The organism is Streptomyces sp. NPDC024632, from assembly GCF_055559175.1.
Genome location: NZ_JBVHLD010000016.1, coordinates 1 through 57671 on the forward strand (window position 1 = coordinate 1; position 57671 = coordinate 57671).

Here is a 57671-nt window from a genome sequence, read left to right on the forward strand (position 1 = left end):
AGGAGCCCGCATCCGCTGGTCTCGGACGCCGCGGGGCGGGCCGCCCGCAGCCTGCCATGCGCGGGTCCGATGACCTCCCCCCCCCCCCCCCCCCCCCCTTCCCCCCCCCCTCCCCCCCCCCCCCCCCCCGCCCCCCCCCCCCCCCCCCCCCCCCCCCCCCCCCGCCCCGGCCCATGTCAGCCCGTGCGGTGCCGGGCCCTGGCCAGCGCCACCGCGCCCGCCACCGGGGGAACGTCCAGCAGGCGCAGGGTCAGCGAGGGGTGCGCGGCGGCGAGCCGGGCGCGGAAGGCGTCCGCGAGCCGCGGCTGCCGCACGACGACGCTGCCCGCGGCCACCACCGTGTCCCCGACGGCGCCCCGGCCGACGAGCCGGGTCACCAGCAGCGCCAACTGCCGGGCCGCCTCCTCGACCACCGCGGCGGCGAGCGCGGAGCCCGCGTCGGCGGCACGGAAGACGGCGGGCGCGGCCGGGCCCCAATTGCCGGGCGTGGGTTCGTCGTTGACGGTACGGGCCAGCGTCTGCGGGTCCGGGTCGCCGAAGTGGTCCAGCAGCGCCGCGAGCAGTCCGTCGTCGGCCCGCCCGGCGTCGTACGCGGCCAGCGCCGATCTGACGGCGTCCCTGACGATCGCGGGCGCGCCGCCCTCGTCGCCCAGCACCCAGCCCCAGCCGCCCGCGAAGAGCACCTCGCCCGCGGCGTCGGCGCCGACGCCGATCGAGCCGGTGCCCGCGATGACGCCGATGCCGGTGGTGAGACCGGCCGCGGGCACCAGCAGCGCCGCGTCGTTGACGACGACGGCGGGTACGCCGAGGGCTTCGACGGCCGCCGCCAGGTGCGCGCAGTGCCGCTGGGTGTCGCAGCCCTGCGCGCCGATCCCGACGGCGGCGATCTCGTCGCCCTCGGGCACCGCGCCCGTCAGCCGTTCCAGCAGCCAGCGCGCGGCGGTGTCGACCGGCGTCGCCTCCCAGCCGTCGGCCGGCAGCGTGCGGTCGGCGCGCGGCGACGCCGCCGGGTCGGCCAACGGCGCGACGCGGACGGCGAGTTTGGTGCCGCCCACGTCGGCGCCGACAACGACCTTCATACGCCCGGCCGTTCGGCCGCGACCTTGATGTCGGAGTTGTGGAACACGAATTCCTCGATCTCGACTCCCCTGACCTCGGCGACCGCTTCGACGAGGATCTGTGCGACCAGGATTTCGATGATCGCACGCTGCGCGGCCGGGAGGCGCGGCACGGTGACGGGGTGCAGCAGCGGGCCGCCCTGGACGGGCTCGCTGGTGACGAGGACGACCCGGTGGCCGGAGTACGCCAGGGTCTCGGCGACGGCGAGTTCGCGGGTGTCGCCGAAGATGACGTGCACCCCGCCGCCCGCCGACTCCATCGAGCCGTGCAGATACTGCCGGGTGCTCATGCCGGTCGACGGAATCCTGGCGACCTCGCGGAAGAGCAGGGCGCTCGCCTCCGCCGAGCCGACCGCGGGCCCGGTGCCGACGAAGTCCGCGGAGGTCGCGGACGCGAACAGCGGTGCCAGCGACCGCAGTTGGGATGTCAGGACGCGCTCGGTGCGGGCGAAGACCTCGCCGAGGCGGGCCCAGCCGTCGTCGATCCGGCCGCCGTCCCAGGCGTCGGCGAGGAGGCCGAGCGCGGCGACGGTCGCGGTGTAGCCGATGGTGGACGCGTAACTGTCGGGGATGCTGCCGAGGTCGAGCACACCGCTGGCGAGGTCCGCGATCGGCGACGGCACGACGTTGACCACCGCGAACCGTCGTGCCGGGTCGACGGAGTCCAGCACGGCGAGCGTCTCCGCGCTGCGTCCGCTCTGCGAGACGCCGACCACCGGGTGGGCGCTGGCGGGGAAGGGCAGCGGGTGGTCGCCCGCGCCGAGCCGCCAGGAGTGGACACCGCGGCTGCGCAGCGCCCAGACCGGCGCGCACGCGGCGGCCAGGCTGGCGCCGATGCCGACGAAGACCGGTCCCGGCCCCGACAGCCGGCCCTCCGCCGCCGACGCCGTGACCGCGCCGGTCAGCCGGGTGACCGCCGTGGCGAGGGCCTCCGCCTGGGTCGCGCGGGCCGCCGAGTAGGCGATGTAGCCGTCGGTCATTTCTGCTCCGTTCCTTCGGACGTCCGGGTGGTCGGATCCCAGTGCGGCGGGATCGGTGGGACAGGCGGCGCGGTGCTGTCGATCCGTACCGGCGCGCCGAGGTCGGCGGACTCCTCGATCGCGAGCATGACGTCGAGTACGTGGTAGGCCAGTTCGCCGCCGGCGCGCGGCGGTCGGCCCGCCCGGATCGCGCGGGCCATCTCCAGGACGCCCACGCCCCGCCCGGCCGGCGCGCCGGTCGCGGGGACGGTCCGCCACGGCGCCTCGGGGGTGATGTCGGTCAACAGCCGTGTGGGGCCGTCGAATCCGCTGACCGGGACCTCCAGCACCCCGTCCGCGCCGGTCACTTCGAACAACTGGCGGCGTACCGGCGAGTCGAAGCTGTAGACGGACGTGCCGACCACCCCGGACGCGAAGGTGGTGAGGACGCTGAGGTGCGTGTCCACCTCGACGGGGAAGCGGGTGCCCGCGTCCGGTCCGGAGCCGACGGTGCGCTCCGCGCGCGGCCGGTGCCCCGCGGCGGTCACCGAGGCGACCGGGCCGAGGAGTTGGACGAGCGCGGTGAGGTAGTAGGGGCCGATGTCGAAGAGCGGGCCCGCGCCCTTGGCGAAGAGGAACCCCGGCCCGGGGTGCCAGGCGTCGGGTCCCGGGCCCTGCATCAGGGTCAGTACGGTCCGCGCCGGGCCGACCGCGCCGTCCGCGAGCAGCCGCGCGGCGGTCTGGATGCCGGGGCCCAGGATCGTGTCGGGCGCGTTGCCCACCGCGACCCCGGCGGCGCTCGCGGCGTCCAGGACGGCGCGGGCGCTGTCGCGGTCCAGCGTGAGCGGCTTCTCGCCCCACACGTGCTTGCCCGCCTCGATCGCGGCGAGCGCGACCTCGTCGTGCGCGGCGGGGACGGTCAGGTTGACCACGAGGTCGACGTCGTCGCGGCGCAGCACCTCGGCCGTCGTGCCGGACACCGGGACGCCGTACGCGTCGGCCTGCGCCCTGGCCCGCGCGGGGTCGAGGTCCGCGACGGCCGTGACGGCGAGGTCGGGGTAGGAGGTCAGCGAGCGCAGGTACTCGTCGGAGATGTTGCCCGCGCCGACCACCGCGACGCGGGTCGGCGTCCCGTGCGCGCTCACGCGGTCACCAGCTCACGGAAGTAGGCGGCGTTGCGCTCCACCAGCGGCCATACGTCGCTGTGGTGGGCGACGACCTCGACGACCGGCAGTTCGAGTACGGGGGCCGCCAGCGCCACGACCTCGGCCATCCGGTCGGTGGCGTCGACGCCGAGCACCGGCCGGTCGTTGCCCGGCTCGCGGTCCCGCACGACGTGCAGCAGCCTGACCCGGTCGCCGAGCCGGGGCAGCAGCTCGAAGACGTCGGCGCCGCCGACCCCGGCCCAGTAGACGTCCAGTTCCAGGACGACGGCCGGGTCGAGGAGTCCGGCCAGCACCTCGTAGGCGGGGACGCCGTCCACGCGCTGCGCGAACTCGAAGTCGTGGTTGTGGTAGCCGATCCGCACACCGCGCGCGGCGGCCTGCTCGGCCGCCGCGTTGAGCGTGTCGGCGAGCCGCTGGACCCCGGCGCGGTCGGCGACGCTGTCGGGGGCGACCCACGGGGTGATCACCGTGCCGATGCCCGACTCGACGGCGGCGTCCACGATTTCGGCGGTGTCGTGGCGCAGCACGGAGGAGTGCGCGGTGGCCGCGTGCAGGCCGCTGTCGCGCAGGGCGGCGGCGAGCCCGGCCGGGTCGGTGAGGATGTCGTACGGCTCGGCGTGCGTGAAGCCCAGCGCCGCCAGGCGCGCGAGCGTGCCGTCGAGCCGGTCGGGCCCGAGGTCGTCACGCACGCTGTAGAGCTGGATGCCCAGCGGGTGCTCTGCCGTCATGCTCCGGCCTTTCCGTGATCGTCGTGCTGGTGGGTGTGGGTGTGGTCGTGGCGGCCGTGGTCGTGGTCTTCGCCCCGGCCGTCCCGGTCGTCGTGGCCCCGGTGACCGTCATGGTCCGCATGGCCCTCGTGGCCGTCGTGGCCGTCGTGGTCCGCGCCGTGGGTTCCGGCCGGGTGGCAGTGGTCGCCGCTCGACGGCGGGATGTCGAGGGTGGGATTGCGGCCGAAGAACCCGTACGGCTTGAGGACGAAGCCGGCCGAGTCGACCGGCATGACCGGCCAGTCCTCGGGGCGCGGGAAGTGGGTGAGCCCGAAGGTGTGCCACAGCACGATGTCGGTGCCGTCCACGTCCCGGTCGGCGGCGGTCCAGGCGGGCAGCCCCGCGCCGCCGGTGTGCATGTTCACCAGGTCGCCCGCCGGATAGTTCTCGTCCGGCGCGTACGGCGTCACCCACAGGTGCTTGGTGGCGTACGTGGCCCGCCGGTGGATGTCCGACTCCTCGTCGGCGAGCAGCACGGGCAGGCCCTCGGGGTGCAGCATCCAGCCGACCGGGTTGCCGAGCCGGTTGGTCACCGAGGGGTTGGTGATCAGCCAGGAGCGGTTGCGGGTGTTGTCGGCGAGCCGCTGCGCGCCCGCTTCGGTGCGCAGCCGGGTGACGGTCTGGGTGAAGCCGGTGCCGGTGGGGTTGGCGGGTCCGCGCGGGACGAGGGCGGCCTCGACCTCGTCCACGGCGTTGTCCGTACCGTCGACCGTCATGTCCAGCCGGGCGCTGAACAGGTGCTGGTGGTAGGGGGCGCCGAGGCCGGGGGCGAGTTCCGAGGCGAAGGGGTGGCCGGGGCCCTGGTAGGCCGAGGTGAAGACGACACCGGTCGCCTTGACCTCCAGCTCGATCGCGCCGTCGAGCGAGAAGTACCAGTAGAAGCCGTAGTCGTAGTTGCCGACGGTGACGAAGAAGGAGACGACCAGACGGCGGTTGCGGCGTGAGTCGGACGAGCCGGTCCAGTTGTCGTAGTGCTTCCAGAGGATGCCGGTGTCCTCCTCGTGGACGCAGATGGCCTGCGGGACGACCCGGACCTCGCCCGCGCTGTCGGCGAGCACGGCGTCCAGGTAGGTGATGTCGCCGACGCAGTCGCAGCCCGGTTCAAGGGAGTTGGCGAAGCCGCCGAGCAGGTATTCGCCGCAGTCGAAGAAGTTCTGGAACCAGCGCTGCGGGCTCGGGTCGCCGTAGGGGACCATCATCTCCGCGATGGAGGCGCGGTAGAGCACGGGGCGCGGCACGCCCGCGTCCTCGATGGCGACGTTGTGCAGGACCAGGCCCTCGCGCTGGTCGAAGCCGATCTGGAGGGACCAGCCGAGCCAGTGCAGGACGCCGTCGTCGTCGACGGTGAAGCTGGGGCCCTCGGGCTGGGTGATCTCGATGGGCTTCAGTCCCGCGCGCGGCGGCTGCCCGACCCACGCGGGGTCGTGGAAATTGCCGTCCTCGCGCGGCACCGGCAGGTCCATGTGGTCCTGGACGTCGAGGACTTCGCGGGTGACGACGTCCACGATCGCGGTGACGCCGTCCACCGGGTGCGCCCAGCCGAGGTCGTCGGGGGTCTTCTGCACGAAGGTGAAGCAGCGCTGGAGGCGGCGGCCGGTCTCGCCCTCGCCCGGCACCCCGGCCGACAGCGGATTGACCCGGAGCTGCGTGAGGTCGGTCAGGCCGCGCTTGCGCATGGCGGCGAGCCAGCGCTCGTCGCGGTGCACGATCTCCTCGACCAGCGGGAACTCGGCCAGGACGACGGGGACATGGCCGTCGGTGGCGACGTCCAGTTCCCTGGCGGTCACGACCCGGTCCTGCTCGGGGCAGACGACGGTGTCGTACGAGACCCCGGTGCGCATGTCGATGAGCATCACGCGGAAGCGGCGGGGGGCCACGTCGCCCGCGAGCAGTTCGCGCTTGTCCTGTTCGGCCAGGCCGAGGTACGCGACATGGGTGTCGGGGCCGAGGAGCCCTTCGCGCCGCAGCAGCGCGGTGGTCGCGGTGATCTCCGCCGGCCGCGGCGAGGCGAGGGCCCCCGCGAGAGCCCCGGTGGGGGACCCGGCGAGCGCGTCGGCGCGGGCTCCCGGGACGGCCCCGGCTATGACGGACGGTTCAGGCGGGGTCGGGGTCACGAGGTCTCCGCATCTGCGAGTGGGTCCGGGCGGCGGGTCGGGGCGAGGGAGGCGGCGCGCGGGCGGCGGGCCGGGGCGGCTGCCGCGACCCCCGGGCGGCGGGCCGGAACCGTACGGGAGCGCGCCGTGGCGGCGGCCTTCGGGTGACGGCTCATGTCGCGTTGCCGCGCGCGAAGGAGGTCCGCAGCCGGTAGCGGTCGCCCGCGTACCGGATCGCCGAGGAGAGCAGCGGGCGCTGGCTCCGGTCGCGGACGATCTGCCGCATCTCCAGCACTGGCGTGCCCGCGGCGATGGCGAGGTGTCCGGCCAGTACGTCGTCGGCCGGACGCGCCTCGATCGTCGTGTCGGCCCGGTCGAGCTGGAAGCCGAGCCCCGCGATGGTGTCGTAGAGCGAGTGGTCGGTGAAGTCGACCTCGTCGAAGCCGACGGCGATGTCGGCGGGGACGAAGGACTCGTCCACCGCGATCGGCACACCGTCGAGCATGCGCACCCGGTCGACGCGGTAGAGCGGGGTGCCCGGCGCGATCTGGAACGCCTCCGCCTCGTCGAAGGTCGAGGTGCCCAGTTCGCGGCGGAGCACCCGCGAGGTCGGCACCAGGCCCATCCGGCGGGCCGTCTCGGTGAACGACTCCAGGGTGTTGGGCCACTCCTTGCGCTCGGGCACGCCGACGTACCAGCCGCGGCCGTGCGCCGGGCGCAGCACGCCCTCCTCGACCAGCGCGGTGAGCGCCTTGCGCAGGGTCACGCGGGAGATGGCGAGCATCTGGCACAGTTCGCGCTCGGGCGGCAGCCGTGAGCCGGGCTCGACCTCGCCCGCGGCGATCCGTTCCTGGAGCGCGGCCTTGGCCTGGAGCCACAGCGGCTCCGGGTAGTGCGTGGTGAGCGCCCGGGGCGCCGTGTGCTGCGTGCTCATGCCGGGACCTGGACCTTCTCCCATGTGCCCGAGCGCATGGAGGCGTAGCAGGCGTCGAGGACGCGGTTGACGACATGGCCGTCCTCGAAGGTCTCCAGCGGGGTCTCGCCGCGGGCGAAGCGGTCCACGAAGTGCCGCATCTCCTGGCTGAAGCCGTAGGCACGGGCCTCCTCGGGCACCGGGTGGACCCAGCCGGTGTCGGCGTCGGCCTTCTCCACCAGGTAGCCCGCGGGGTTCTCGATGAAGCCCCACACCGGGGTCGCCGAGGTGTCGGTGACCAACCGGCCCGCGCTGCCGACCAGTTCGTGGCGCAGTTGCATGCCGCCCTTCTCGATCCACGAGGACTCGACGGTGGCGAGCTGGCCGCCGGCGAATTTAAGCAGCGCGACGGCGGTGTCCTCGCCGGTGGTGCGGTCGGCGTGGGCGAGGGTGGCGCCCCAGGCGAAGACCTCGGTGACGGGGTTGTCCTTGCCGAAGAAGTGCCGGGCGGACTCCACGGTGTGGCAGCCCATGTCGAGCAGGGCGCCGCCGCCCGCGGTCCGCGCGTCCCAGAAGTGCGGGGCGTGCGGCCCGGAGTGCGCCTCGCGGGCGCGCAGGGTCAGCAGGTCGCCGATGGCGCCCGCGGCGACCATCTCGTGCGCCTTGGCGATGTTCGGCGAGAAGACCGAACTCTCGGCGTAGCCGTGCCAGATCCCGGCCTCGCGGACCACCCGCAGGATCTCGGCGGCCTCGTCGCCGTCGCGGGCCAGCGGCTTGGTGCAGACCACGCCCTTGCCCGCGGCGGCGACCGCCCGTACCGCGTCCAGGTGTGCCTCGTTGGGCACGGCGACCACGACGAGGTCGACGGCCGGGTCCGCGCACAGCGCCGCCATGTCGTCGTAACAGGTCGCGTCCGGCGCCCACTTGGCGGCCAGCGCCTGTGCGCGTGCGAGGTCGCGCGAACAGGCGGCGACGAGCGCCGCGTTCCGTACGTCCTGGAGAGCGTCCGCGTAGGTGTCGCCGATGAATCCGGAACCGATGAGCCCGACGCCGATCACGCGTTCCTCTTCCCTCGTCATTCTCGCCCCATGATAGCAAAGTGGTTTTGCATTGGTCTTATAAAGGTACGCCACGTAAAGACCACGGAGTACCACTGTCCGGTGCGGCGCGCATCACGCCTCCAGCAGGCCGTCGAAGGCCCGGTCCAGGTCCTCGTCGACCACCCGCAGTCCGGGGTGGGCGTCGTAGTGCGCGAGCGCCTCACGCGCGCCCTGCGCGAAGGAGACCTCCGGCGCGAAACCGGGGACCAGCGCCCGCAGCTTGGAGGTGTCGAAGAGCATCGAGTGCCGGAAGTCGTGCTCCAGCACGTCCCGCCACCCCGGCACCAGCTCGGCGATCGACTCGCTCGACCGGTGCCGCAGCACCGGCTCCCGCACCCCGGCCGCGGCGGCCAGCGCGAGATGGATCTGGTCCCAGGTGAGGATCGCGCCGCTGACGACGTTGACGCTCTCGCCGATCGCCTGACCGTTGCCGAGCAGCGGGACGAAGGCGCGCGCGAAGTCCCGTGAGTGCATCAGGGACCACAGCGAGGTGCCGTCGCCGTGCACGACGACCGGCCGGCCCGCCCGCATCCGCTCGATCGCGGTCCAGCCCGCGAGCACCGGGATCACCGTGCGGTCGTAGGTGTGGAAGGGCCGCACGATCGTCAGCGGGAAGCCCGCCTCGCGGTACGCCTCCTCCAGCAGCAGCTCACAGGCGATCTTGTCCCGCGCGTAGCCGAAGTGCGGCTGGCGGCGCGGGCTGGACTCGGTGATCGGCAGCAGCGGCACCGGGCGGCCGAAGACCGAGCAGGTGCTGATGAAGACGTACTGCCCGGCCCTGTCGGCGAACAGCTCCCGGTGGTCGCGCACGTCGTCGGGCGTGAAGCCGACCCAGTTGACGACGGCGTCGAACTCCTCGCCGCCCAGCGCCGACGCGAGCGCGGCGGCGTCCCGGACGTCCGCGCGCAGCGACCGTACGCCCTCGGCCGGCGGCCGGACGGGCGCGGACCGCGTCACGATCGTCACGTCGGCGCCGCGCGCGACGGCCTCGCGGGCCGCCGCGGAACCGATCATCCCGGCGCCGCCGAGGAACAGCACCCTCATGCCCGCTCCTCGGTCGGCGCCGGGACGTGCGAGGCGCCGCGGGAGAGCCCGCGGCCGACCAGGTGGTCGTAGGAGCGGCGCAGCGCCTCGAACGTGTCGATGTGCAGCCGCTCCAGCTCGACGATGTGCCAGCGCAGGCCGGACGGCGTGGTCAGCGTGCGCGCCCAGTCGATCCGCCCCTCGCCGATGGGCACCATCACGTCGTCCTCGTAGCTGACGGCGGGGCCGTCCTTGACGTGCACGAAGCGCGCCCGGTCGCCGAGCCCGGCCAGCACCTCGGCCGGGTCGGCGCTGCCCATCTGCGCCCAGTAGGCGTCGAGTTCGACCAGGACGCGGTCGTCCAGCAGGTCGAGCAGCAGGTCGTACGCCTGCCGCCCGTCGAAGACCTGCGAGAACTCGGCGAAGTGGTTGTGGTACGCGATCCGCATGCCGCGCCCGGCGGCGCGCTCGGCGGCCTCGTTCACCCGCTCCACACCGCGCCTGATCGCGTCCGGCGAGTCGAACTCCTCGCGCTCCATGCTCCAGACCAGCACCTGGGCGCCCAGCTCCTCGTTGGTGTCCAGCAGCGCCTCGGCGTCAGGACCGGCGGGGAACGGGGTGTGCGCGCTGGTCAGCGCGAGCCCGGCGGACGCGACGGCGTCCCTGACCCGGGCGGCCCCGAAGTGCTCCACCAGGCCGTAGGTCTCCACGCCCGCGTAACCGATCCCGGCGATCTCGGCGAGCGTGCCCTCCAGGTCGGCGCGGGCCCGGTCGAGCACCGTGTACGTCATCACACCGATCTCGGCGGTCACGCGTCCTCCTCCGTACGGCGGGCCGCCCACAGCAGGGCCTGGCGGACCAGGGCGCGCACCGGCGGCTCGCCCCACGAGCGCATGTCGTGGCCGAGCGCCAGATACACCACGCGGCCTTCCCCGGCCTCGCGGGCGTAGAGCACCGGGATCACCTCGCCGTCCGCGCGGCGGCGCGAGGCGAGGACCGTCACGTCGTCGTCGGCCAGCTCGAACTCGTAGTACTCGTCGAAGAGTTCGAAGTCGGACAGGCCGCGTGTGACCGGGTGGTCCGCGACGATCTCGACGGTGTGGCGGCCCTCGTGGTGACCGGGGCCGTGCGAGAGGTAGCGGTTGCCGAGCAGTTCGAACAGCGGCCGGTCGGCCGGGTCGAGCCCGTCGCCCGCCCAGCCCATGATGTTGGCGCCGTGCACGCCGACCAGGCCCTTGCCCGCGCGTACGGCGTCGGCCAGCGCCTGCTGCTGCTCGGTCGCGAAGTGGCCGCCCGCGGTGTAGAAGAGGTACACGTCCGCCTCGGCGGTCTCCGGCCGCGCGTCGACGAAGCGGCTGGTGCCCATCGCCTTGCGGGTCGCGAACCCGGCCTCGGTGCCGAGCTGTTGGAAGACCTCGGCAGCGCTCAGCAGGTCGTGGTGGATGTCGTCGCCGTTCACGATGACCATGGCTCTCGGGGTCGAGAGGTGTGGCATTGCGTTCCTCACAGATGGCTTGGGTCGTGCGTCGTGGCGTGGCTCGGCGGCCCCCGCCCGGCCGCGGGAGGCGGGCCGGGCGGGGGCGGGGAGGGTCAGACGGGCTTGAGCCGCAGGGCGACGACGGGGTTGGGCACCGGGCTGAAGTACGGGTTCTGCGGTGTGGGGAACCCGGTGGCCTTGGCGGTGCTCCAGTTGCCGTAGCTGCCCCAGTAGAACATCGGGATCCACGGCAGGTTCTCGACGAAGATCTCCTCGATCCTGTTGATGATCTGCTGCCGCTGCTCGTCCGTGGTCGCCTTGGGGTACTCGGTGAACAGCGTCGCGGCCTCGGCGTTCTGGAACCGCTCGATGTTCTGGAAAGTCGGCGTCGCCTTGCCGACCGGGTAGTACAGATTCGGGTTGATCGTGTCGTTGTAGTACGAGAAGGCGCGCGGCGCGGAGTTGACCGGGTAGCCCATCGTGGAGTCGAAGTTCCCCTTGGACGTGAGCCCGTTGATGTCGTTGACCGTGGTCGTGTCGACGTTGAGCTTGATGCCGATGTCCTTGAGCTGCGAGACCAGCACCTGCACGCGCGCGGCGATGTCGGTGTACGCGGAGGGGAAGCTGATCGAGAACTCGACGCGCTTGCCGTCCTTGCGGTAGTAGCCGTCGCCGCCCTTGGCGTATCCGGCGTCGGTCAGCGTCTTGTGCGCCTTGTCGACGTCCTGGACGAAGTCGACTCCCTTGTACCGGGGGGCGATCGAGGAGGCGTAGGCGGGCATCGGCAGACCGGTGACGCTGGTCGCGGGCGGCGCGCCGCTGGCCGCGCCGACCTGCTTGCGGTTCACACCGAGACTGATCGCCCTGCGCACCGCGATGTCGCTGAGCGGCCAGCGCTCCAGGTTGGGGATGATGCCGTCGGTTCCGGCGATCGGCGCCCAGTAGTTGTAGTGCTTGTTCCGGCTGAGATACGTCTTGTCGGCATTGGCGATGTACGTGCCGCCCCAGTCCGCGAGGCCCTGGACGAGCGCGTTGGTCATGCTCTCGTTGTCCTTGTACGCCACGAACCGCAGCGAGCTGATCTCCGCCTTCGGCTGCCAGTAGTCCTCGTTGCGCACCAGCAGGAAGCTCTGCGCGGAGAACGACGACAGCTTGAACGGCCCGGTCCCCACGGGGTTCTTGTCGGTGTACGTCGTCGGGTCCTTGACCTTCGACCACAGGTGCTGGGGGACGATCGGCGCCGACACGATGTTGGTGAAGTGCTGCTCGGAGGGCGCGGGGAAGGCGAAGACGACCTGCGCCGGACCGGGCGCGGTGACCGAACTGAAGTCGATGCCCAGCAGGTTGAGCCCCGGATACCGCTTGAGCATCGAGTACGTGAAGACGACGTCGTCGGCGGAGAACGGGGTGCCGTCCGTCCACTTCACACCGGTCCGGAGCTCCATCGTCAGCGTCTTGTTGCCGTCCGACCAGCGCCAGGACTTGGCGAGCCACGGCAGGTCGCGCCCGATGTCGACGGTGTTGATCTGCACCAGCGGCTCGTAGATGAAGCCGCCCTGGCCCTGCGGGGTGTAGGTGAGGCTCTGCGCGGTGTTGGCCAGGAACGGGTTGAAGACCTGGGTGAGGTTGTCGGACTGGCCCGCCACGGTGAGCGTGCCCTTGGCGGAGCCCGAGCCTCCCGCGGTTCCCGAACAGGCCGACAGGGCAAGGGTTCCCGCGCCCGCGAGGGCGCCTGCGAGAAGACCGCGTCTCGTCATTCCTGACGCGATCGACGACTGCGTTGTGGTCACTGTGCGTCTGCTCCTTCGGAGGTGGGGACAGCGGAATCGGGTGTGGGGAGAGCGGGTTCGTCGACAGTGGGGTCGGTGACCGAGGGGTCGGTGCCGGCAGGCCGCGCGGCGGAGGCGGTGACGGCCGCCGCGTTCTCGGCGCGCCGCCCGCGCGCCTGCTCGTCGTCCGCGTACAGCCAGCAGCGGGCGGTGTGGCCGTCGGTCAGGTCGAAGGACGGCGGGATGTCGGTGGCGCAGCGCTCCATCGCGTACGGACAGCGCGGGTGGAAACGGCAGCCGCCCGGCGGGGAGATGAGGCTGGGCGGCTGCCCGATGTCCTTGACCCGCGCGGCGCCGCCCCGCGAGGGATCGGGCGCGGAGGCGATCAGGAGCTGGGTGTACGGGTGCGCCGCCTGCTGGGTGACCGCTTCCGAGGGGCCGGTCTCGATGACCTCGCCCGCGTACATCACGGCGGTGTCGGCCGCGAAGTACCGCGCGGAGGCGATGTCGTGGGTGACGTACAGCATCGCGACGTTGCGTTCCTCGGTGAGGCGGCGCAGCAGGTTGAGGATGCCGAGGCGGATGGAGACGTCGAGGCTGGAGACCGGTTCGTCGGCGAGGAACACCTCGGGGTCGGCCGCCAGGGCGCGGGCGATGGAGAGCCGCTGGAGCTGGCCGCCGGACAGTTCGTGCGGGTACTTCTCGGTGAACTGCCGTGGCGGCACGAGGTTGATCTGCTGGAGCAGGTCGTCGATGACGGCGGTCTGCTCCTTGCCGCGCTTGCCGGGGTGGTGGATGGCCACCGCGCGCTTGAGGGTGCCCGCGATGGTGGCGACCGGGTTGAAGGACGCGAAGGGGTCCTGGAGGATCAACTGCACCTGGCGGACGTGGTCGCGAAAGGCCCGGCCGCGCGGCGACTTCACGGGGACGCCGTGCAGCCGCACCTCCCCGCCGGTGACCGGGTAGAGCTGGGCGAGCAGCCGGGCCAGCGTCGACTTGCCGGAGCCCGACTCGCCGACCAGCGCGGTGATCCGGCCCGCGTACAGGCTCAGGCTGACGTTCTCCACGGCGTGCACGACCTGCGGGGCCGCGCCGCGGCGCAGGCGTCCGCCGCGTACCGGGAAGTGCTTGGTCACGTTGACCGCTTCGAGCACCGGCCGGGCGCCGTCCGCGGCGCGGCCGTCGCGGGCGGCGGCCCCGGCGTTCTTCTTCGTCACGTCGCCGCTCATCGCATCTCACCTGTCACGAGTCGGTCCTGGTTCTGGGCGCCGTCCGCGTGCAGCAGGCAGGCGGCGTGCGAGGTGGCGCCGTCCGGCCCGGTGATCCGCAGGAGCGGCGGTACGTGGCTCCCGCAGGCGTCGAAGGCGAGCGGGCAGCGCGGCTGGAAGGCGCAGCCGCTGGGCAGCCTGCGCAGGTCGGGCGGCGAGCCGACGATGCCGGTCAGCTCCCGCTTGGGGCCGCCGAGGGTCGGGAAGGACGCCAGCAGGCCCCGGCTGTAAGGGTGTTGGGGGCGGCGGTAGAAGTCGTCGGCCGCCGCCGTCTCGACGATCTTGCCGCCGTACATCACGGCGATCGTGTCGGAGAGTTCGATCAGCAGCGACAGGTCGTGGGTGATGAAGACGACCGAGAAGCCGAGCCGGTCCTTCAGCTCCATGATCTTCTCGATGATCTGCCGCTGGATGACGACGTCGAGCGCGGTGGTCGGCTCGTCCATCACGATGATCTCGGGGTCGAGCGCGAGGCCGATCGCGATCATCGCGCGCTGCCGCATGCCGCCGGACAGCTCGTGCGGGTAGGAGCCCGCCCGGTCGGCGGGGATGCCGACGATGCCGAGGAGTTCGACCACCCGGGCGGCCCGTTCCTGCCGGGTCATCCGCGGCCGGTGCGCGACGATGACGTCCTCGATCTGCTCGCCGATCCGCATGATCGGGTTGAGCGCGTGCATGGCCGACTGGAAGACGATCGACAGCTCCTCCCAGCGAAAGCCCCGCAGCTCGGCGTCGCCCATCGCGAGCACGTCCACGGTGTCGCCGTCGGGTTTGGTGTAGACGATCCGGCCCTGGGTGATCTCGGCGGGCGGCTTGTGCAGCCGGGTGATGGCGTACGCGAGGGTGGACTTGCCCGAGCCCGACTCGCCCGCGATGCCGAGGACTTCGCCGCGCCGCAGGGTGAACGACACGTCGCTGACCGCCGGGGTGCGCTCACCGCCGTCGCCGACGTACTCCACCCGCAGGTCGCGGACGTCGAGGACGACGTCGGTGCTGTCCGGGGTGAAGGGCGTGACCTCGGTGCGGCGTTCGGCCGGGGCGTGGTTCTTGATCCGGCGGGCGCGTTTGGCGGCGACCTGGCCGCGCTGGGCCTTCTTGGTGCCGATCCCGGCCTGGCGCAGCCGGGGGTTGATGAACTCGTCGATGCCGAAGTTGACCAGCGACAGGGCGGTGCCGAGCAGGGCGATGGCCAGCCCGGCGGGGACGAACCACCACCAGGCGCCGGTCAGCAGCGCGCTGCCGGTCTGGGCCCAGTACAGGATCGTGCCCCACGACCACTGGGTGACGTCGGCGAGGCCGAGGAAGGCCAGGGTCGCCTGGGTGAGGATCGCGAAGTTGACGGTGCCGAGGAAGGACGCGGCGATCACCGCGAGCTGGTTCGGCAGGATGTCCTTGAGGATGATCCGCCAGGTCTTGTCGCCGGTGGCGCGGGCGGCCTCCACGAAGTCGCGTTTGCGCAGCGAGAGCGTCTGCGCCCGCAGCACCCGCGCTCCCCAGGCCCAGCCGGTGAGCGTGATGACCAGGATGATGCCGAGCGAGCCGCTGTGCGGCAGATACGCGGCCAGGATGATCGTCAGCGGCACGCTGGGCAGCACCAGGAACACGTTGGCCAGCAGCGACAGCACTTCGTCGCCGAGGCCGCCGACGTATCCGGCGGTGACGCCGACGATCACCGACAGGAAGGTGGCGAGGACCGCGGCGCCCAGGCCGACGAGCATCGAGGCGCGGGCGCCGTAGAGCATCTGCGACAGGACGTCCTGGCCGTTCTGGGTGGTGCCGAGCCAGTGCGCGGTGGACGGTCCCACGAGGGTGTCGTCGCTGACCGTCGAGGGGTCGTACGGCGAGATCCACGGCGCGACGACGGCCAGGACGACGAAGACCAGCACGACCGCGAGGCCGATGAGGGTCAGCGGTGAGCGCAGCAGGCGCGACCGGAGGCGGGCGGGTCCGCCCGCGGGCTCGGCGGCGGTGTCGGCGGTGTCCGCCTCGGCGAGGGCGGCGGCTTGCACGGCCATGGATCAGCTCTCCCTTGTCCTCGGGTCGAGGAACACGTACGCGATGTCGGCGATCAGGTTGGCGATCAGCACCAGCACGGTGATGAGCAGGAAGATCGCGGACATCAGCGGGTAGTCGGCCGCCTGTGCGGCCTTGAACAGCACCGACCCGATGCCGGGGTAGTTGAAGACGACCTCGGTGACGATGGAGCCGCCGATCACGAAGCCGAGCGACATGGCGAAGCCGGAGAAGGACGGCAGCATCGCGTTGCGGGCGGCGTAGGTGTACATCACCCGGCGCCTGGGGAGCCCCTTGGCCTCGGCGAGCCGTACGTAGTCCTCGCTGAGCGTGGTGACCATCATGTTGCGCATGCTGATCAGCCAGCCGCCCACGGAGGCGACGGTGATGGTGACGGCGGGCAGGACGGCGTAGTTGATCGCGCTGCCGATGAACCCGGCGTTCAGGCCGATGGTCTGGTCGAGCCCGTAACCGCCGGACAGCGGGAACCACTTGAGGGTGATCGCGAAGACGTACACGATCATGATCGCGAACCAGAAGTACGGGATCGACGACAGGAAGGTGGTGATCGGTATCAGCGAGTCGAGCCAGGTGCCGCGCTTCCAGCCGACGAGCATGCCGAGCGTGGTGCCGATGACGAAGCCGAGCACCGTGCAGATGGTGACCAGGATCAGCGTCCAGTACATGCTCTGCCCGAGCACGGTGCTCACCTGCGACGGGTAGTAGGCGTACGAGGTGCCGAAGTCGCCGGTGAAGATGCTGTGCCAGTAACTGACGTACTGCTCCCACAGGTTCTTGTCGGACTCGCCGAACAGCACCCGCAGGGCCTGGACCGCGGAGGGGCTGAGCTTCCCGTGGAACTGCTGGATCAGGTTGTCCGCGGGGTTTCCCGGCATGACGCGCGGGATGACGAAGTTGAGGCTGATGGCCGCCCACGCCGTGAGCAGGTAGAAACAGATCTTCCGGAAAAGGATGCGCATGGGTCAGTTCCCTCGGGCTTCGAGGCGGCACGCCCAGCGGGCCGCGCGCCGGACGAGAAGGCGCACGGCGGGTTCTCCCCAGCTCCGCATGTCGTGGCCCAACTGGAGGTAGCAGACACGTCCGTCCCCGAATTCGCGGACGTGCAGCAGGGGTTCGGTGCCGCCGGGGGTCGTACGGCGGGCGAGGGTGAGCACGCCGGGCGCGGTCTCGACGTGGTAGTGCTCGTGCGTCAGCTCGAACGGCGGTATTCCGGCGGTCACTTCGTGTGCGCCGTCGAGGGTGACGGTGAACCGGCTCTCGTGGGGCGGTGGCCCGTGCGAGACGTACCGGCTGCCGACCAGGTCGAACAGGTCCGCGTCCACGGTGGTGGAGTGCAGGGCGATCAGTCCGGCGCCGCCGCGTACCGCGCGGGCCAGGCTCGCGCGCTGTGCGTCGGTGAAGCGGCCCAAGGCCGTGTAGAGCACGATGAGTTCGGCGTCGACCGGGCCGTCGAAGCGGCCGGTGCCGACGGCGGTACGGGTGACGAATCCCTCGTCGGTCAGCAGGGTCCGCACTTCGCGGGCGGCGGTGAAGAGGTCTTCGTGGACGTCGTCGCCGCTGAAGACGGCGAGGGCGGTGGGGCTGGCGGTTCTCGGCATCGTCGGGCCGCTCGTTTCAGTAGGTGGAGCGCAGTTCGCCGGTAGGGCTCCAGTAGCCCTGCGCACGCCCGCTGAGCAGGGCGTTGTCCATGCGGTCGAGCGGCAGCGGCACGCGCCGCCGGGACCGGCTGCTCTCGTAGGTCGCGAAGACCAGTTCGGCGCCGCGCAGGCCGTGCTCGGCGTCGAGGGCGGGCTTGCCGCCGGTGCGCAGGCTGTCGACCGCGTCCCGCACCGCCTCGGCCGTGGCGGCCACGATCGCCGGGTCGACGCCTCGGTCCCAGGTGCGGGAGTCGGCGTCGAAGGGTGAGTCGTGGACCAGGTCGTCCTTGCCGAAGCGCTGGATCAGGCAGCGCGCGCCGCGGATGTCGGCGCGCCCGCGGGTGCCCTGGATGATCAGCCCCAGGTTGTTCTGGAGGTTGAGGACCGGGGTGTGCGGTTCGCGTCCGGTGGAGACCACCGCGCGGACGCCGTCGGCCCAGCCGATCTGGGTGACCGACGCGGTCTCGACGAAGGCGCCGTACACATAGCGGTCGAGCGTCACGTCGAGTTGGCCGAAGACCCACTCCGGTGCGGTGTCGCCGCGGTGGAAGAGGATCAGGTCGAGGATGTGGGTGCCCCAGTCGAAGAGGTTCGGGCAGTACCCCTCGATGGTCACGACCTCGCCGATCTCGCCCCCGGCGACGGCTTCGCGGGCGAAGCGCTGCACGGCCTCGAAGCGGCGCTGGAGGTTGTAGGTCAGTTGCGTGCCGGCGTCGGCCGCGACCCGCGTCATCTCCAGGGCCTCGCCGTACGACAGCGCGACCGGCTTCTCGCAGTGCACCGCGCGGACCCCGGCCGCCGCCGCGGCCCGGACGATCTCCGGGTGCAGGGCGGGCGGTGTGCAGACGCTGACGACGTCGGGCCGTTCCAGGACGAGCAGTTCGCGGTAGTCGCGGTACGTCCGCGGTACGCCCAGCTCCCCCGCCAGGTCCTCCGCGGTCCGCTCGTCGACGTCGGCGAGGGCGACGAGCTCGACGCCCGGCACCGCCCTCAGGCCGAGGCCGTGCACCCGGCCCTGCGAACCCGCGCCGATGACTGCCGCGGTGACGGATGCCATCCGCTCTCCTCCCCTGAGTCCCGCCTGAAGTGAGTCCCGCCAGGACCGCTTCCGGTGCTGTCGAGGGCCCGGACAGCGGTCGTTGGGTATGTGCCAAAGCCATACCACTTGCCGCCATCGTAATACGAAAGACGGTCCTGTCTAGAGGGTGAAGCAGACCAGAATGCTGGGGAAACCGGGCGCACTTCGCACTTTTCAGCCACAGACAGACACAATTCGGCCGTCATCTCGGCCGGATTTCTACGACACCACTACTGACCACATAGGACCACTTCGCTACGCTGGTCCCCGGTCGTCACTGACCCCGTCACCCCGCTCGGCCCGCCATCCCCGCCCAGCCGTCACACCACCAGCCGTCACACCACCAGCCGTCACACCACCAGCCCTCACACCACCAGCCGTCACACCACTCAGGCCAGGAGATCCGTATGAAGATCAGTCAGCTCGTCGGCCCGCGCACCTCGGAGGTCGTCGCGGCCGACGACCCGGTCCCCGGCGCCGACCAGGTGCTGGTCGAGGTGCTGGCCAGCGGGGTCTGCACCTCCGACATCGGGCCGTGGCTCTCGCACGACCCGGCCGCGCCGCCGGTCAGCCTGGGCCACGAGATCGTGGGGCGGGTGGTCGGCACCGGCCGGGACGCGGGCCGCTGGGCGCCGGGCGACCTGGTGACCGGGCTCGGCGGCGAGGGATTCGCGACGCTCGCCGTCATGGACGCGCACGCCGTCCTGCCGGTACCGGCCGGGATCGAACCCGCGCACGCGATCGGCGAACCGGTCGCCGACCTGGAGGAGGCGCTGTCCCGTACGGGGGTGCGCGCGGGCGACCGGGTCGCCGTCGTCGGCCTCGGCTTCATGGGCCTCGGCCTGGTCCAGCTCGCCAAGCGGCACGCGCCGGGGCTGCTGGTGGGCGTCGACCCCGACCCGGCCCGCCGCGAGCGCGCCCTGCGGCTCGGCGCCGACCTCGTCTTCGCCCCCGACGACCTCCCGGAGGAGTACCGGAAGGACACCGGACGGGCCACCGACGCGCGGCTCGCCGTGGTCCTGGAGGCGACCGGCACGACGAGCGGGCTCGGCACGGCCGGCAGCCTGGTACGGCCCTTCGGCACCCTGTGCGTCGTCGGCTACCACCACACCGGCGACGCGATGATGGACATGGACCTCTGGTACAAGGCCGTCACCGTCGTCAACGGCTTCTGCCCGGACCGGACCCGGCTGATGGGCGCCATGCGCGACGCGCTCGCGCTGATCGGCGAACGCCGCTTCAGCTACGCGCCGTTGATCACCCACCGCTTCGGCCTCGAAGGCGTGGACGACGCCTTCCGCGCCATGACGGCGGCCGGTCCCGACTTCGTCAAGGGAGTGCTGGTGCTCTGACCACGCGTACGGCTGAGGTCGGCACACCGGTCCGGCCTCAGCCCGCGGCTCAGCCGTACGAGCGCCCGCGGCTCAGCCGTACGGCCGCCCGCGGCTCAGCCGTGCGAGCGCGCGAAGGACGTACGCAGCCGGTACCGGTCGCCCGCGTACTGGATCGTGGACTCGAACAGCGGCTCCTCGTCGGAGCCGACCGCGATCTGGTGCATGACCAGAAGCGGATCGCCCGAGGCCATGTCGAGCTGTCCCGCGGCGCGGTCGTCGGCCTTGGTCGCCTCGATCGTGCTGTCCGCGCGGACCGGCTCGACCCCGGCGGCGGAAAGAGTCGCGTACAGCGAGCGGTCCGCGAAATCGACGTCCTCGATGCCGGGCACCAGAGCGAGCGGAATTCGCGTCAGGTCCAGCGCTATCGGAACACCGTCGAGCAGCCGTACCCGCTCCAGCCGGAACAGCGGAGTGCCGGGCGCGATACCGAGCCGCTCCGCCTCGTCGATGCTGGCCGGGCTCGCCTGTGCCATTAATACCTTGGAGTGCGGCTTCAACCCCATTCGTGCCGCGGTCTCGCTGAAGGATTCCAGGCTGTTCGGCCATTCCTTCTTCGGCGCCGACTGCGTCACGTACCAGCCACGGCCGTGGGACGCGCTGAGCACGCCCTCCTCCACCAGGTGACCCAGGGCTTTCCTCAGTGTGACCCGGCTGATCCCCAGTTGACGGCAGAGCTCCCGCTCGGGCGCCAGCCGCATTCCCGGCCTCAGCTCGCCCCGGTCGATTTCGCTGCGGATCAAATTCACCGCCTGGATCCACAGGGGTTCTGGATAGCCCGGCAGGATAACGCCCGCGACCTCGCGAGAGTCGTTCATACGTGAGGCCCCCATAATGACGCGCTCGCGACCTCCGGCCGCCGACGCCGTAACTGATGAACAGCGACGCTCAGGATAGCTTTCCGCCAGGTGGTCTGACCAGTTCCACGGGTCCCGGCGGCGGGACGGCCGGAACCGGCCGGTGCGAGCGGGTCCGCTCCCGCGCCCCGAATGCTTGAATGCTTGAATGAATACGACATCGGGCGGCATCGATGTGCTGCGGGTCTTCTGCGGCCCCGACCGGCGGTACGGCAACCCGCTCGGCGTGGTCCGCGACGGCTCGCGCTACCCGGACCGCGCGGCACGGCAGGCCCTGGCCGGTGAACTCGGCTTCAGCGAAACGGTGTTCGTGGACGACCCGGAGCGCGGCGCGGTCGACATCTACACGCCGGGGCTGCGACTGCCCTTCGCCGGGCACCCGTTGGTCGGGGTCGCCTGGCTGCTCGACGTGGAGGTGCTCGAACCCGAGGTCGGGGAGGTCTTCACGCGCGACGACGGGGAGTTCACCTGGATCACCGTCCGCGCGGAGTGGGCGCCGCCGCGCACCCTGCGCGAGTACGCGCTGCCCGCCGAGGTCGACGCGCTGGACGTGCCGGAGCCGGGCGAGTGGGTGTACGCCTGGGCGTGGCAGGACGAGGCCGCCGGCCGGATCAGGGCGCGCGCCTTCCCCGGCCGCGGCGACGGCATCGACGAGGACGAGGCGACGGGCGCCGCCGCGCTGCTGCTCACCCGGCAGCTCGGCCGCGCGCTGCACATCACGCAGGGCCGGGGCTCGCAGATCCTCACCGCGCCCGGCCCTGACGGCACCGTCGAGATCGGCGGCCGGGTGTGTCTGGAGGCGGTCCTTCCCGCGCCGCGGGCCCGCTGAGCCCGGCGCGGAGGCCGTCCGTCGGCGTCACAAGTCGCGCGTTCCCCGTACACCGCCTTGACTGGTGGCGTTCGTGGCGTTCGTCGCCGCCGTGTTCGCGGTGCTCGCGGTGCTCGCCATGTCCGCCCGTCACAACCGTGTCCGCCGTGTCCGCCGTGGAGGTCGCGTATGGCCGCCGCACCCTCCGGGCCCCCGGGCCGTGAGAAGGGCCGGGCCGACCGCGAGAAGGGCCTGGTCGGCCGTACGGTCGCGGGGGCGGCCGGACGCGCGGCGCGGTGGAAGGCGCGCGGTCTGCGGCTGCGCCACGCGGCGGAACGCCGCTTCCCCGTCATCACCGAGCTGACCGCCCGCCTGCTGTCGGTGAATCTGCTGGACGCGGGCACCCGGCTGGCCGCCCAGCTCTTCCTGACCGCCGTCCCGCTGCTGTTCGTGGTCGCGGCCTTCGCGCCGAAGACCGTACGCGACCAGCTCGTGAGCACCGCGCGTAACGTCTTCGGCCTCACCGGGGCGTCGGACGAGCAGCTCAGGCAGGTCTACAGCGCGAACGGCGGGGATCTGCGGCAGACCATCGGGGTGATCGGCGTCCTGATGGCGCTGCTGTCCGCCACCGCGTGCAGCCGGGCGATGGCGCGGGTGTGCGAGCGGGCGTGGGGGCTGCCGCGCGCCTCGGTGCGGGTCGCGGTGTGGCGCTGGGTGGTGTGGATCGCCGCGTGGATGGTGGCGCTGGTGCTCCAGGGGCCGCTGCGCGACGGCTTCGGCGTCGGGCTGTGGCTCGGCCTGCCGCTGACCTTCCTCGCGGACGTCCTGGTGTGGTGGTGGACCCAGCGGCTGCTGCTGAGCAAGCGCGTCGCGTGGCTGCCGCTGCTGCCCGGCGCGATCCTCACCGCACTGGCGATGACGGCCCTGTCGGTGACCGCCCGCCTCTACATGCCGACCGCCCTCAACCGCAGCCTGGCCAATTACGGCTCCCTGGGGTCGGTCTTCACGATGCTGTCCTGGCTGATCGCGATCTGCGCGGTGCTGACCTTCACCATCACCGCGGGCGCCGTGCTGGCCTCCGAGCCGCCGCTGGCCTCCCTCCTCGGACCCGCCGGCGGCACGGACCCGCGATCGCGCCGGAATGCCGGTGCGGACCGCGTCATCTAGCGTGGTCAGGGCGGGGGGACGCCTCGCGGCGGGCGCACCGCGGCGGGGGAACGGCGAAAGGTGCCCTCATGCGTCGCTACCCGCCGATCGCGGACCACGGCCTCATCGGAGACCTCCAGACCAGCGCCCTGGTGTCGTCGCGGGGCGTCGTCGACTGGTTCTGCGCGCCGCGCTTCGACTCGCCGAGCGTCTTCGCCTCGCTCCTCGACCACGACCGCGGCGGCTACTTCTCGATCGCGGCCGCGAGCCCTGAGGCGAGGGTCAGGCAGCTCTATCTGCCGGACACCGCGGTGCTCGTCACCCGCTTCATGACCCCCGACGGCGTCGGCGAGGTCATCGACTTCATGCCGGTGGACCGGCCGGAGACCGCCACCGACCGGCACCGGCTGCTGCGCGTCATGCGGGTGGTGCGCGGCACGGTCCGCTTCGCCCTGGAGTGCAGGCCGCGCTTCGACTACGGCCGCTGCGACCACCGGCTGCACGTGAGCGACGACGGCACGGCCAGATTCGGCGCGTCGGGGGCGTGGGCGTACCTCCAGCCGGTCGGCCCGCTGGACCTCGAACGCGACGAGGAGGACGTCCGGGCCGCGGTCACGCTGGAGCAGGGCGAGATGGCCGCCGCGGTGCTGACGGTGTGCGCGGCGCACGGCGAGCCGCCCGAGCCGGTGACGGTGGACGGCCTCCGGGCGGAATTCGACGGGGTGCGGGAGTTCTGGCACGGCTGGATCCGGCAGTGCCGCTACCGGGGCCGCTGGCAGCAGGCGGTGAACCGCTCGGCGATCACCTTGAAGCTGCTCACGTACGCGCCGACCGGCGCTCCGGTCGCCGCCGCCACGATGGGCCTGCCGGAGCAGGTCGGCGGCGAGCGCAACTGGGACTACCGCTATACGTGGGTCAGGGACGCGTCGCTGTCGGTGAACGCGCTGGTCGACCTCGGTTTCACCGCGGAGGCGGACGCCTTCCGCCGCTGGCTCGGCGGGCGGCTGCGCGCGGGCGGCACGGTCACCGGCGAGCCGTTGCAGATCATGTACCGGGTGGACGGCGACCCGCACCTGGCCGAGGAGACGCTGGACCACTTCGAGGGCTACCGCGGCTCCGCGCCCGTCCGGCTCGGCAACGGGGCCGCCGACCAGCTCCAGCTCGACATCTACGGCGAGGCTGTGCACGCCCTGTCCCGGTCGCAGGACATCGCTCAGCTCGCCGGGTGGGAGGGCTGGCGGGCCTTCTCCGGGCTGCTGGACTGGCTGGCCGCGCACTGGGACCGCGCGGACGAGGGCATCTGGGAGACCCGCGGCGGGCGGCAGGACTTCACGTACAGCCGTCTGATGTGCTGGTCGGCCTTCGACCGCGGCATCCGGCTGGCCGCGGAACTCGCCAGGCCCGCCGATCTGGAGACCTGGACGACGGCGCGCGACACGATCATGGAACAGGTCATGGACCGCGGCTGGAGCGAGAAGCGGCACGCCTTCGTGCAGCACTACGGCAGCGAGGTGCTGGACGCGTCGCTGCTGCTGATGCCGGAGGTCGGCTTCGTCGCGCCGAAGGAGCCGCGCTGGCTGTCGACGCTGGACGCGATGGACGAGGAGCTGGTCTCCGACAGCCTCGTCTACCGCTACGACCCGGGCGCGTCCCCCGACGGGCTGCGCGGCGGCGAGGGCACCTTCTCGCTGTGCAGCTTCCTGTACGTCGGCGCGCTCGCCCGCGCCGGGCGCCTGGGCCCGGCCCGTTACGCCTTCGACAAGATGCTCACCTACGCCAACCACGTCGGCCTGTTCGCCGAGGAGATCGGGCCGACGGGTGAGCAACTGGGCAACTTCCCGCAGGCGTTCACGCATCTGTCGCTGATCACGGCGGCGACGGCGCTGGACGAGGAGCTGGACAGGTCCGAGTCCTGACCGCCGGGCCCTGCCGCCGTCAGGGCGTCGTCGGGCCGCCGCCGTGGACGGTGGTGCTCCTGATGTCGCGGCCCTGGATGACCGGGGCGTGGAACACCCCGTCGTTGACGGTGTTGTTGACGACGCTGACCGAGCCACGGCCGGCCGCCGGGGCCAACTCCTCCAGCAGCAGCCGCAGTTCGGCGGCGGCGGCCGGGTCGTCCCGCAGGACGCGGCGCAGCCGGGTGCGCCAGCCCGCCTCGATGTCGGCGGCGGCGTCCGCGTCCCCCGAGTCCCTGGCGGCCGTCAACTCGGCTCGGGAGAGCTGGAGTTCGTCGAGAGCGGCGGTCTCGTCCCCGGTGCGTGCGGCGGCCCCGGTCGTACCGTCGTCGGCTGCCGTATCGCCGTCGGCCGCCGCCCCGGCGCTGCCGCCGCTGCCGCGTGCGAGGAACCGCGCCAGCCGGTCCCGTACCTGTGTCCAGGCGTCGGACGCCATCAGTGTGACCACCTGCGTCGCGCCCGACGCGGCCAGTGCCGCCAACTCCGCGTCCACGGAGCCCCCCTTCGTCCGCCGCCCCGCTCATCCGCGGGGCCGCCGCCACCAGCGTAGGGCGGGCGGGCCCGCCGCGGCAGACGGTCTCCGGCCGCGTACCGGCAGGGGACCGCCCGCGTGATCGCGTACGGGGACGGGGGGTCGCCGGGCGGGACCGCGATACGGCAGCATGTGGCCCATGAGCGACTTCCTGGTGATCGGTGAGTGCGTAGCGGACATCGTCCGGACCCCCGGACAGCCCGATGTGCCGCATCCCGGCGGCAGTCCGGCCAACGTGGCGTACGGGCTGGCCCGCCTCGGCCACGCCACCGCGCTCCTCACGCAGCTCGGCGACGACCCCTCGGGCAAGCTCATCACCGACCACCTGCGGTCGGCGGGCGTACACCTGCTCGCAGACGGCCGGCACGACGTCCGCACGCCGACGGCGGTGGTCACGCTCGACGAACAGGGCGCGGCGCGCTACGACTTCGACATCGCGTGGACGCTCGGGCCCGTCGAGCCGCCCGCCGCGCTCCGGCACGTCCACATCGGGTCGATCGCCGCCGTGGCGGAGCCGGGCGCGGCCACCACCGTGGACCTCGCCGCGCGGCTGCGCGCGGACGCCACCGTCAGCTACGACCCCAACATCCGGCCGGAGTTGATGGGCACGCACGAGCAGGGTGTCGCCGGAGTCGAGCGGTGCGTGGCGCTGAGCGACCTCGTCAAGGCGAGCGACGAGGATCTGGAGTGGCTGTATCCGGGCGAGCCGGTCGCGGCGGTCGCCGCGCGCTGGCTGGCGGCCGGGCCCGCCGTCGTCTTCGTGACCATGGGCGGGGAGGGCGCCGCCGCCTTCACCCGTGACATCGAGGTGACGGGCGCGCCGGTGCGGACCGAGGTCGCCGACACCGTGGGCGCGGGCGACTCCTTCATGTCCGCGACGCTGGACGCCCTCACCGGCCTCGGCCTCACCGGCGCCGCCGCCCGTCCCGCGCTCGGCGCCCTGGACAAGGCGACCCTCGCCCATGTGCTGCGCCACGCGGGCACCGCCGCCGCGCTCACCGTCTCGCGGCCCGGCGCCAACCCGCCCACGACAGGGGAGTTGCGCGCGGCGCTCGCGTAGGCCACCGGGGCAGCGGAGGTGTGACGCCCAGCGGCCGGGGACCCGATTCGCCCCGGATCGGGCAGCCCGTACGGCCCGGTCGGACGGCGTGCCCCCTATCACCGTGACACCGCGCTCTTCTAGCCTCCCCTTGAAGATCGATCAGCCCACCGAGGGGGGACTTGCGTGGACGCGTCCGCGTACCGCATGGTCGTGTGGACCGAGCAGGACTACGTCACGGCCGCCGCGACGGCCGACCGGCTGGTCGCGGAGTGGCTCACCGACGCCAAGGGTTATCCGGTCACGGCGCTGCACGACGGCCGCAACGAGATAGCCGAGCACGTGACGCTCGACCGCGACACCGATTCGGGGCAGCTGGGCGCGCACAGCCGCTGGCGATTGCGGGAGAGCCCGCCGACATTGCGGGCGACCTGGCAGTCCACGCTCATCGTCCGTACCGACATGGCCGATCCGGGCCGCACCTGGGTGCAGCTCGATGTCGAACACCGGCCGGACTCGGCGGAGATACCGCAGATCCGCGCGTCCAAGCCGCGGCTGGCCGACGCGATACTCGACGCCCTGGACACGCACAGCGGCATCGCCGAGATCCGCGCCCGCGCCAGCTTCATCTACGCCGGTGACGTGAAGGAGGTGGTCGAGGAGCTGACCGACCGGGAGCGGCGGCTGCCCATCGTCGTGGCGAGCGTGCCGTACGGGACCGACGCCGACGAGTGGCTGGAGAAGGTCGTGGACCGCGCCTTCACCCAACTCGTGGGCCGCGCGGTGCTGTACGTGCTGACCCGCGAGGCGCAGGCCGCGTTCAACAAGGCGCTCGAACACCATCCGGTCTTCGGCGGCGGCATCCGTACGTACATGCCGCGCGTCGACCCCGCGTGGGCCGCCGACGGGCAGCGGCACCCGGTGATGTCCCGCGCCACGGTCGAGGCCGATCCGGTACGGGCCGCCACCGTGCTGACCGCGCTGCCGCGCAACCAGGCGGCCCGCATGCCGCTCCCCCAGCCGCTGGCCCGCCTGCACGCCCAGCGCCCGCGGCCCCGGTCCACCGAGCACGGCGACGAGATCGCGCGCCTGCGCGCCGACCACGAGAGCCTGATCGCCCTTCTCGACGAGGCGGCGGAGGCCGAGGCCGCCCGCTACAAGCAGGTCCGCGAGCTCCAGCACGACCTCGCCGACGCCAACTGGCTCGCCGAGGAGTTCTACGCCGAGCGCCGCGCCGCCCAACAGCAGGTCCGCGCGCTCCAGTTACGTCTCCAGCAAGTCGGCGCCTACGAGGCCGCCTTCGCCCCCGTCGAGGAGGACGAGAGCGAGGCGCTGCCCGGCAGCTTCACCGAACTCCACGCCCGGCTCCACCAGTTCCCCACCCTGCTCTTCACCGGGGACGCCAAGGTGATGACCGGTCTCGACGACCGTTCCAAGCCCAACTGGGTCAACGTCTGCTGGGAAGCGCTCCAGGCTCTCGAGGACTTCGCCGCCGCCTCCGTGGCCGGCCGCGCCCGCGGCGACTTCCGCTCCTGGTGCCAGGATCTCCCCTCCGGCTGCCACCCCTTCCCCGCGGGCAAGGTCCTGATGAAGGAGTCCGACACCGTCTGGCGCAACCTCTCCTGGCGCAAGGAGCGCACCCTCCCCGTGCCCCGCGCCGTCGATCCCTCCGGCGCGGTCTACATGGAGGCCCATCTGCGGATCGGCGGCGGCAGCACCATCTCCCCGCGGCTGCACTTCTTCGACGACACCGCCAACACCGGTCTGCTCTACATCGGCCACATCGGACCGCACCTCACCAACACCCGCACCTCATAGCGCCGGCAGGTGGGCTTCGACGCGGGCGACGGCCTGCGGGGTGCCGGTGAAGAGGTGGGCGCGCATGCCCGCGGTCTCGGCGGCGGCGATGTTGGGGGCGTGGTCGTCGATGAACAGGCAGTCCGACGGGCGGACTTCGAGGCGCTCGCAGGTGAGCGCGAAGGCGCGGGGGTCGGGCTTGGAGACGCCGATCTCGTGGGAGTAGACGATCTCGTCGACCAGTGAGTCGAAGCGGTAGCGGGCGGTCTCCCGTTCGCGGGCGCCGACGAAGCTGTTGCTGAGGATGCCGAGGCGGCAGCGGGAGCGCAGGCCGCGGACGTAGTCGATGAGTTCCGTGTTGGGGGCGCCGAGGTATTCGGCCCAGAGGTCGGACATGAAGGACTCGACCTGGCGGGCGTCGAGGCCGAAGCGGGCGCCGACCTGGGCGCGTACCTCGGGCTCGGTGATCGCGCCGACCGCCCCGGCCTCCCAGACGTCGTCGAGACGGCGGTCCACGGTGCCCGGCGGGAGGCCGAGGCGCTCGTCCCACCGCTCGATCCAGCCCGTCGGCGGTGTGATCTCCAGGACTCCGCCGATGTCGAGGATGACGCAGCGCTCTGTCGTGGAAGGTCCAGTCGTCTTCATGGAAGGTCCTCTCGTCCGGTTCCGCGGCGTGCGGTACGCCCTGCCCTCACGGTGGGCCCTCACCTGCGGTGAGGGTCAAGGCGGTGACGGGACCCGCGGACCGCCGCCGGGTCCTGGGGCCGCGACCAGGCCCGCCGACCGCTGCCGGACCCGCCGTCCGTCTCCCGGCCCGCGGACCGCCGCCGGGTCCGAGAACCGCGACCGCGGTGATTCGCGATAGCTTTCGCAAAAGGCGGACCGGCACGGCGGTACGGCCGCCGGGGGCGCGAGCGCGGGAGAGCAGAGGATGGCGGCGGCGGAACCGGGGCACGAAGCCGACGGCGACACAGGCGGCGACACAGACGGCGGCACAGACGCGGGCGCGGGCAGCGGCGCGGGCGGCGGAGGCACGACGACGCTCGCCGAGATCGCGCGGCAGGCGGGGGTGTCGGTCTCCACGGTCTCCAAGGTGCTGCACGACCGCTCGGACGTGGCGTCCAGGACCCGCGCCAAGGTCCAGCGGCTGCTGGAGCAGCACGGGTATCTCGCGCGGCACCGCCCCGCGGCGACGGCGCTGGCGGCGGGCGGCCTGATCGACTTCGTGATCAACGAACTGGCCAGCCCGTGGGCGGGCGAGCTGATCCGGGGCGCGGAGGAGGCGCTGCACGCCGAGGGGCTGGGCATGGTGGTGTCGGCGACGCACGGCCGCAGCCGGCTCACCCGGCAGTGGCTGGACTCGCTCGCCACCCGCCGCACGCGCGGCGCGATCCTGGTGCTGCCGGAGCTGACGCCCGCCCAGCACGAGGAGTTGCGCAGGCTCGGCCTGCCCTTCGCGCTGATCGCCCCGGCCGACGAGCCCGCGCCCGGAGTGCCGTGGGTGGGCGCCACGAACTGGCCGGGCGGGCTGGCCGCGACCCGCCATCTCATCGGGCTCGGCCACCGCAGGATCGCCGTCATCAGCGGGCCGCCGGAGCGGCTGGCCTCACGCGCCCGCGTGGACGGCTACCGCTCGGCGCTCGACGAGGCCGGGCTGCCCTTCGACCCGGCGCTCGTCCGATACGGCGACTTCACCCACGAGCCCGCGCACCGGCACGCCCTGGACCTGCTGGGGCTGCCCGACCCGCCGACCGCGGTCTTCGCGGGCAACGACCAGCAGGCGCTGAGCACCTACCGCGCCGCCGCCGCGCTCGGGCTGCGCGTCCCGGCCGACCTGAGCGTCGTCGGCTTCGACGACCTGCCCTTCGCCGACTGGGTCACCCCGCGGCTGACCACCGTACGCACCCCGCTCGCCGACATGGCCGCGCTCGCCGCCCGGATGGTGCTCCAGCTCCTCGGTGGGGAGCAGCCCGCGTCAACCAGGGTGGAGGTCGCGGGCGAGCTGGTCGTGCGCGAGAGCAGCGGGCCGCCGCCCGTACGGTGACCAGGCCGCTGGACCAGGGGCGGGTCAGCCCTGGATCAGGGGCGGGTCAGCCCTGGGCGAGGGCCGGGTCCAGCCAGAACAGCTCCCAGTGGTGGCCGTCCAGGTCGAAGAAGCTCCGGGTGTACATCGGGCTCTCCTGCTCGGTGCGCTTGGCCGCCGTGCCGCCCCCGGCCACGGCCGCCTCCGCGATCCGGTCGACCTGCTCCTTGCTGTCCAGGCCCAGCGCCACGATGGCCTCGGTCGTCGTGGCGGTGTCCGCGATCTCCTTCTCGGTGAAGGTCCGGAAGAAGGGCTCGACCAGCAGCATCGCGTAGATGTCGTCGCTGATCACCATGCAGGTCGCGTTGTCGTCGGTGAACTGCGGGTTGAAGGTGAACCCGGCGGCGGTGAAGAAGGCCACGGAGCGGTCGAGGTCCTTCACGGGGAGGTTGACGAAGATCTTCGTGGACATGGGTGCCTGCCTTACGTTCCGCTGGTCGGTGTCACGGGAAGGTCGTGCGCTTCACCGGGGTAGACCGGTGCGCGGCGCGGAACTCATCGGTACCCGCGGGCCGTCTTCGCCTCACTCCCCACGCAGCAGCGTGTCCACGGCCCGGCCGAAGACGAGCCGTCCGGTACGCGCCGTGACCGCGTCGAACGCTCCCGGCAGCCGCCACACCCGCAGCTCCTCGCGCCAGCGCACCCACGAGCCGGTATCCGCGCCCGTACCCGTACCGGTGTCGTCCGGCCGTACGTCGATCTCCGCCCAGCCGGTGACGATCCGGCCGGTCTTCTCCAGGCGGCAGAATCCGGGGCCGCCGTCGACCGGCGGCTCCCAGCGCACGATCCGCATCGGGTCGTCGAACCCGGCACCGCCGAGCCCGGTCCGCGCCACGAAGGCCGTGCCGACCCCGTCGGGCGGCGGCGTCAGCACGCTGATCCGGGTCAACGGCACGGTGGCGGTGTGCCGTTCCCAGTCGGTCAGCCGCCGCCACGCCTCGGCGACGGGCAGCGGGGTGCGGCGCTCGACCACGAAAGGGGACATAAGGCCAGGGTAGGGCGCGCCGCCGTCAGGACCAGCCGGTACGGGTCCGCAGCCAGTCGAGCGCGACGACGCCCTGGGCGTGCTGGAAGGGGCGCAGTGTCGGCAGGCCGGGCGGCGCGGGCCGCCGCGCGTGGCCGAGCAGGAAGCCGGCGAAGGCGGCCAGCACCGCCGTGACGCCGTCCGGGTCGGCGCCCGCGGCCACCGGGTGCCGGTCGAAGATCTCGGCGGGGGGCGGTCCGCCCTGCATCCCCACGCTGGGCAGCATCAGCAGCAGGTCGAACCAGGGCGCCGCCAGGCAGGCCCACGGCCAGTCCACGACCATGACGCGGCCGTCCGCGGTGAGCAGCAGATTGTCGGCCCGCAGATCCGCGTGGGCCAGGGTCTTTCCGGCCGCCGCCCGCGCCCATCCGGCCTCCAACACGGCCAGTTCCGCCAGATGGCGTACGGCCCAGGGGTCGAGGCCCGTCAGGTCGTCGGTGCCCGCCGCGTGCTCGGCGGCCAGGGCGCGCCAGCCGTGGAAATTCTCCGCGTTCGCCTCCGCCACGGGCGGGACCTCCACCGGGGACGGTGTGAGCAGCGTCGCGAGGTCGCCGACCGCGGTCAGGACGCGCTCCAACTCGGCCGCGTCCCACGGCTGTGCGGGCGTGCGGCCCTCGATGTCCTCGAAGAGCAGGACCACCCAGTCGTCCCGCTCGAAGGAGGCCAGCAGGCGCGGGGCCGGGACTTCACGGGGAAGCGCCGCGGCCACCGCGGCCTCCGCCCGGTGGATGCCCGGGCTCTCCGGATTCGCCGCCGAGGTCACGGCCTTGACGAACGCCCTCGTCCCGTCCGTCAGCCGCAGGCGGGCCGCCACGCCCGGCGAGAAGCCGCCGGCCTGCGTCTCCGCCGCCGCGACGCGTGCCCCCAGGCGCGCCTCGGCCTCTCCCCGCACCCCCGCGGGCACGTCCCCCCACTCGGCTCGCACACCTTGTGCCCCCACGGCCCCGCTGTCGGTCGTCATCGCCCCATCCTCCCGACCCCCCGGGGGGGCCACCGCGTTTCGGGAGGCGCGGGTCCTGAGGGGACGGTCGGTCGCGGCGCGGACGGGGCCGGGTCAGGGGGTGGGGAGGTAGCCGGTGGTGTGGCCGTGGGTGAGGTAGCGGGTGAGCACCGTGTCGGTCAGGGGCGGCAGGTGGACGCCCGCGGCGGCGGCTTGCGCGGCGGTGCGCCGGGAGTCGAAGCGGCGGTGGTGGGAGGGGGCGGAGCCGGCGGGCGGGGTGTCGTCGCCGAGCAGGAGCTGGGCGGCGTTGTCGGGCTGCGCCGCCACGCGGGAGCGCCACCGCGCCACCGGGACGGTGGGCAGCTCGTGGCCCAGGCGGGCGGCCACTTCGAAGACGGTCCGCAGGTCGGGGGCGTCCGGGTTGGTGAGGTGGTACACGGGCATGGCGGTACTGGTCCCGGCGGAGCGGGCCAGTGCCACGACGGCCGCGCTGACGTAGTCGACGGGTATCCAGTCGGTCGAGCCGTGCGGCAGGTCCGGCACCGCCCCGGCCTGGAGGCAGCCCTTGATGAGCTGCCAGAGCAGGTCGCGGTCCTGGCAGGCGCCGGTGGCGGTGTCGCCGCTGATCCGGCCGGGGCGGTAGACGGTGACCGGCAGGCCGCGGGCGCGCGCCAGGTCGACGATCCCCTCGGCCACCCACTTGCTCTGCGCGTAGCCGCCCGGCAGGTCGGCGGCCGGGCCGGTCGGCGTCGACTCCGTGACGGGCGCGGCGTCGGGATCGGACGACGGGGCGTAGACGCTCGTGGTCGAGATGTAGTGCATGCCCGGTGAGCCGGAGTCGGCGAGCAGCCGCAGCAGTTCCTCGGTACCGGCCACGTTGGCGGCGCGCAGATCGCCGTACGGGGCGGCGAAGTTGACCCGGGCGCCGTTGTGCAGCACCGGGCCGAGGCGGCGGGCCAGGGCGGCGCGGTCGTCGGGCGACAGGCCGAGACCGGGGGCGGCCAGGTCGCCGGGGACGGGACGGACCAGGTCGGCGTAGGCGGGGCGCCAGAGGCCGTAGCGCTCCAGGTTGGCCCGCAGCCGGTGCGCCGCGTGGTCCGGGCCGTCGGCGCGGACCAGGCAGTCGACGGGGCCGTCCGTGGCCTCGATGAGGTCGCGCAGCAGGAACGCGCCGAGGAAGCCGGAAGCGCCGGTCAGCAGGGGGCGGGCGGCGGGGCGGGAGCGGGTGGGAGCGGGTACCGGCGCGGTCCGGCGCGCACCGCCCGTGATGTCGGGGGCGAGCCGGACCTCCGCGAGGAGGTACGACGCGACCGGGTCCAGCGGTCCCTCGCCCAGGCCGTCGCCCGGCCCGGTCGGCGTGGTGTCCGGCGCCGCCGGACCTCTGTCCGCCGCGCCGTCCAGCGACCGGATGACGCCTTCGACCGTCGGCGCCGCGAACAGCGCCCTGAGCGAGGGCCGTCGGCCGCACCGCTCCTCGATCCTGCGGGCCAGGGTCACCGCGAGCAGCGAGTGGCCGCCGAGGGCGAAGAAGTCGTCCGTCACCCCGACCTCGGGCACGCCGAGCGTCTGCGCGAACGCCGCGCACAGCTCGCGTTCGCGGTCGGTGGCCGGGGGCCTGGACGCGGCGGGCGCGGCGTGACCGGGCGCGGGCAGGGCACGACGGTCGGTCTTCCCGTTGGGGGTGACCGGCAGCGCGTCGAGCCGGACGCACGCGGCCGGGATCATGTGGCCGGGCAGCGTGTCGGCGAGCCGGGCGCGGATCGCCGCCTCGTCGGGGGCCGTCTCGCCGCGCGCGGCCACGGTGTAGGCGACCAGGCGCCGGTCGCCCGGCCGGTCCTCGCGGACGACGACGCAGGCCGCCGCGACGCCGGGCAGCGCCGTGATCGCGGCCTCGATCTCACCGGGTTCCACCCGGAATCCGCGGAGCTTGACCTGGTCGTCGACCCGGCCGACGTAGACGATCTGGCCCTCGGCCGTACGGCGCACCAGGTCGCCGGTGCGGTACATACGGCCGCCGGAGCGGTCGAACGGGTCGGCCACGAAGCGGGACGCGGTGAGGGCGGCCCTGCCGAGGTAGCCGCGGGCCAGTCCCGCGCCCGACACGTACAACTCGCCGATGACACCGGAGGGGACGGGTGCCAGCCGGTCGTCCAGTACGTGCACGCGGGTGCCGTCCACGGGCAGGCCGATGGGGACCGCGCGGTCGGGGGCGAGGGCACCGTCCGCCCGCTGGAAGCCGCTCATGGTGGCGCAGACGGTCGTCTCGGTGGGGCCGTAGGCGTTGACGAGGTACCGCCCGCGCGCCCAGGCCCGCGCCAGCTCCGGCGGGCACGCCTCGCCCGCGAGCACCAGGGTGATCCCGGTGGGCAGGGAGCCGGGCTCCATCACCGCGAGCGCGGCCGGGGGCAGCGTGAGGTGGGTGATGCCGCGCGTGCGGACGGCGTCCGCGAGGGCGGGTCCCGGCAGCAGGGCTTCGCGTTCCCCGATCTCCAGGCAGGCGCCGGACAGCAGCCCCATGCACAGCTCCCAGAACGCGGCGTCGAAGCTGACCGACGCCATCTGGAGGACCCGGCTGCCGGGACCGGCCCGGAGCCGGTCGCGCTGCGTCCTGGCCATGGCGCCGACGCCCTGGTGGGTGACGACCACGCCCTTGGGCCGGCCGGTGGAGCCGGAGGTGTAGATGACGTACGCGGGATGCGACGGGAGCGCACGCCGCGGGACGGCGGTGTCCCCGCGCGGCGGGACCGGCGCACCGTCCGCCTCGGGGGTGTCGAGCACCAGGCGCGGTACGGCGGTCTCCGGGAGGCGGGCGCCGACGTCGGCCGTGGTGAGGAGCAGCCGCGGCCCGGCGTCGTCGAGCATGAAGGACAGCCGCTGGGCCGGGTAGGCGGGGTCGAGCGGCAGATACGCGGCACCGGCCTTGAGGACGCCGAGGAGGGCGACGACGAGGTCGTTGGTCCGGGGCAGCGCGACGGCCACCCGGTCCTCGGGGCCGATCCCCCGCGCGAGGAGACGGCGGGCCAGGGCGTCGGCGCGCGCGTCGAGTTCGGCGTAGCTGAGGGTGGCGGCCGCGTCGCGCACCGCCGGGGCGTCCGGGGCGCGGCGGACCTGCCGGGCGAAGAGTTCGGGGACCGTCGAGCGGGGCAGGTCGTCGGCCGGTCCTGTGCCCAGGGCGGCGATCCGGGCGCGTTCGCCGGGGCCGAGGACGTCGTAGGTCCGCAGCGGGCGGCCGGGGTCGGCGGTGACCTCGCCGAGCAGGACGACGAGGCGCTCGGCGAGCGCGCCGACCGTGGCCTCGGTGAACAGCTCCGTCGCGTAGTCCACGGTCGCGCGCATGCCGCCGGACGGGCCGGACGCGTCCTGACCGTCCGCCGTACCCGTATCCGTATCCGTATCCGTATCCGTACCGGCGGGTGTCTCGGTGAAGGTGAACGACAGGTCGAATTTGCTGACGCCCGGATCGACGGGCAGGCCGGAGACGGTGAGGCCGGGCAGGTCGAAGGGGGCGGCGGGGGCGTGGTTCTGGAGCACGAGCATGGTCTGGAAGAGCGGGTGGTGGTTCTGCGAGCGCGCGGGGTTGAGCAGTTCGACCAGCCGCTCGAAGGGGACGTCCTGGTGGGCGTAGGCCGCGAGGTCGGCGTCCTTGACGCGGTCCAGGAGTTCGAGGAACGTCGGGTCGCCCGCCAGGTCCGTGCGCAGCACGAGGGTGTTCACGAAGAAGCCCACGAGGTCGGTCGCGGCCTCGTCGGTGCGTCCGGCGACCGCCGTGCCCAGCGGGATGTCGTCACCGGCTCCGTGCCGGGACAGCAGCAGTGACAGGGCGGCCTGGAGCACCATGAAGACCGTGCAGCCGCGGCTGCGGGCGAGGTCGGTGACGCGCCGGGCCACGGCGGGGTCCAGGACGAAGTCGTGGCTGGCGCCGGTGTGCCGGGGGACGGCGGGGCGCGGCAGGTCCCACGGCAGTTCGACCAGGTGCGGCAGGCCGTCCAACGCCTGCTTCCAGTACCGCAGTTGGCGGGCCATGGCGCTGTCGGGGTCCTGCTCGTCGCCGAGCAGCCCGCGCTGCCAGAGCGTGAAGTCGGCGTAGTCGACGGGCGGTTCGGCCCAGGCCGGGGCCCGCCCGCCGACGCGGGCGCGGTAGGCGGCGGCGAGGTCACGGGCGAGGGGCGCCATGGAGGACCCGTCGGAGGCGATGTGGTGGATCACCAGGACCAGGACGTGGGCGTCGTCGGCCAGCCGCAGCACAGTCGCCCGCAGCGGCAACTGCCGCTCGATGTCGATCGGTTCGGCCGCCGCGGACCTGACCCGGTCGTGCAGCTTGTCCGGCTCGACGGTCTCCGCTGCCAGGACGAGGCGGACGTCGTCGGCCGCCGTGATGAGCTGGCGCGGTCCGCCGTCGTGCTCGGGGAAGACCGTGCGCAGCGCGGAGTGCCGGACGACGACATCGCGCAGGGCCCGGCGCAGCGCGCCGGTGTCGAGGGGCCCGTCCAGGCGTACGGCGAAGGGGATGTTGTACGTCGCCGAGGGCCCTTCGAGGCGGTGCAGGAACCACAGGCGGCGCTGGGCGTACGACAGCGGGAGGACGGCAGGGCGGGGCTGGGAGACGAGCGCGGGCCGCGCCGGACGGCGCGCGTCCTTCAGCGCGGTCGCGAGGGCGGCGGCGGTGGGGTGGTCGAACAGCGTGCGGATCTCGGTCTCGGCGGCCAGGGCGGTCCGGATGCGGCCCACCAGGCGGGTGGCGAGCAGCGAGTGGCCGCCGAGCGCGAAGAAGCTGTCGTCCGGGCCGACCCGGGGCACCCCGAGCACGTCGGCGAACAGGCCGGTCAGGATCTCCTCGTGGGCGTCGCGCGGGGCCCGGACCGGGGCCAGGTCAGGGGCGGCGGGCGCGGGGAGGGCCGCCCGGTCCAGCTTGCCGTTGACGGTCAGCGGGAAGCCGTCGAGCACCTGGATCGCGGTCGGCACCATGTAGCCGGGAAGGTGGCTGCCGACGTGCGCGGTGAGCAGGTCGGGGTCGGGGGTGCGGCCGGGCGCGGGGACGACGTACGCGGCGAGTCCGCGACCGCCGGGCAGGTCCTCGCGCACCATGACGCAGGCGGACCGCACCGACGGGTCGGCGCGCAGCACCGCCTCGATCTCGCCGGGCTCGATGCGGTGGCCGCGCAGTTTGACCTGCTGGTCGGCCCGTGCGACGTACTGGAGGACGCCGTCGGGCTGTTGGCGCACGAGGTCGCCGGTGCGGTACATGCGGTCCCCGGTGGCGGCGAACGGGTCGGCGACGAAGCGGGTGGCCGTCAGGGCGGGCCGCTCCAGGTAGCCGCGCGCCACGCCGGGGCCCGCGACGTACAGTTCGCCCTCGGCTCCCGGCGGGACCGGGCGCAGCGCGGCGTCCAGGACGTAGGCGCGGGTGCCGTCGGTGGGGCCGCCGATCGGCGGCGCGCCGTCGGGGCCGTCCTCGGGGCGCACTTGGTGGCGGGTGGCGAAGGTGGTCGTCTCGGTGGGCCCGTACACATTGAGGACGGCGGTGCCGGGGTGGGCGGCGGCCAGGCGTTGCAGGACGCCGGGGGCGGCGGCCTCGCCGCCCGAGGCGACCGTGCGGAGCAGGCCGAGCGCGTCCGGGTCGGCCTCGGCGACGAGGTTGAACAGGGAGGTGGTCAAGAACGCCGACGTCAGGCCGTGCCGGGCCACGAGGTCCCGGAGCACGGCGGGCTGGAGGGGGCCGGGCGGGGCCACGACGACCCGGCCGCCGCTGAGCAGCGGCGCCCACATCTCGAAGGTGGAGGCGTCGAAGACGTACGCCGAGTGCAGCAGGACGGCGTCGGCCGCGCCGCCGTGCCAGACGCGGTCGGCGGCCAGCGCGGCGATGTCGGCGTGGGTGACGCCGACGGCCTTGGGCAGGCCGGTGGAGCCCGAGGTGAACATCACGTACGCGAGCCGGGCGCCCCCGGTGACCTCCGGCAGGGTTCCGGGGGCGGCGGGCGCGCCTGCGCGGACCCGACCCGCGGCGTCCACGGTCAGCGTCGGCAGGGCGGTGGCGAGACCGCGGACCCACGGATGGGCGGCGGCGGCCTCGTCGACCACCAGGGCGCGCAGTCCGGCCGCCTCGGCGACACGGGTGAGCCGTTCGTCGGGCCAGCGCGGGTCGAGCGGCACATAGGCGGCGCCCGCGCCCAGCACGGCCAGGGACACGGTGACCTGGGCGGCCGAGCGCTCCGTCATGACACCGACGCGGCTGCCGGACGCGGTGGTGAGGCCGGTCAGGGCGCGGGCCGTCTCCCCCGCGACGTCGGCCAGTTCGCGGTACGACAACGGCTCGCCCGCGCCGGTCACGGCGGGCCGGTCGGGGTGGTCGGCGGCGTGGCGCAGCACGGTGTCCCAGACGCTGGTGTCCACGGTGCCGACGGGGAGCGGGGCGCCGCGCCCGAGGGCGAGCAGCCGTTCGCGCTCGCCGTCGAGGAGGACGTCGACGGTGTCGGCGCGGCGGTCGAGGCCGTCGGCCATCGCGGTCAGCACGCGCCGCACGCGGGCGACGGTGCGGGCCACGTCGTCGTGGTCGAGGACGGCGGCCCGGTAGCCGAAGGTGATCCTCAGCCGGTCGCCCGGCGCGATGGTGAGGGTGAGCGGGTAGTGGGCGGCGTCCGTGCCGGTGAAGCCGGTGAGGTCGAGGCCGGGCAGTCCGCGCCGGGCGGTGCTCAGCGCGGCGGCGTCCACCGGGTAGTTCTCGAAGACCGCGAGGGTGTCGAAGAGTTCGTCCAGTCCGGTGACGCCGCGGATCTCGGTCAGGCCCAGGTACTGGCTGTCCAGGAGGCGGCCCTGTTCGGCCTGGAGCCTGGTCAGGAGCGCGGCCAGGGTCTCGCCGGGCTCCAGGCGCAGCCGTACCGGCACGGTGTTGATGAACAGGCCGATCATCGATTCGACGCCGGGTATCTCGGGCGGGCGGCCGGAGACGGTGGTGCCGAAGACGATGTCGTCGCGCCCGGTGAGGTGCGTCAGCAGCAGTCCCCAGGCGCCCTGGACCAGGGTGTTGACGGTGAGCCGGTGGGCGCGGGCGGTCTCGCGCAGCCGGGTCGTGGTGGCCGCGTCCAGGTCGAGGACGAGCGTTCCGGGCAGGTCGTCGGTGGCGGCCGTCCGCGTCCGGCCGGGCCCGGCGAGCAGGGTCGGGGCCTCCAGGCCCGCCAGGGCGGTGCGCCAGGTGTCCAGGGCGGCGGCGCGGTCCTGCCGGGCGAGCCAGGCCAGGTAGGTCCGGTACGGGGTGGGGCGGGGCAGCGCGGTGTCGTCGCCGCGGCTCGCGTACAGCTCGAACAGCTCCCGTACCAGCAGCGGTGTCGACCAGCCGTCGAGCAGGATGTGGTGGCTCGTCATGACCAGCCGCGACTGACGGGGGGCGGTGCGCACCAGGGTGAACCGCATCAGCGGCGGGGAGGTGAGGTCGAAGCGCCGGGTCCGGTCGGCGGCGAGGAACGCGCCGAGCCGTTCACCCGCCGCCGCGCCGTCCCGCCCGGTCAGATCGAGTTCCTCCAGCGGTACGGGGACGGTGGCGGCGACCGCCTGTACGGGCTCGTCCAGGTCCTCGTGCAGGAAACCGACCCGCAGGTTGGCGTGCCGCCGCAGCAGGGCGGCGATGGCGGCGCGCAGCGCGGCGACGTCGACGGCGCCTTCGAGGTCGAAGACGAACTGCGCGGTGTAGACGTCCACGGCGGCGGAGTCGTACAGCGCGTGGAAGAGCATCCCCGACTGAAGCGGTGTCAGCGGAAGTACGTCCTCCAACTGGAACCCGGTCACTTGTGTCCACCCCACTTGTTCTGAAGCCGGTCGATCTGGGCCTGGTCGAGCGAGACCAGCGGTAGGTCGGAGGGCGTGTAGCCGCCCGCGTCGGGTTGTTCGGTGTGCTCGGCGATGGCGCGCAGGGCGCGTCCGAAGGCGTCGGACAGGGCGTCGATCTCCTCTTCCGCGATCAGGTCGGCGGCCCACGTCCACCGGGTCACCAGGCGCGGGCCGTCGGGCAGGTCCTCGGTGTGCGCGTTGATGTCGAGGACGTGGTGGACGGGCATGTCCGGGTCCTGGGCGCGCGGGCCGCCGCCGTCGAGCAGCACTTCCCAGTCGGCGCCCGCGTCCTGCCGCGCGGCCCCGGCGGTGTCCTGGTGCGAAGTGGTGTACCGGCCGAGGTAGTTGAAGCCGATCTGCGGTTCCGGCAGGGCGGCGAGCCGGGGGCGGGTGGCCGGGTTGAGGTGGCGCAGCATCCCGAATCCGAGGCCGTGGTCGGGCACGGCCCGCAACTGCTCCTTGACGCGTTTGAGCGCGCGGTCCACGAGCGCGGGGCCGAACCGCCCGGGGTCGCGGGGATCGACGGGTCCCGGATCGACGCTGACCGGGTAGAGGCTGGTGAACCAGCCGACGGTACGGGACAGGTCGACGTGGTCGGCGATCTGCTCGCGTCCGTGGCCCTCGACGTCGAGCAGCACGCCGGTGCCGCCGGGCAACGGGCCGCCGTCTGCCGCCCGTTGGGCCTGCCAGGAGTTCAGGGCGAGGGCGAGGCCGGTGAGCAGGACGTCGCCGACTCCCGCGTGGAAGGCGGCGGGCACGTCGGTGAGCAGCGGCGCGGTCCAGGTGGCGGGCAGCCGGGTGGTCACCGTGCGGGTCCGGTCGGCGGTGTCCAGGTCGGGGTGGAGCGGCCGGTTTCCCAGGCGGGGCGCGGGGGTGCTCAAGGCCCTTTCCCACAGCGGGAGTTCCGCTTCGCGCGCCGGTTCCAGCGCCTGGGCGGCGAGCAGCCGCGCCCAGCCGCGGTAGGTCGTGCCGACGGCGGGCAGGCCGTCCTCGGGCGGACCCGAGGTGACGGCGTGCCAGGCCGTGGCGAGGTCTTCGGCGAGGACGCGCCAGGAGACGGCGTCGACGGCGAGGTGGTGCACGACCAGCAGCAGCCGTCCGCGCGCGTGCGGTCCCGCGTCGCACCAGACCGCCTCGATCACGTGGCCGTCCGCGGGCCGCAGCCGCCGCCGGGCCCGCTCCCCCGCCTCGGCGAGGACGGTGCGGACGGCGTCGGCGTCGAGTCCCGCGACATCGACACGGGTGAGGCGCTGACGGATGCTCACGGCGCCGGGCGGCAGCACGTCGAGCACGGGGCTGTCCTCGCCGGTCCTGACGGCCCGCAGCCGGAGCGTGTCGTGGTGGTCGATGAGGCGCTGGAGCGTGGCGGCGACGCTGTCCTCGTCGGCTCCCGCGGGTGTGCGCAGCACCCCTGACTGGTTGTACCCGTCGATGGTGCCGGGCCGTCGCAGCAGCCACGCGGCGATGGGCGTGGCCGGCAGTTCGCCGGAGCCGGGTACGGCCTGGGCCGGCACGTCCTGGCCGAGGGTTCGGGCAACGGCCGCGATCGCCTCGGGCGTGCGGTGCGCGAACACGTCGCGCGGTGTGACGCTCAGCCCGGCCTCCCGCGCGCGGCTGACGAGCTGGATCGAGAGGATGCTGTCGCCGCCGAGACCGAAGAAGTCGTCGTCGGTACGGACGGTGTCGGTGTGCAGCAGCGCGGCGAAGACCTCGCAGAGCACGCGCTCGGACGCGGTGCGCGGCTGTCCTCCGGGCCGGGCGGCGGCGGGCCGGGCCGGGGCGGGCAGCGCCTTGCGGTCGGTCTTTCCGTTGGGCAGCAGGGGCAGCGCGTCCAGCGGGACGAAGACGGCGGGTGTCATGTAGGCGGGCAGTTCCGCGGCCAGGCGGTCGCGCAGTTCGCGGTCGGTGGGGGCGCCGGGCCGGTCGGGGACGGTGTAGGCGACCAGGCGCCGCTCCCCCGGTATGTCCTCGCGGACCAGTACGCACGCGGCGGCGATCCCGTCCAGGCCGGTGAGGGCGGCCTCGATCTCGCCGGGTTCGATGCGCAGGCCGTTGAGCTTGACCTGTTCGTCGGCGCGGGCGACGAAGGTGAGCTCGCCGTCGGCGCCGTATCTGACGAGGTCGCCCGTGCGGTACATCCGGGCGCCGCCGGGTCCGTGCGGGTCGGCGACGAACCGCGCCGCGGTCAGCGCCGGGCGGCCGAGGTAGCCGCGGGCGAGGCCGTCGCCCGCGAGGTACAGCTCCCCGGTGACGCCGGGCGGCACGGGCTGGAGGCCGCTGTCGAGGACGTAGGCGCGGGTGTTGTCGACGGGGCGGCCCAGCGGGACGCTCTCCCCGTACCCGTCGGTGTCCTGCCGCCCGTCCCACCGGTGGGCGGTGGCGTCGATGGTGGCCTCGGTCGGGCCGTAGAGATTGTGCACCCGCGCCCGCCAGTCGCGGCCGACGCGCTCCGCCAGTGTCCGGGTCAGCGGCTCGCCGCCGCACAGCACCGCGCGCAGGCTCTCGGGCGCGTCGCCGGGGTCGGTCTCGGCCAGCAGGAGCGAGAGGTGCGAGGGCACGAACTGCGCGACGGTCACCTCCGTCTCGCGCATCAGGGCCAGCAGTCCCGCCGGGTCGTGGTTGGCCGCGGGCGGCACGGGGCAGGTGGCACCGCCGTGGAGCAGCGGCAGCCAGGTCTCCCAGACGGAGGCGTCGAAGCTCGGTGAGGTGCGGGCGAGGACCCGGTCGTCGTCGGTGAGTTCGAGGTGGGCGGCCATCCACGCCATGTGGTTGGTGACGGAGCCGTGGGTGACGACCACGCCCTTGGGGCGCCCGGTGGAGCCCGAGGTGTAGATGACGTACGCCGCGTCGCGCGGGTCGGCCGCCACAGCATTCCGACCGGCCGCGCCGGTGCTCACGGCCCCCGGGTCCAGGTCCACGTCCAGGTCCAGGACGGGTACGGGCAGGTCCTGCGGCGCGGTGGCCCCGCGGGTGAGCAGCAGTACGGGACGGGCGTCGTCGATCATGAAGGCGATACGGGCCCGCGGGTACTCGGGGTCGACCGCCAGATAGGCCGCCCCGGCCTTGGCCACCGCCAGCATGGCGACCGTCTGGTCCGCGGTGCCGGGCATCGCGAGGGCGACCAGGTCGCCGCGGCCGACCCCGCGACCGCGCAGGCGGTCCGCCAACTCGTCGGAGAGCGCGTCGAGTTCGGTGAAGGTCAGGGTCCGCGCGCCCGCGCGGACCGCGACGGCCTCCGGGGTCCGGGCGCGCTGGGCCTCGAACGCCGAGGGGATCGTGCCCGCAGCGGGCCGGAGCGGGCCGTGCCCGGCCGCCAGCAGCGCCGCCCGCCGGTCGGCGGCCAGGACGGGGGCGGTGTGCACGGGCCGCTCCGGCTCGGCGGCGAGCGCGCCGAGGAGCCGGGTGAGGCGGTCGGCCAGGCCGTGCGCGGTGGAGTGGGCGAACAGTTCGGTGGAGAACTCCAGGACCGCGTCGAGACCGGCGGGCGCGTTCACCTCGTCGCGCTTCTCGGTGAAGGTGAACGTCAGGTCGAACTTGCTGATGCCGGTGCCGACATGCTGCCCGGTCACGGTGAGGCCGGGCAGGTCCACGGCGGCGTCGGCCTGGTTCTGGAGCGCGACCATGGTCTGGAAGAGCGGGTGCCGGTTCTGGGCGCGGACCGGGTCGAGGCTGTCCACCAGGCGTTCGAACGGAATGTCCTGGTGGGCGTAGGCGGCCAGGTCGAACTCCCGCACGCGGTCGAGCACTTCGCCGAAGGTGGGGTTCCCCGACAGGTCGGTGCGCAGCACGAGGGTGTTGACGAAGAAGCCCACCAGGTCGTCCAGCGCCTCGTCGGTGCGCCCGGCCACGGGGGTGCCGAGCGGGATGTCCTCGCCCGCGCCGTGCCGGGAGAGCAGCACCGCCACACCGGCCTGGAGCACCATGAACAGGCTGCACCCGCGCGCGCGGGCGAGGTCCGCCAGCGCCCGATGGGTACCGGCGTCCACGGCGAAGGAGAACGCGTCGCCGCGATGCGAGGTGACGTCGGGGCGCGGCCGGTCGTACGGCAGGTCGAGGAGTTCGGGAGCGCCGTCGAGCGCGCCGCGCCAGAAGTCCAGTTGGCGCGCGGCCCGGCTGGACGGGTCGTCCTCGGCGCCGAGCAGTTCCCGCTGCCACAGCGTGTAGTCGGCGTACTGCACGGCGAGTTCGGTCCAGCCGGGCTCCTCGCCCGCGACGCGGGCCCGGTACGCCAGGCCCAGGTCACGGGCGAGCGGGGCCAGCGACCAGCCGTCGCCCGCGATGTGGTGGACCAGCAGGACCAGGACGTGGGCGTCGTCGGCCAGCCGCAGCAGCCGCGCCCGCAGCGGGAGGCCGGTGCTCACGTCGAAGGTGTGCGCCACCTCCGCGCTCAGCGCCTCGTCCAGCCGCCCGGGGTCGGTGTCGCGCGGCGCGAGGTCAATGTCCGCGTCGTCGGCGGCGCGCACCACCTGGCGTGCCACGCCCCGTGTGTCGGGGAAGACCGTGCGCAGGCTCTCGTGCCGCTCGACGACGTCGGCCACGGCGCTCGCGAGGACGTCCGCGTCGAGCGGACCGTCCAGCCGCAGCACCATCGGCACGTTGTACGTGGCGCTGGGCCCCTCGAACCGGTTGAGGAACCACAGACGTTGCTGCGCGAAGGACAGCGGCAGCGGGTCGGGGCGGGAGGCGGCCCGCAGCAACGGCGTCCTGGCCCGCCGCGCGTCGTCGAGAGCGTCGGCGAGCCGGGCCGGGGTGGGATGCTCGAACAGGGCTCTGACCTCGATCTCCACACCGAGCGCGGTGCGGACGCGGGCGGCGAGGCGGGTGGCGAGCAGCGAGTGGCCGCCCAGTGCGAAGAAATCGTCGTCGGCCGCCGCGGCGGGCAGTCCGAGGACGTCGGCGAACAGGCCGCGGACGATCTCCTCGCGGGCGGTGCGGGCGGCCGTCGTGCGGACCGGCGCGCGGCGGGCGGGTTCGGGGAGCGCGTGCCGGTCGACCTTGCCGTTGGGGGTCAGCGGCAGCGTGTCGAGGAGGACGAACGCCGACGGCACCATGTAGGCGGGCAGCGAGTGGCCGAGGGCGCTCGCGAGCGCACCGGCCTCCGGGCGGCCGTCGGCCGCGGGCACCACGTAGGCCACGAGCCGGCGGTCACCGGGGGTGTCCTCCCTGACCATGGCGAAGGCGTCGGCGACCCCCTCGCAGCCTGCCAGCGCCCCTTCGATCTCGCCCAGTTCGATGCGGTAGCCGCGCAGCTTGACCTGGCCGTCGGCGCGGCCGACGTACTCCACCTGGCCGCCCGGGGTCCAGCGCACGAGGTCTCCGGTGCGGTACATCCGGCCGCCCCCCGTACCGAACGGGTCGGCCACGAAGCGCGTGGCGGTCAGGTCGGGGCGGCAGATGTACCCGCGCGCCACGCCGCGTCCTGCCAGGTACAGCTCGCCCGTGACACCGGGCGGCACCGGACGCAGGTGGTGGTCGAGGACGTGACCGCGCATGCCGTCCAGCGGGCGGCCGATGGGCGGCGGCCCGGTCGGCAGATCCTCGGTGACCTGGTGGCGGGTGGCGAAGGTGGTGGTCTCGGTGGGCCCGTACACGTGCAGGAGTCGCGCTCCGGGCGCGACCCGGGCGACGCGCTGCATCAGGTCGGGCGAGGCAAGTTCACCACCGGCGCAGACGAGCCGCAGCCCCGCGAAGGCACCGGGATCGGTCTCCGCGATCACGTTGAACAGGGCGGTGGTCAGGAAGACGGCGGTCACGCCGTGCTCGTGGACGGCGTGGTCGAGGACGTGTGCCTCCAGGGCGCCTTCGGGTGCGACGACGATCCGGCCGCCGCTGAGCAGCGGCGCCCAGATCTCGAACGTCGAGGCGTCGAAGACGTACGCCGAGTGCATCAGCACCGCTTCCACCGCGCCGTCGTGCCACGCGGAATCGGCCGCCAACGCCAGGACGTCCCCGTGCGTGACGCCAACTCCCTTGGGCAGACCGGTCGAGCCCGAGGTGAACATCACGTACGCCAGGGTCGCGGGGCCGGGCACGGGGGCCGGGGCGGCGGGGCGGCGCGCTCCGGACAGCACCCGGCCGAGCCGGTCCACGACCACGACCGGCGTCCCGGCGGCGGCGACCCGGGGCGATCGCGCGGCCTCCTCGCCGACGACGAGGAGGCGGATGTCCGCGATGTCGGCGACCTGGCTGTGGCGTTCGTCGGGCCAGCGCCTGTCGAGGGGGACGTAGGCGGCGCCGGAGCGGACGATGCCGAGGGACACCGACACCACCGCGGCGGACCGGTCGAGCAGCACACCGACCCGCGTCTCCGGACCGGCCCCGAGACCGGCGAGCACCCCGGCGAGGTCGGCCGAGATCCGGTCGAGTCCCGCGTAGTCGAGGGTGGTGTCGTCGGCGACGACGGCCACGGCGTCCGGTGTGCGCCGCGCCTGGGCGGCGAAGGCGGCGGTCAGGGTGCCGTCCTCCGGGCCGGTCGGCAGGGCGCGGCCGGTGCCCCAGCGCGTGATGCGGGTGTGTTCGTCCGGCGTCATCAAGTCGTACGCGGCCAGGCGCAGGTCCGGATCGGCCACGACCTGTTCCAGCAGCCCGACCAGGCGCGCGGCGAGGGTTTCGACGGTGGCACGGTCGAAGAGGGCGGTGGCGTACTCGATTCCGGCGCTCAGGGAGCCGTCCGCATCGGGGGCCCCCGCGGGCTCCTCGGTGAAGGCGAAGGTGAGGTCGAACTTGCTCAGGCCGTTGTGGACGAGGCGGTCCTCGACGGTAACGCCGGGCAGGTCGGGGCGGGGACTGTCCTGGTTCTGCAGGACGAGCATGGTCTGGAACAGCGGGTGGTGGTCGCGCGCTCTGGCGGGGTTGAGCTCCTCCACAAGCCGCTCGAAGGGTATGTCCTGGTGCGCGTAGGCCGTCAGGTCGAACTCCCTGACACGGGTGAGGAGTTCGGCGAAGGTGGGGTCGCCGGACAGGTCGGTGCGCAGCACGAGGGTGTTGACGAAGAACCCGACCAGGTCTTCGAGCGCCTCGTCCGTGCGGCCCGCCACCGGGGTGCCGAGCGGGATGTCGTCCCCGGCGCCGTGCCGGCTCAGCAGGGTGGCGACGGCCGCCTGGAGCACCATGAACAGGCTGCTCCCCGACTGCCTGGCCAGCTTCAGCAGGCCGTCGCGCACGGCGGGCGGCACGTCGAAGGCGTGCACCGCGCCCCTCGGGTCGACGACGGCCGGGCGCGGCCGGTCCGAGGGCAGGTCGATCAGGACGGGCAGCCCGTCGAGGGCGGCGCGCCAGTGGTCGAGCTGTTCCCGCAGCAGGCTGTCGCCGTGGGCGGCGGGGTCCTCGACGGCGCTGTCGCTTCCGTCCTCGGCGAGAAGGGCGTGCTGCCACAGGGTGTAGTCGGCGTACTGGAGCCGCGCGCCGGGCGCCGTGCCGCCCTCTTCGCCCGCCAGGCGCGCCCGGTAGGCGTCGCCGAGGTGGCGGGCGAGCGGGGCCAGCGACCAGCCGTCGCCCGCGATGTGGTGCAACACCAGGACCAGGACGTGGTGTTCGGGCGCGGAGCGCAGCAGCAGCGCGCGCAGCGGCAGGTCGGTCCCGACGTCGAACGGCTCCTGTACGGCGTCCAGGACGGCCGCCTCCAGCCGCGAGGGGGCGGTGCTCGTGACGGGCAGCGCGGGCGCGGCCGTTTCGGCCGGAAGGATCAACTGGTGCGGTACGCCGTCCCGTTCGGGGAACACCGTGCGCAGCGCCTCGTGCCGGGCGACGGTGTCGCGCAGCGCGCCGCGCAGGGCGTCCGCGTCCAGGGCGCCCCGCAGTTGCAGGACGAGCGGGATGTTGTACGTGGAGCTGGGGCCCTCCAGCCGGTTGAGGAACCACAGGCGGCGCTGGGCGAACGACAGCGGCAGCGGGTCGGGCCGCCGCGTGACGGGCAGCACCGCGGGTCGGCGGCGGCCCGGCGTGTCCAGGACGCGGGCCAGCTCCTCGACGGTCGGGTGCTCGAACAGCGTGCGCAGGGTGACGTCGGCGTGCAGCAGGGTGCGGATACGGCTGACGACGCGCATCGCGAGCAGGGAGTGCCCGCCGAGGTCGAAGAAGCTTTCCCCGGGCCGTACTTGGGGCACTTCGAGGACGTCGGCGAAGATCCCGGCGAGCAGTTCCTCCTGGAAGGTGCGCCGTCCCGGTGCGCTCGGGCCGCCGGTGCCCGCGGCGGGCTCGGGCAGGGCGCGGCGGTCCACCTTGCCGTTGGGCAGCAGCGGAAGGGCGTCGAGCACGACGACCGCCGAGGGGACCATGTGGTGGGGCAGCGTCCCGGCGAGCGCGTCGCGCAGGCCGGGACCCTGCGGTGCCGGGTCGCCGGTAACGGCGTACGCGACCAGGACGGGCCTGCCGGGGACGTCCTCGCGGACGACGGCGCAGGCGGCCGTGACGCCGGGCAGGGCCGCCAGTTCGGCCTCGACCTCGCCCAACTCGATCCGGAAACCACGGAGTTTGACCTGGTCGTCGGCGCGGCCCCGGTATTCGAGCAGGCCGTCGCGGCTCCACCGCACGAGGTCGCCCGTCCGGTACATCCGGGCACCGGCGGCGGAGGTCGGGTCGCCGGGGTCGGCGGTGGCGGCGAGGTCAGCGCCGGTGGCGGCGAAGGGGTCGGCGACGAACCGGGCGGCGGTCAGCCCCGGCCGGCCGAGGTAGCCGCGCGCGAGGTTGGGGCCCGCCAGGTACAACTCCCCGGTGACACCAGGCGGGACGGGCCGCAGCCGGTCGTCGAGGACGTACCCGCGCATGGTGTCGACGGGGCGGCCGATCGGCACGGTCTCGGACGCGGCGGTCGCGGCGGACGGCTCGTCGGGCGCGGCGGGCCGGGCGCGCGGGCCGGTGGGCGCGGTCGTCGCGTCCGGCACGCGGTGGGCGGTGGCGTCGATGGTCGCCTCGGTCGGCCCGTAGAGATTGTGCGTCGGCACCCGCCACTGGGCGGCGACCTCGGCCGCGACGGCGCGCGGCAGCGGTTCGCCGCCGCACAGCACGGCGCGCAGGTCGGGCAGCGGGGCGTGGCTCCCGGCCTCGGCGAGGACGAGGGCGAGGTGGGAGGGCACGAATTGGGCGAGGGTCACTCCGAACTTGCTCATCCAGGAGACGAGTTCACGGGGTTCCTCGTTGGCCTCGCGCGGCAGCACGCAGACCTCGGCGCCGTTCACCAGCGGGAGCCACACCTCCCAGACGGACGCGTCGAAGCTGGTGGAGGTGCGGGCGAGCACCCGGTCGTCCGCGGTGACGTCCAAGTGCCGCGTCATCCAGGCCATGTGGTTGGCCAGCGCGCCGTGCGGCACGACCACGCCCTTGGGGCGGCCGGTGGAACCTGAGGTGTAGATGACGTACGCGGGGTCGGCCGGATGGGACGGTCTCGCGTCCCGCGCCATGGGGCCGGCCGCCATGTCGGCCGGGTCGTCGAGCGCGAGCCGGGGCGGCCCGCCGACGGGCAGGTCCTCGCGTATCCGCCCGGTGGTGAGCAGCAGGACGGGCCCGGCGTCGTCGAGCATCTGCCGGATGCGCGCCGCCGGGTACCGCGGATCGACGGGCAGGTAGGCCCCGCCCGCCCGCAGGACCGCCAGCATGGCCACCACGGTGTCCACGGACGGCGGTACGGCCAGGGCCACGACGCTCTCGCGGCCGACCCCTCGCTCGCGCAGTACCTGGGCGAGGCTGTCGGCGCGGGCGTCGAGAGCGGCGTAGGTCAGGCTGGCGCCCGCGTCGCGCACGGCGACGGCGCCGGGTGTGCGCAGGGCCCACTCCCGGACCGCCTCGGGCACGGTACGGGTCGGCAGCGGTCGCCGCTCGCCCTGTCCGCGGGCGAGGAGCCGGGCCCGCGCGCCGGGCGCCATCGGCTCCAACGCGCTGACGGTGAGGCCGGGTTCGGCGACGGCCTGGGTGAGGACACGGACGAAGCCGTCGCACAGGTCGCGGGCGGTGTCCGGGTCGAAGAGGTCGGCGGCGTACTCCAGATACCCGCTGATGCCGCCGGCCTCGGCCGGGTCGCCGTCGGGGTCGGGGTCGGCCTCCGTCAGCGAGAGGGTCAGGTCGAATTTGCTGATCCCGGTGTGCGCGGACCGGTCGTGGACGGTGACGCCCGGCAGGTCGAGCCGCGCCTGCCGCTGGCTCTGGAGGACCAGCATGGTCTGGAAGAGCGGGTGGTGGTCGCCCGAGCGCTCGGGGTTCAGCTCCTCCACCAGCCGTTCGAAGGGCAGGTCGGCGTGGCCGAAGGCGGCCAGGTCGAACCGCCCCACCCGGTCCAGCAGTTCGCGGAAGGTCGGGTCGCCGGACAGGTCGGTGCGCAGCACGAGGGTGTTGACGAAGAAGCCGACCAGGTCGTCCAGTGCCTCGTCGGTACGTCCGGCAACCGCCGTGCCCAGCGGGATGTCGGTGCCCGCGCCGTACGCGTGCAGCGTCACCGCGAGGGCCGCCTGGAGGACCATGAACGGGGTACGGCCGCACGCGCGGGCGAGCCGGACCAGCGCCGTGTGCGTGGCGGCGGGCAGTTCGATCGGGTGCGCGCCGCCGCGGTGGGTGGGCACCGCGCGCCGGGGCCGGTCGAGCGGCAGGTCGAGGAGGTCGGGCGCGCCCGCCAACGCCTCCCGCCAGAAGGCGAGTTGACGTGCGCCCAGGCCGTCCGGGCCGTCGCCGCCGAGCAGTTCGCGCTGCCAGAGCGTGTAGTCGGCGTACTGCACGCGCAACGCGGGCCAGTCGGGGGCGTCCGCGCCCGCGGTCCTGGCCCGGTAGGCGGCTCCGAGGTCACGCACGAGCGGGGCCAGCGACCAGCCGTCGGCGACGACGTGGTGCAGGACGAGGACCAGGACGTGCCGGGCGGGGCCCAGCACGAGCAGGTGGGCGCGCAGCGGGGCGTCCCCTGCGAGGTCGAAGGGGAGCGAGGTCAGGTGCCGTACCGTTTCCTCGGCCCAGGCGGCGGCATGCTCCTGGCCCTGCTCGCGTCCCAGGCCCGCGCCGGCTTCCGCGCCTTCCGCGCCGTCGTCGCGTGCTGCCGCTGCCCCGTCTGCCCCGTCTGCCCCGCCTGCCCCGCCTTTGTCGGACGGGGCGTGCGCGACCGTGAGCGGGACGAGCGCCGCCGCGTCGGCGCCGTGCCGGATCACCTGCCGGGCGACGCCGTCCTCCTCGGCGAAGACGGTGCGCAGGCTCTCGTGCCGGTCGACCACGTCGGCCAGCGCCTCGCGCAGGGTCCGCACGTCCAGGTCGCCGTCGAGCGCGAGGACGAGCGGGACGTTGTACGTGCTGCCGGGGCGGCCCTCGACGCGGTTGAGGAACCACAGCCGCTGCTGCGCGAAGGACAGCGGCAGCGGGTCGGGGCGCTGGCGCGGGGCGAGGACCGGTCCGCGGGCGCGGGCGGTGTCGAGGACCCCGGCGAGGGAGGCGACCGTCGGGTGGTCGAAGAGGGTGCGCAGGTCGAGTTCGGCCCCCAGCGCCGCCCGTAACCGGCCGGTGAGCCGGGTGGCCAGCAGTGAATGGCCGCCCAGCGCGAAGAAGTTGTCGTCGATGCCGACGGCGGCCACGCCCAGGACGTCGGCGAACAGCCCGGCGAGCACCTCCTCGCGCGGGGTGCGCGGGGCACGGCCGGTCGCGACCGCGGCCGGCGGCACGGGCAGGGCGCGCCGGTCGACCTTGCCGTTGGGGTTCAGCGGCAGCGCGTCCAGCGGGACGAACACCGAGGGCACCATGTACGAGGGCAGGGCGCGCGTGACGTGCCGGACCAGGGACTCCTCGTCGGGGCGGACGTCGGCCGACGGCACGATATAGGCGGCCAGCCGCCGGTCGCCCGGCGTGTCCTCGCGCACCACGACGCACGCGGCGCGCACACCCGGCGCGGTGAGCAGGACGGACTCGATCTCGGCGGGCTCGATGCGGTAGCCGCGCAGCTTGACCTGGCCGTCGGCGCGGCCGACGTACTCCACCTGGCCGCCCGCGGTCCAGCGCACGAGGTCGCCGGTGCGGTACATCCGGCCGCCCCCCGTACCGAACGGGTCTGCCACGAAACGGGTCGCGGTCAGGTCGGGGCGGCCGACGTAGCCGCGCGCCACACCGGAGCCGCCGACGTACAGCTCCCCCACCACGCCGGGCGGCACCAGGCGCAGGGCGTCGTCGAGCACGTACAGGCGCATGCCGTCCAGGGGCCGGCCGATGGGCGGCGGTCCCGGCAGCGGGTCGGCGGTGACGTGGTGGCGGGTGGCGAAGGTGGTGGTCTCGGTGGGCCCGTACACGTGCAGCACCGTCACGTCGGGCGCGCCGACGGCCACCCGTCGCAGCAGGTCGGGAGCGGCGGCCTCGCCTCCGGAGCAGACCAGGCGCAGTCCGGCGAACGCCGTCGGCTCCTCCTCGGCCACCAGGTTGAACAGGGCGGTGGTCAGGAACAGCGCGGTCACCGCGTGGCGCTCCACCATGTCGCGCAGGACCGGTGCGTGCAGGACGCCTTCGGGTGCGACGACGATCCGGCCGCCGCTGAGCAGCGGCGCCCAGATCTCGAACGTCGAGGCGTCGAAGACGTACGCCGAGTGCATCAGCACCGCTTCCACCGCGCCGTCGTGCCACGCGGAGTCGGCCGCCAGCGCCAGAACGTCCCCGTGCGTGACGCCAACTCCCTTGGGCAGACCGGTCGAGCCCGAGGTGAACATCACATACGCGAGCCGGTCGGGATGTCCGGCCCTCAGCGGCGGCGTCGGGGACGGCGGCCCGCCGCGGACGACGGCACCGGTCCTGTCGACGACGACGACCGGCAGACCGGCCGCCGCCTCCTTCACCCACGGCTGCGCGGCGGCGGCCTCGTCGACCACCAGGGCGCGTACGCCCGCGACGCCGCAGACGCCGCTGAGCCGTTCCGCGGGCCAGGCCGGGTCCATCGGCACGTAGGCGGCGCCCGCGCCCACCACGCCGAGGGTGGCGGACACCACCGCGGCCGAGCGTTCCAGGAGCACCGCGACCCGGTCCTCCGCGGCCACGCCCCAGCCCGCCAGGGCGTGGGACAGGGCGTCCGCGGTGCGGGCGAGTTCGCGGTAGGAGAGCGTGCGGGCGCCGTCCACGACGGCCGTCGCGTCCGGGGTCAGGCGCGCCTGGGCGGCGAACGCCTCGGGCAGGTTCGCCGTGGCGGTGCGCGGCGGCAGTTGCGCGCCGCGGCCCTGGGCGAGGACCGCCTCGGCCGCGTCGTCGTCCAGGAACGGCAGGTCGCGCAGCAGGGTGTCGGCGTCCGCCGCCGCCAGCGCGGTGAGGAAGGAGACGAGAGCGTGCTGGTGGAGCAGGACGTCGTCGGGGTGGTAGAGCGCCGGGGCGGCGTCCAGCCCGATCAGCGGGCCTATGCCCTCCGACCGTTCGGAGACGAAGAGCGACACGTCGTCGACGGGTCCGATGGACAGCACACGGGAGGTGGCGGGGCTGCCCGCGAGGTCGAGGTCGAAGTTGTAGGGCATGACGTTGACGACGAGATCGGTCAGGCGCGCGGCGTCGTCGCCCGCGTCCACCTCGCGGGCGAGCTGTTCGCGGGAGTAGCGGCGGTGGCGCAGGGCGCGGGCCATCTCGGCGGACACCGACCGGATCAGGTCGCCGACGGTCCGGTCGGCGGGCAGGCGCAGCCTGATCGGCAGCACGTTGGCCGTCATGCCGACGGCGTGCCGCAGCGCGCTGTGCCGGCCGTTCGAGGCCAGCCCGACGGTGACGTCCTCGCGGCCGGTGGCCCGCGCGACGTACGCGGCGGCCGCGCTCACCACGACGGCCGTCCAGGTGGTGCGGCGGGCGGAGCCGAGCCGTCGCAGGCCGTCCAGGACGGCGACGGGCAGCGACTCGCCGGTGTGCAGCGGGGCGGCCGGGCCCGCGCCCGGCGGGGCGGCGGCGCCCGCGTCCGGCAGGTCCGCGGCGCGGCGGCGGATGAGCGGCGCGCCGCCGCGGGCGTCCGCCTCGTCCGCCGTTCCCGCCGTTCGTGCCGTTCGTGCCGTTCGTGCCGTTCCCGCCGGTACCGCTGTCCCGGCCGTCCCCGCCGCGTCCGTCCCGCGTTCGGCGGTCGGCCCGGCGAAGGTGTCGATCCAGTACGCCCGGTCCGCGCGGTGGCGCTCCGACCCGAGGTACGCCAGCTCGTCCGCCACCAGCTCGCGCAGTGAGGCGGCCGGGAGGTCGACCGCGGCGATGTCCTCGCCGCGGACCGCACGCGCGTAGAGGTCGGCCACGAGGTGGTTGACCACGCCGCCGCTGAGGCCGTCGATGGCTATGTGGTGGTAGCGCACGTACCAGTAGCGCAGCCGGGGGGCCAGACGCAGCAGCGCGAAGTGGTGGGACGGGGCGTCGAGCCGGTCGACGGTGGCCATGTCCCGTGCCATGTACGCCTCGGCCTCGGCCGCCGGGTCCTCCGCGCCGGACAGGTCGATCAGGCGGACCCGGTCGGTCGCGGTGGCCGGGCGGTCGGTGACGTACTGCCGGACGCCGTCGTCGCCGGTCTCGAACCGCAGGTGGAGATTGTCGCAGTGGGCGACGGCCCGGCCGAGCGCGGCGGCGAAAAGCGCCTCGTCGAGGTCGCCGCGGATCTCCAGGCATTCCCCGATGTTGTACTTCGGACTGTCCGGATCGATCAACTGCCCGTACCAGACACCTTGCTGGGCCGACGTCAGTTCGAAGAGATCCCGGGAAACGCTGTCCGCCGGGAAGGAACTGTCTTCTGAGAAGGAGCTGTCTTCATGCATGCCGGTCGACCCCTTCGGGGAGATTCTGGAACGGTGCGGAGAAACGACGAAATCAGCCCGTCGATAAAAAGGCCGCCGACGCCGTGCCGAGGGAGGCGGGCCGAAAGCGCGCCCGCGTCATCGGCTCGGGCACTCGGGTTCCGCCGGCGCGGCGATTCGCGGCGAAGGGCGTTCCCTGCCGCGCGCGGCGGATGACGCCGCGAAGGACCGGGTGATGGTCCCGGTGAAACACCCGCGACGAAAGAGAGCATTCACGGACCGAAAGTGATCGTGTGCGGTCACCTTCGGTCGGACCCGCTCACCGAGGCGGCGGGAAGCGCGAGGGACGGGGTCGGGGGGGGGGGGGGGGGGGGGGGGGGGGGGGGGGGGGGGGGGGCCGGCTGAAAAGCGACCGGCCTCCTCTCCTCCCCCCCCCCCCCCCCCCCCCCCCCCCCCCCCCCCCCCCCCCCCCCCCCCCCCCCCCCCCCCCCCCCCCCCCCCCCCCCCCCCCCCCCCCGGGACTCCGCCTACCGGACGTCCGCCTCCATCGCGCGCACCAGGCTCGTGGGCCGCATGTCGATCCAGGACTTCTCGATCGCGTCCAGGCACTCCTGACGGGATCTCTCCGGGCCGTCCGCGTGCCAGCCGCCGGGTTGGTCGAGATGTGCGGGCCACAGGGAGTGCTGTCCCTCGTCGTTCACCAATACGACGAACCGAGCCGAGTCGTCGTCGAAAGGATTAACCATGGCCGCTCCACCTTCCCTCAGTTTTCCGTTTCTTCTCGCCGTACGGCCCCCGGTAAAGCGCGGGGCGGCACAGCCCTGTCCCTATTCGCATCATCGTCAGAGTACAACAGCCGACTTCTTCGGACGGAAAGACTGCCGGGAGGCCGACGATTGGCCGGTTTCACCTGTTGGGGGTACGAACTTCCTCCTCACCTGATTCAGATCGAAGAACCGGGGTATATAGGCCCCGGCGGCGACGGACATATTTTCGATTACCGGGTGCACCCCGCCCCGAACTGCGCCTTCTTCGACGGCGGCGGAGCGGACCGGCCAGGCCGTAGATAAATGCCAGGGCATCGCATCACGTAAAGCTCGCCGCCTTGGCGCCCGAAACGACGGCGCGGAATCGGCGGCGCTCGTTAATGGCCAAATCCGTACATCGGTAATCGACCGGGCGGCATCACGGATTATTCGGCAAGAGCGGCTGGCATAGGCCACCGGATTCGGTGATTCCGCTCCGCGGGGAATTCGCACGTCACAGGTGCGCGCCAGGAAATGCGCCGTGCGGGCGCCGGGTGCCGCGCGCCCCCCGCGCGCCGGTTGCACTCGGGGCACGGGAGGGGCGCGTGAGGGGCGTGGGAGCTGAGATCTACGACCTTGCGCGTACGGCGACGCGGACGCGCGTAGGCGGACTGCTCAGCATTCCTGGTACGCGCGGCGACGCGTGACCGCCGGACCGGCCGGACGGCCCGGTGCGGCCCGGTCCGATGGGTCGTCGGCGGCAACGGCAACGGCAGCAGCGGCAGCGGCAGCGGCAGCGGCAGCGGCAGCGGCAGCGGCAGCGGATGAGCGTCACCGCCCGCGCGGTGTCACCAGGCGGAGGGGGCGTAGTCCTTCAGGAAGCAGCCGTAGAGATCCTCGCCGCGTTCGCCCCGGACGACGGGGTCGTAGACGCGGGCGGCGCCGTCGACGAGGTCGAGGGGGGCGTGGAAGCCCTCGGCGGCGAGCCGGACCTTGTCGGGGTGGGGCCGTTCGTCGGTGATCCAGCCGGTGTCGACGGCGGTCATGAGGATGCCGTCGGTGTCGAGCATCTCCTGGGCGCTGGTGCGGGTGAGCATGTTGAGCGCGGCCTTGGCCATGTTGGTGTGGGGGTGGCCGGGGCCCTTGTAGCCGCGGCTGAACTGCCCCTCCATGGCGGAGACGTTGACGACGTACTTGCGGCGCGCCGCGGCGGCGGCCATGGCGGGCCTGAGCCGGCTGACGAGGACGAACGGCGCGGTGACGTTGCAGAGCTGGACTTCGAGGAGTTCGACGGGGTCGACCTCGCCGACGGTCTGCACCCAGGTGTTGGTGGGGTCGAGGTCGGGCACGAGCCCGCCCGCGTCGATGGCGGTGCCCGTTTCGATCCTGGCGAGCGAGGCGGAGCCGCTGACGAGCGCGAGGGCGGTGACGTCCTGCGCGGTGAGGGCGTCCTCGCGGCGCGGGGCCGGGAGGGCGGCCGCGGTCTGCGCGCCGCTGCCGAAGGCGCCGAAGACCTCGGAGGCGGGCAGTTCGCCCGCGGGCAGCGGCGCGGACTCGGCGGCGACCAGCTCGCGGTAGGCGTCCGGGGAACGGCGTACGGTCTGGGCGGCGTTGTTGATCAGGATGTCGAGCGGGCCCGCCGCCGCGACCGAGTCGGCGAGGGCGACGACCTGGGCGGGGTCGCGCAGGTCGATGCCGACGATCTTGAGCCGGTGGATCCACTCGTCGCTGTCGGGCATGGCCTTGAAGCGGCGGACGGCGTCGTTGGGGAAGCGGGTGGTGATCGTCGTGTGCGCGCCGTCGCGGAGCAGCCGCAGCGCGATGTACATGCCGATCTTGGCGCGTCCGCCGGTGAGCAGCGCGCGGCGCCCGGTGAGGTCGGTGCGCGCGTCGCGGCGGGCCCGGTTCTCGGCGGCGCACGACGGGCAGAGCTGGTGGTAGAAGGCGTCGACCTCGACGTAGCGGGTCTTGCAGACGTAGCAGGAGCGGGGCCGCTCCAGGATGCCCGCGATCTCCGTGCTGACGGAGGTGGTGAGCTGGATGCCGAGGGTCTCGTCGTCGATCCGGTCGGCGGCGCCGGTCGCGGTGGCCTCGGTGACGGCCTTGTCGTTGGCGGTCTTGGCCGCCCGGCGCTCCTGGCGGCGGCGCTGCTTCACCGACCGGTAAATGCCCGCGGTGGCCCGGCGTACGGCGATGGCGTCGGGGTGGTCGACGGGCAGCGTGTCGAGTTCGCCGAGTACGGCGAGGCAGACCGCCATCCGCGCGGGATCGATGCCGGGCACGTCGGCGAAGCCCTCCACGGCCTCCGCAGCGTCCACGGCCTCCGCGCCGTCCGTGTCCTCGGCATCACCGATCGGTTCCTCGTAGGCCCCGTGGCCGTGAAGGTCCTGCGTTGTCGCCGTCATCCCGCCGCTGCTCTCTCCGTATGTGCCCATGCGATGCCCCC

At 73.7% G+C, this 57671-nt stretch carries 32 protein-coding genes and 2 pseudogenes; 7 read left to right on the plus strand and 27 right to left on the minus strand.

All coding sequences use genetic code 11. The features are described from left to right. Window positions 1–176: 176 nt before the first annotated feature. The 17 genes and pseudogenes from ACZ37P_RS28390 to ACZ37P_RS28470 form a co-directional block, all read right to left on the minus strand. A complete protein-coding gene (locus ACZ37P_RS28390) occupies window positions 177–1079 on the minus strand; it encodes an N-acetylglucosamine kinase (RefSeq protein ID WP_467349222.1) in 903 nt (300 codons plus the stop codon). Continuing rightward, window positions 1076–2098, minus strand: coding sequence for an SIS domain-containing protein (locus tag ACZ37P_RS28395; protein WP_467349224.1), 1023 nt, complete (start codon window positions 2096–2098; stop codon window positions 1076–1078). The genes ACZ37P_RS28390 and ACZ37P_RS28395 overlap by 4 nt, the downstream gene beginning before the upstream one ends. Next, the gene (locus ACZ37P_RS28400; RefSeq protein WP_391048351.1) at window positions 2095–3222 is read right to left on the minus strand and encodes a Gfo/Idh/MocA family protein; all 1128 of its coding nucleotides are present in this window, start codon (window positions 3220–3222) and stop codon (window positions 2095–2097) included. The genes ACZ37P_RS28395 and ACZ37P_RS28400 overlap by 4 nt, the downstream gene beginning before the upstream one ends. Beyond that, window positions 3219–3971, minus strand: a complete 753-nt coding sequence (locus ACZ37P_RS28405) for a sugar phosphate isomerase/epimerase family protein (protein ID WP_355333193.1) — start codon at window positions 3969–3971, stop codon at window positions 3219–3221. The genes ACZ37P_RS28400 and ACZ37P_RS28405 overlap by 4 nt, the downstream gene beginning before the upstream one ends. After that, window positions 3968–6124: a primary-amine oxidase gene (locus ACZ37P_RS28410; RefSeq protein WP_467349226.1), complete on the minus strand. Its 2157-nt coding sequence runs from the start codon at window positions 6122–6124 to the stop codon at window positions 3968–3970. The genes ACZ37P_RS28405 and ACZ37P_RS28410 overlap by 4 nt, the downstream gene beginning before the upstream one ends. 151 nt (window positions 6125–6275) lie before the next feature. After that, on the minus strand, window positions 6276–7037 hold the full coding sequence (locus ACZ37P_RS28415; RefSeq protein ID WP_355333197.1) for a GntR family transcriptional regulator: 762 nt from the start codon (window positions 7035–7037) through the stop codon (window positions 6276–6278). Continuing rightward, on the minus strand, window positions 7034–8095 hold the full coding sequence (locus ACZ37P_RS28420; protein WP_467349228.1) for a Gfo/Idh/MocA family protein: 1062 nt from the start codon (window positions 8093–8095) through the stop codon (window positions 7034–7036). Before ACZ37P_RS28420 ends, ACZ37P_RS28415 begins: the two co-directional genes overlap by 4 nt. 93 nt (window positions 8096–8188) lie before the next feature. Further along, complete coding sequence (locus ACZ37P_RS28425) at window positions 8189–9160, minus strand: NAD-dependent epimerase/dehydratase family protein (protein ID WP_467349230.1); 972 nt, start codon at window positions 9158–9160, stop codon at window positions 8189–8191. Beyond that, a complete protein-coding gene (locus ACZ37P_RS28430) occupies window positions 9157–9951 on the minus strand; it encodes a sugar phosphate isomerase/epimerase family protein (RefSeq protein WP_467349232.1) in 795 nt (264 codons plus the stop codon). The genes ACZ37P_RS28425 and ACZ37P_RS28430 overlap by 4 nt, the downstream gene beginning before the upstream one ends. After that, window positions 9948–10607 (minus strand): ThuA domain-containing protein, encoded by a 660-nt coding sequence (locus tag ACZ37P_RS28435; RefSeq protein ID WP_366823664.1) that lies wholly within the window; start codon window positions 10605–10607, stop codon window positions 9948–9950. Before ACZ37P_RS28435 ends, ACZ37P_RS28430 begins: the two co-directional genes overlap by 4 nt. 122 nt (window positions 10608–10729) lie before the next feature. After that, entirely contained in the window at window positions 10730–12406 is a 1677-nt protein-coding gene (locus tag ACZ37P_RS28440; RefSeq protein ID WP_467349235.1) for an ABC transporter substrate-binding protein, read from the minus strand. Continuing rightward, entirely contained in the window at window positions 12403–13614 is a 1212-nt protein-coding gene (locus ACZ37P_RS28445) for an ABC transporter ATP-binding protein (RefSeq protein WP_355333211.1), read from the minus strand. Before ACZ37P_RS28445 ends, ACZ37P_RS28440 begins: the two co-directional genes overlap by 4 nt. Further along, window positions 13611–14618 (minus strand): ABC transporter ATP-binding protein, encoded by a 1008-nt coding sequence (locus tag ACZ37P_RS28450; protein WP_391048662.1) that lies wholly within the window; start codon window positions 14616–14618, stop codon window positions 13611–13613. Before ACZ37P_RS28450 ends, ACZ37P_RS28445 begins: the two co-directional genes overlap by 4 nt. A 207-nt stretch (window positions 14619–14825) precedes the next feature. Further along, a pseudogene (locus tag ACZ37P_RS28455) lies at window positions 14826–15668 on the minus strand (ABC transporter permease); the annotation flags it as partial. 3 nt (window positions 15669–15671) lie between these two features. Beyond that, a complete protein-coding gene (locus ACZ37P_RS28460) occupies window positions 15672–16646 on the minus strand; it encodes an ABC transporter permease (protein ID WP_355333214.1) in 975 nt (324 codons plus the stop codon). A gap of 3 nt (window positions 16647–16649) precedes the next feature. After that, a complete protein-coding gene (locus tag ACZ37P_RS28465; RefSeq protein ID WP_391048373.1) occupies window positions 16650–17285 on the minus strand; it encodes a ThuA domain-containing protein in 636 nt (211 codons plus the stop codon). 16 nt (window positions 17286–17301) lie between these two features. After that, window positions 17302–18381: a Gfo/Idh/MocA family protein gene (locus tag ACZ37P_RS28470; RefSeq protein ID WP_467349237.1), complete on the minus strand. Its 1080-nt coding sequence runs from the start codon at window positions 18379–18381 to the stop codon at window positions 17302–17304. Window positions 18382–18809: 428 nt separating this feature from the next. Between ACZ37P_RS28470 and ACZ37P_RS28475 the strand changes: the two genes are divergently transcribed. Beyond that, complete coding sequence (locus tag ACZ37P_RS28475; RefSeq protein WP_401856287.1) at window positions 18810–19754, plus strand: zinc-dependent alcohol dehydrogenase; 945 nt, start codon at window positions 18810–18812, stop codon at window positions 19752–19754. 95 nt (window positions 19755–19849) lie between these two features. Here the strand turns inward: ACZ37P_RS28475 and ACZ37P_RS28480 are convergent, their stop codons facing one another. Next, window positions 19850–20611 carry a GntR family transcriptional regulator gene (locus ACZ37P_RS28480; protein WP_355333224.1) on the minus strand — a complete coding sequence of 254 codons (762 nt, stop codon included), beginning with the start codon at window positions 20609–20611 and terminating at the stop codon, window positions 19850–19852. Window positions 20612–20782: 171 nt separating this feature from the next. Here ACZ37P_RS28480 and ACZ37P_RS28485 point away from each other — a divergent pair. From ACZ37P_RS28485 to ACZ37P_RS28495, 3 genes and pseudogenes are all read left to right on the plus strand, one after another. Further along, window positions 20783–21479, plus strand: a pseudogene (locus ACZ37P_RS28485) (PhzF family phenazine biosynthesis protein). A gap of 168 nt (window positions 21480–21647) precedes the next feature. Next, a complete protein-coding gene (locus tag ACZ37P_RS28490) occupies window positions 21648–22625 on the plus strand; it encodes a YhjD/YihY/BrkB family envelope integrity protein (protein WP_355333229.1) in 978 nt (325 codons plus the stop codon). Between the two features lie 68 nt (window positions 22626–22693). Beyond that, window positions 22694–24520: a glycoside hydrolase family 15 protein gene (locus ACZ37P_RS28495; RefSeq protein WP_401856288.1), complete on the plus strand. Its 1827-nt coding sequence runs from the start codon at window positions 22694–22696 to the stop codon at window positions 24518–24520. 19 nt (window positions 24521–24539) lie between these two features. Here ACZ37P_RS28495 and ACZ37P_RS28500 read toward each other — a convergent pair whose 3' ends face one another. Beyond that, window positions 24540–25052 carry a hypothetical protein gene (locus ACZ37P_RS28500; protein ID WP_401856289.1) on the minus strand — a complete coding sequence of 171 codons (513 nt, stop codon included), beginning with the start codon at window positions 25050–25052 and terminating at the stop codon, window positions 24540–24542. Between the two features lie 178 nt (window positions 25053–25230). On the opposite strand from ACZ37P_RS28500, the gene ACZ37P_RS28505 reads away from it, so the two are divergent. Together ACZ37P_RS28505 and ACZ37P_RS28510 are read left to right on the plus strand one after the other, a co-directional pair. Further along, on the plus strand, window positions 25231–26151 hold the full coding sequence (locus ACZ37P_RS28505; protein ID WP_467349239.1) for a carbohydrate kinase family protein: 921 nt from the start codon (window positions 25231–25233) through the stop codon (window positions 26149–26151). Window positions 26152–26316: 165 nt separating this feature from the next. Further along, window positions 26317–27948 carry a hypothetical protein gene (locus ACZ37P_RS28510; protein ID WP_467349241.1) on the plus strand — a complete coding sequence of 544 codons (1632 nt, stop codon included), beginning with the start codon at window positions 26317–26319 and terminating at the stop codon, window positions 27946–27948. Here the strand turns inward: ACZ37P_RS28510 and ACZ37P_RS28515 are convergent. Next, the gene (locus ACZ37P_RS28515) at window positions 27943–28572 is read right to left on the minus strand and encodes an HAD family hydrolase (protein WP_355333240.1); all 630 of its coding nucleotides are present in this window, start codon (window positions 28570–28572) and stop codon (window positions 27943–27945) included. The two genes, ACZ37P_RS28510 and ACZ37P_RS28515, sit on opposite strands and share 6 nt — an antisense overlap. Before the next feature lie 286 nt (window positions 28573–28858). Here ACZ37P_RS28515 and ACZ37P_RS28520 point away from each other — a divergent pair, with 286 nt between their 5' ends. Beyond that, the gene (locus ACZ37P_RS28520; protein ID WP_467349243.1) at window positions 28859–29971 is read left to right on the plus strand and encodes a LacI family DNA-binding transcriptional regulator; all 1113 of its coding nucleotides are present in this window, start codon (window positions 28859–28861) and stop codon (window positions 29969–29971) included. 46 nt (window positions 29972–30017) lie between these two features. On the opposite strand, the gene ACZ37P_RS28525 is transcribed toward ACZ37P_RS28520, so the two are convergent. From ACZ37P_RS28525 to ACZ37P_RS28555, 7 genes are all read right to left on the minus strand, one after another. Next, window positions 30018–30422, minus strand: coding sequence for a VOC family protein (locus ACZ37P_RS28525; protein ID WP_355333246.1), 405 nt, complete (start codon window positions 30420–30422; stop codon window positions 30018–30020). A gap of 111 nt (window positions 30423–30533) precedes the next feature. Beyond that, a complete protein-coding gene (locus ACZ37P_RS28530) occupies window positions 30534–30995 on the minus strand; it encodes an SRPBCC family protein (RefSeq protein WP_401720967.1) in 462 nt (153 codons plus the stop codon). Window positions 30996–31020: 25 nt separating this feature from the next. Then, a complete protein-coding gene (locus tag ACZ37P_RS28535; protein ID WP_467349246.1) occupies window positions 31021–31995 on the minus strand; it encodes an aminoglycoside phosphotransferase family protein in 975 nt (324 codons plus the stop codon). Window positions 31996–32088: 93 nt separating this feature from the next. Next, complete coding sequence (locus ACZ37P_RS28540) at window positions 32089–39753, minus strand: amino acid adenylation domain-containing protein (RefSeq protein ID WP_467349248.1); 7665 nt, start codon at window positions 39751–39753, stop codon at window positions 32089–32091. Then, entirely contained in the window at window positions 39750–54500 is a 14751-nt protein-coding gene (locus ACZ37P_RS28545) for an amino acid adenylation domain-containing protein (protein ID WP_467349249.1), read from the minus strand. Before ACZ37P_RS28545 ends, ACZ37P_RS28540 begins: the two co-directional genes overlap by 4 nt. A gap of 506 nt (window positions 54501–55006) precedes the next feature. Further along, entirely contained in the window at window positions 55007–55225 is a 219-nt protein-coding gene (locus tag ACZ37P_RS28550) for an MbtH family protein (protein ID WP_188285961.1), read from the minus strand. Window positions 55226–56073: 848 nt separating this feature from the next. Further along, window positions 56074–57483, minus strand: coding sequence for an SDR family NAD(P)-dependent oxidoreductase (locus ACZ37P_RS28555; protein ID WP_467349365.1), 1410 nt, complete (start codon window positions 57481–57483; stop codon window positions 56074–56076). Window positions 57484–57671 lie beyond the last annotated feature (188 nt).

What these genes read in the sequence shown, in the direction of transcription:
- ACZ37P_RS28390 (WP_467349222.1), bottom strand. Translation starts at nt 1,079, where the DNA reads ATGAAGGTCGTTGTCGGCGCCGACGTGGGCGGCACCAAACTCGCCGTC.
- ACZ37P_RS28395 (WP_467349224.1), bottom strand. Translation starts at nt 2,098, where the DNA reads ATGACCGACGGCTACATCGCCTACTCGGCGGCCCGCGCGACCCAGGCG.
- ACZ37P_RS28405 (WP_355333193.1), bottom strand. Translation starts at nt 3,971, where the DNA reads ATGACGGCAGAGCACCCGCTGGGCATCCAGCTCTACAGCGTGCGTGAC.
- ACZ37P_RS28415 (WP_355333197.1), bottom strand. Translation starts at nt 7,037, where the DNA reads ATGAGCACGCAGCACACGGCGCCCCGGGCGCTCACCACGCACTACCCG.
- ACZ37P_RS28420 (WP_467349228.1), bottom strand. Translation starts at nt 8,095, where the DNA reads ATGACGAGGGAAGAGGAACGCGTGATCGGCGTCGGGCTCATCGGTTCC.
- ACZ37P_RS28425 (WP_467349230.1), bottom strand. Translation starts at nt 9,160, where the DNA reads ATGAGGGTGCTGTTCCTCGGCGGCGCCGGGATGATCGGTTCCGCGGCG.
- ACZ37P_RS28435 (WP_366823664.1), bottom strand. Translation starts at nt 10,607, where the DNA reads ATGGTCATCGTGAACGGCGACGACATCCACCACGACCTGCTGAGCGCT.
- ACZ37P_RS28445 (WP_355333211.1), bottom strand. Translation starts at nt 13,614, where the DNA reads ATGAGCGGCGACGTGACGAAGAAGAACGCCGGGGCCGCCGCCCGCGAC.
- ACZ37P_RS28460 (WP_355333214.1), bottom strand. Translation starts at nt 16,646, where the DNA reads ATGCGCATCCTTTTCCGGAAGATCTGTTTCTACCTGCTCACGGCGTGG.
- ACZ37P_RS28465 (WP_391048373.1), bottom strand. Translation starts at nt 17,285, where the DNA reads ATGCCGAGAACCGCCAGCCCCACCGCCCTCGCCGTCTTCAGCGGCGAC.
- ACZ37P_RS28470 (WP_467349237.1), bottom strand. Translation starts at nt 18,381, where the DNA reads ATGGCATCCGTCACCGCGGCAGTCATCGGCGCGGGTTCGCAGGGCCGG.
- ACZ37P_RS28475 (WP_401856287.1), top strand. Translation starts at nt 18,810, where the DNA reads ATGAAGATCAGTCAGCTCGTCGGCCCGCGCACCTCGGAGGTCGTCGCG.
- ACZ37P_RS28480 (WP_355333224.1), bottom strand. Translation starts at nt 20,611, where the DNA reads ATGAACGACTCTCGCGAGGTCGCGGGCGTTATCCTGCCGGGCTATCCA.
- ACZ37P_RS28490 (WP_355333229.1), top strand. Translation starts at nt 21,648, where the DNA reads ATGGCCGCCGCACCCTCCGGGCCCCCGGGCCGTGAGAAGGGCCGGGCC.
- ACZ37P_RS28495 (WP_401856288.1), top strand. Translation starts at nt 22,694, where the DNA reads ATGCGTCGCTACCCGCCGATCGCGGACCACGGCCTCATCGGAGACCTC.
- ACZ37P_RS28505 (WP_467349239.1), top strand. Translation starts at nt 25,231, where the DNA reads ATGAGCGACTTCCTGGTGATCGGTGAGTGCGTAGCGGACATCGTCCGG.
- ACZ37P_RS28515 (WP_355333240.1), bottom strand. Translation starts at nt 28,572, where the DNA reads ATGAAGACGACTGGACCTTCCACGACAGAGCGCTGCGTCATCCTCGAC.
- ACZ37P_RS28520 (WP_467349243.1), top strand. Translation starts at nt 28,859, where the DNA reads ATGGCGGCGGCGGAACCGGGGCACGAAGCCGACGGCGACACAGGCGGC.
- ACZ37P_RS28525 (WP_355333246.1), bottom strand. Translation starts at nt 30,422, where the DNA reads ATGTCCACGAAGATCTTCGTCAACCTCCCCGTGAAGGACCTCGACCGC.
- ACZ37P_RS28530 (WP_401720967.1), bottom strand. Translation starts at nt 30,995, where the DNA reads ATGTCCCCTTTCGTGGTCGAGCGCCGCACCCCGCTGCCCGTCGCCGAG.
- ACZ37P_RS28535 (WP_467349246.1), bottom strand. Translation starts at nt 31,995, where the DNA reads ATGACGACCGACAGCGGGGCCGTGGGGGCACAAGGTGTGCGAGCCGAG.
- ACZ37P_RS28545 (WP_467349249.1), bottom strand. Translation starts at nt 54,500, where the DNA reads ATGCATGAAGACAGCTCCTTCTCAGAAGACAGTTCCTTCCCGGCGGAC.
- ACZ37P_RS28550 (WP_188285961.1), bottom strand. Translation starts at nt 55,225, where the DNA reads ATGGTTAATCCTTTCGACGACGACTCGGCTCGGTTCGTCGTATTGGTG.
- ACZ37P_RS28555 (WP_467349365.1), bottom strand. Translation starts at nt 57,483, where the DNA reads ATGGCGGTCTGCCTCGCCGTACTCGGCGAACTCGACACGCTGCCCGTC.